The 40,683-nt window shown below is 35.1% G+C and carries 30 protein-coding genes and 1 pseudogene; 27 read left to right on the top strand and 4 right to left on the bottom strand.

The window, feature by feature from the left end; genetic code table 11:
- A partial coding sequence (locus BUA88_RS13440) for an IS66 family transposase (RefSeq protein WP_143151446.1) occupies positions 1–346 on the top strand: 346 nt, incomplete at its 5' end.
- 28 nt (positions 347–374) lie between these two features.
- On the opposite strand, the gene BUA88_RS13435 is transcribed toward BUA88_RS13440, so the two are convergent.
- Together BUA88_RS13435 and BUA88_RS13430 are read right to left on the bottom strand one after the other, a co-directional pair.
- A complete protein-coding gene (locus BUA88_RS13435) occupies positions 375–1,385 on the bottom strand; it encodes an acyltransferase family protein (protein WP_072918913.1) in 1,011 nt (336 codons plus the stop codon).
- Between the two features lie 27 nt (positions 1,386–1,412).
- Positions 1,413–2,948 carry a lipid II flippase MurJ gene (locus BUA88_RS13430; RefSeq protein ID WP_072918911.1) on the bottom strand — a complete coding sequence of 512 codons (1,536 nt, stop codon included), beginning with the start codon at positions 2,946–2,948 and terminating at the stop codon, positions 1,413–1,415.
- A gap of 119 nt (positions 2,949–3,067) precedes the next feature.
- Here BUA88_RS13430 and BUA88_RS13425 point away from each other — a divergent pair, with 119 nt between their 5' ends.
- From BUA88_RS13425 to BUA88_RS13365, 13 genes are all read left to right on the top strand, one after another.
- Positions 3,068–4,765: a hypothetical protein gene (locus BUA88_RS13425; RefSeq protein ID WP_072918909.1), complete on the top strand. Its 1,698-nt coding sequence runs from the start codon at positions 3,068–3,070 to the stop codon at positions 4,763–4,765.
- Positions 4,766–4,769: 4 nt separating this feature from the next.
- Positions 4,770–5,804: a bifunctional glycosyltransferase family 2/GtrA family protein gene (locus BUA88_RS13420; RefSeq protein ID WP_072918907.1), complete on the top strand. Its 1,035-nt coding sequence runs from the start codon at positions 4,770–4,772 to the stop codon at positions 5,802–5,804.
- Positions 5,805–5,808: 4 nt separating this feature from the next.
- Entirely contained in the window at positions 5,809–7,683 is a 1,875-nt protein-coding gene (locus tag BUA88_RS13415) for a hypothetical protein (RefSeq protein ID WP_072918905.1), read from the top strand.
- A 15-nt stretch (positions 7,684–7,698) separates the two neighbouring features.
- Complete coding sequence (locus BUA88_RS13410) at positions 7,699–9,228, top strand: ArnT family glycosyltransferase (protein WP_072918903.1); 1,530 nt, start codon at positions 7,699–7,701, stop codon at positions 9,226–9,228.
- Position 9,229: 1 nt separating this feature from the next.
- The gene (locus BUA88_RS13405; protein ID WP_072918901.1) at positions 9,230–10,396 is read left to right on the top strand and encodes a glycosyltransferase family 4 protein; all 1,167 of its coding nucleotides are present in this window, start codon (positions 9,230–9,232) and stop codon (positions 10,394–10,396) included.
- Positions 10,397–10,413: 17 nt separating this feature from the next.
- Positions 10,414–12,666, top strand: a complete 2,253-nt coding sequence (locus BUA88_RS13400) for a YfhO family protein (protein ID WP_083572532.1) — start codon at positions 10,414–10,416, stop codon at positions 12,664–12,666.
- Position 12,667: 1 nt separating this feature from the next.
- The gene (locus BUA88_RS13395) at positions 12,668–14,260 is read left to right on the top strand and encodes a glucosyltransferase domain-containing protein (protein WP_072918898.1); all 1,593 of its coding nucleotides are present in this window, start codon (positions 12,668–12,670) and stop codon (positions 14,258–14,260) included.
- Positions 14,261–14,276: 16 nt separating this feature from the next.
- Complete coding sequence (locus BUA88_RS13390) at positions 14,277–14,969, top strand: CDP-alcohol phosphatidyltransferase family protein (protein WP_072918896.1); 693 nt, start codon at positions 14,277–14,279, stop codon at positions 14,967–14,969.
- Between the two features lie 28 nt (positions 14,970–14,997).
- A complete protein-coding gene (locus tag BUA88_RS13385) occupies positions 14,998–16,809 on the top strand; it encodes a sulfatase-like hydrolase/transferase (protein WP_072918894.1) in 1,812 nt (603 codons plus the stop codon).
- Positions 16,810–16,846: 37 nt separating this feature from the next.
- Complete coding sequence (locus tag BUA88_RS13380; RefSeq protein WP_072918892.1) at positions 16,847–17,779, top strand: glycosyltransferase family 2 protein; 933 nt, start codon at positions 16,847–16,849, stop codon at positions 17,777–17,779.
- A gap of 6 nt (positions 17,780–17,785) precedes the next feature.
- Positions 17,786–18,913, top strand: coding sequence for an ATP-grasp domain-containing protein (locus tag BUA88_RS13375; protein ID WP_072918891.1), 1,128 nt, complete (start codon positions 17,786–17,788; stop codon positions 18,911–18,913).
- Between the two features lie 70 nt (positions 18,914–18,983).
- Positions 18,984–20,117, top strand: a complete 1,134-nt coding sequence (gene rffA, locus BUA88_RS13370; protein ID WP_072918889.1) for a dTDP-4-amino-4,6-dideoxygalactose transaminase — start codon at positions 18,984–18,986, stop codon at positions 20,115–20,117.
- Between the two features lie 19 nt (positions 20,118–20,136).
- Positions 20,137–23,013 (top strand): hypothetical protein, encoded by a 2,877-nt coding sequence (locus BUA88_RS13365; protein ID WP_072918887.1) that lies wholly within the window; start codon positions 20,137–20,139, stop codon positions 23,011–23,013.
- A gap of 46 nt (positions 23,014–23,059) precedes the next feature.
- On the opposite strand, the gene BUA88_RS13360 is transcribed toward BUA88_RS13365, so the two are convergent.
- On the bottom strand, positions 23,060–24,229 hold the full coding sequence (locus tag BUA88_RS13360; protein WP_200798871.1) for a glycosyltransferase: 1,170 nt from the start codon (positions 24,227–24,229) through the stop codon (positions 23,060–23,062).
- 125 nt (positions 24,230–24,354) lie between these two features.
- Here BUA88_RS13360 and BUA88_RS13355 point away from each other — a divergent pair, with 125 nt between their 5' ends.
- From BUA88_RS13355 to BUA88_RS13295, 13 genes are all read left to right on the top strand, one after another.
- Complete coding sequence (locus BUA88_RS13355; protein ID WP_143151445.1) at positions 24,355–25,884, top strand: glycosyltransferase family protein; 1,530 nt, start codon at positions 24,355–24,357, stop codon at positions 25,882–25,884.
- Entirely contained in the window at positions 25,884–26,684 is an 801-nt protein-coding gene (locus BUA88_RS13350) for a glycosyltransferase family 2 protein (protein WP_072918882.1), read from the top strand. Before BUA88_RS13355 ends, BUA88_RS13350 begins: the two co-directional genes overlap by 1 nt.
- A gap of 10 nt (positions 26,685–26,694) precedes the next feature.
- Positions 26,695–27,555, top strand: coding sequence for a lysylphosphatidylglycerol synthase domain-containing protein (locus tag BUA88_RS13345; RefSeq protein WP_072918880.1), 861 nt, complete (start codon positions 26,695–26,697; stop codon positions 27,553–27,555).
- Between the two features lies 1 nt (position 27,556).
- Entirely contained in the window at positions 27,557–29,011 is a 1,455-nt protein-coding gene (locus BUA88_RS13340; protein WP_072918878.1) for a hypothetical protein, read from the top strand.
- Positions 29,004–29,396, top strand: coding sequence for an HAD family hydrolase (locus BUA88_RS13335; protein ID WP_072918876.1), 393 nt, complete (start codon positions 29,004–29,006; stop codon positions 29,394–29,396). Before BUA88_RS13340 ends, BUA88_RS13335 begins: the two co-directional genes overlap by 8 nt.
- Before the next feature lie 11 nt (positions 29,397–29,407).
- Entirely contained in the window at positions 29,408–31,678 is a 2,271-nt protein-coding gene (locus BUA88_RS13330; RefSeq protein ID WP_072918874.1) for a glycosyltransferase family protein, read from the top strand.
- A 16-nt stretch (positions 31,679–31,694) separates the two neighbouring features.
- Complete coding sequence (locus tag BUA88_RS13325) at positions 31,695–32,786, top strand: polysaccharide pyruvyl transferase family protein (RefSeq protein WP_072918872.1); 1,092 nt, start codon at positions 31,695–31,697, stop codon at positions 32,784–32,786.
- A 2-nt stretch (positions 32,787–32,788) separates the two neighbouring features.
- Positions 32,789–34,483: a GtrA family protein gene (locus BUA88_RS13320; RefSeq protein ID WP_072918870.1), complete on the top strand. Its 1,695-nt coding sequence runs from the start codon at positions 32,789–32,791 to the stop codon at positions 34,481–34,483.
- A gap of 218 nt (positions 34,484–34,701) precedes the next feature.
- Positions 34,702–35,541, top strand: coding sequence for a hypothetical protein (locus BUA88_RS13315; RefSeq protein ID WP_143151443.1), 840 nt, complete (start codon positions 34,702–34,704; stop codon positions 35,539–35,541).
- 41 nt (positions 35,542–35,582) lie between these two features.
- Positions 35,583–36,671 (top strand): MBOAT family O-acyltransferase, encoded by a 1,089-nt coding sequence (locus BUA88_RS13310; protein ID WP_242939624.1) that lies wholly within the window; start codon positions 35,583–35,585, stop codon positions 36,669–36,671.
- Positions 36,672–37,052: 381 nt separating this feature from the next.
- The gene (locus tag BUA88_RS13305) at positions 37,053–38,441 is read left to right on the top strand and encodes an SGNH/GDSL hydrolase family protein (RefSeq protein ID WP_072918865.1); all 1,389 of its coding nucleotides are present in this window, start codon (positions 37,053–37,055) and stop codon (positions 38,439–38,441) included.
- A 22-nt stretch (positions 38,442–38,463) separates the two neighbouring features.
- Complete coding sequence (locus tag BUA88_RS13300) at positions 38,464–38,958, top strand: pyridoxamine 5'-phosphate oxidase family protein (RefSeq protein WP_072918863.1); 495 nt, start codon at positions 38,464–38,466, stop codon at positions 38,956–38,958.
- A 154-nt stretch (positions 38,959–39,112) separates the two neighbouring features.
- Positions 39,113–40,366 carry an AAA family ATPase gene (locus BUA88_RS13295; RefSeq protein WP_072918861.1) on the top strand — a complete coding sequence of 418 codons (1,254 nt, stop codon included), beginning with the start codon at positions 39,113–39,115 and terminating at the stop codon, positions 40,364–40,366.
- Between the two features lie 112 nt (positions 40,367–40,478).
- Here the strand turns inward: BUA88_RS13295 and BUA88_RS16400 are convergent.
- A pseudogene (locus tag BUA88_RS16400) lies at positions 40,479–40,683 on the bottom strand (IS110 family transposase); the annotation flags it as partial.

The raw sequence follows: 40,683 nt of genomic DNA, 5'->3' as shown, positions 1-40,683 counted from the left end.
TAAAGGATTACAGTATTCAATCAACCAGGAACAGTACCTAAGAGTCTTCCTAGAAGATGGAGAAGTTCCTATGGATAACAACGCTGCTGAGCAGTCAATCCGTGGCTTCTGCATCGGAAAGAAAAACTGGGTTATGATTGATACAATCTCTGGTGCTAAAGCAAGCGCCATTGCTTATAGCATTGCTGAAACAGCAAAAGCTAATAACCTAAAAACTTATGAGTATTTCAAACATCTTCTTACTGTAATCCCAGAACATCTGGATGATACAGATAGAAGTTTTATGGATAAACTACTTCCTTGGTCAGATGAATTTCCAAGTGAATGTAGAAAATCAGTGAAGTAATCGTCGCGCCTGCGGGCGCGGCTAAATTTTAGAAAGGTACGGATGGTTTACCGTTTACGAAAAATTTGATTATTAAAAGAGAAATGATTCTTAGTATATAACTACATAAGAATGTAATAATAAACATAACACCCCAGAACCATCTAGTGTCTACATAAAGGAATATTTCTCTTCGGCTACATACAAAGTCAAAAAGGAAAATATGTAATAAAAAGATTTCAAATGAATACTCGCCAACTTTTTTTAAGAGTGTAATAATAACTGATGTAATTCTATTCTTTTCAAAGTAGTAAGCCAATACGGAAAAAATGTAACACAAAAAAGGTGTAATAAGTACAAAAGGATACCAATACAGTGCATAATCTCTAAGATAATCATGAGCATGCTTAAAGGATAAGTAGACACATATTATCCCAATAGAAAAAGATATAATACCGGAGAGGATATGCTTAGTATTAATTTTTACATAATTATATTTTGCGATAATCATACCAATAACATAAATAGGAACTCTAGAAGCGACAATTAAAAATCGCTCATCATTCCAAAATGTGGTACTTAATATTAGTAATAATATAATTAGAATAATGGATTTTATAAGACGGTTGTCCCTAATAAATATTGCAAGGTAAGGTGTTAAAATATAACAAATGATGATACATGTTAGATACCAATTGAAGAAAACTCCAATTGAAGAAAAGCCTTGGATTGCAAATAAATTTCCAATGATAAGATTAGAACTCCATTGACCCATATGATGCTTATAGTACATCCAAAAGCAAATAAAAGGTAAGTATACAGGAGCTAATCTAAATATTCTTCGTTTTAAATATTCCAAAGGAGCTTCATCCCTTAGGTATGAAAAATAGCTACCTAATCCGGCTGAAAAAAGAAAAATATCTACACCGGCATAACCTATGGATTTTAGAAAATCTAAAACTGTATTATCGAAAAATAGGGCTGAATGAAAAGTCATAATCCATAGCATGGCAATACCCATCCATACAGACCTATAGGATGATAATTTCTTTATTGTCATATGTTTAGCCTCCAAATATTCATAATACTATTTCATAACATTTTTTATTCTGTTAAGTCCTTTTTCCACAACTATGTTAATTTCAGAAATATGCATGCGAGATAAAATAACAATGTATAAAGTGAGTCCTAAAATTGCGGAACTAATGAATATTAAAATAGCATTGCTAATAAAATATTTAATACAAATAATCAACAATATGAGTAGTATACATCCAGGAACTTGCTTCAATAGTGTAGGAATAAACTGTACCAATGTGTAGTCGGGCATATATTTCTTTAGTATTAAAGAATTAATCACAAAGTTCACAGTAAGGAAAATAGAACTAGCTAATGTGACACCCATGATTCCGATATACCGTGAAAGAACAATACTGAATAATACATTACAAGCTACAGCAAAGAATCCTGTGTACATTGGCCCTTTCGTATCTTTAAAAGCATAGAGTCCACGAGAGGCTATATCTCTTACTCCAGCACTAATGAATCCTACAGCATATCCGATAAGAGCTGCACTGGTCATCATTAAAGAATTCTCATCGAATCTTCCACGAAGAAATACAATTGAAACAATCTCTTTAGCACACATGCAAGTAATAATTGATATTGGTGCCATAATGCAAATCATGGCATTTACTGCTGAAGTCATAGTTTCTGAAAGCTTTTTGGTGTTTCCTTCAGCGGCATAATTTGAAAAGTTTACGTAAAGTACATCTACAACATTATTTACAATTACATTGATAACAAGATCTTCAAGCACTATAGCATAGGCAAGTGCTGTAGCATTGCCTTCTCCCAGGCTGGAAGAAATCGAACCATCTACAATCTTATTAATCTGAAATACAGAATTTCCAATGAAAACAGGTAGTGCAGCAGTAAGTATTACCTTCAGTTCTGGAACATCCCTGAATCGTACAAAAGAAAAATTAACATATCGTCTGCCGCGTAAAAACAGCAATGTGATAAACAATATGTAGCTAATATATTGAGCAATAACAAGTGATGTAACAGCCTGAGTGCTATATAAAAGCACACAACAAGCGATGGTAACAGAACTTGTGAAAAATGATTCAGTACGACTGACTACGAAGTCCTTATTTGAATCCATTAATGCTGTACCTATCATAGTGAAGATAGAGAATACAAACAAAGGATAACAAATATATAGGTAATGCCTAAGCATTTCTGTCTCACTAGGAGTGTATGTAGGACCTAATATTTTTGCTATAACAGGTGTAAGCATGTACACAAGCAAAAGAATAAAAGGCGCTATTGGAAGCATGAACTCCAAACAAGCACAAATAAGTTTTGACGCTGCCTCTTTTCCTTTTTGTATAAGTGTATGTGTGTAAATGCTAACCATGGATATGGAAATAGCACGTACTAATGCTGATGTCATGGTACCTACAAAGGTAAAAGCTAGATTATAGGCGTCAGTTTCTGCGGTAGTTCCAAAATAGTATGCAATAACCGATTGCTTGACGAAGCCCAGTAATTTAAAACTTAATGTCATGCAGGCTATAAGAATAGTGGTGGTAAGCACACTTTTATTTTTCTTAGTCATATAAAAAACCTTTCAATCTGTTCTCAAATATAGAGATTATACATCTTTATAGTGGCATAAGCAAAGCAAATAGTATAGAATAAATTTGAATTTGTGTGCGTAAAACAGGGAGAAAAATAATGACAGAATTGGTAGACGGAAAAAGAAGACTGTTTAGGGTAATACTTGGATTAGTAGTTTTGATTGGCTCCTTTGTAGTCATACGTGAAGGATTTTATATGGATGAAGCAGGCTTGCTCTCTACCTACAAGCCGGTCTTCCAGGGAGAGAGACTCTTCATAGACATATGGGGAGAGCTACAGCTAGGAGGATTACTAACATATCCACTATTTGCATTGTATTATTATGCTTTAGAGCCGTTGCTTACTTCAATGGGAATAGGGTTCGTACTATATACACGTATCTGCTACCAGGTTGTACGCCTTCTTATTTCCATATATCTATATTTTACAATCAGAAAAACAGAATACAAAGATGGAGCATTCATTGCAGCCTTAACATATTACGCATTTTTTGTATCATTTAAGAACTTTTCATACAAATCAATGTGTGATTTTGCTGTCGTTTTATTCTTCTGTTGGGCTTTTAGATATTTACAAACAAAGAACGTATGGTTCTTTGTTTTAATGGGATTGTCTACAAGCGTTGCAATTTTGGCTTATGCGACGATGATAATCTTTCCATTCTTCTTTGTAATATTCATGATTGTCATGACACAAAGAGGATATGAGTTAGTAAAGCCAATCATTATATATAGTGTTACATGTTTTATTTGTGGTGGGCTAGTCCTTGTTTATTTGCAGCTTACTGCTGGAATACAGAATATAATCCCACAGCTTCTTTATGTTGAAGATCAGGCATATGGAGAACCAGCTTATATTAGAATGGGAAAGATGCTTCTTTCTTATTTATTCTTTTTCGGTGTAGCATATGCTCCAATAGTAGTACTACAAGTTCTTAGTATTTGGAGAAATATTGAATATAGAACTATTCAGATAGTGTTATCTGTTTACTGGATACTATTCATGGGAGCAATAATTTTTGCCAGATTTAATAGTGTTAGCAATGCAAGATTAATCTATGGATGCTTAGTGATATTCTTCTGGTTCCCTTATTTTGTAAATAAGAAGGAGAAGACACAATATACTCAAGTCGGAAGCTATAAAAAGCTAGAGTATGATGATAGAGCTTCTTTGAATTTGATATTTGTTTTCTCGTTAGTTATCCAGTTAATATGGGCTATATCAACAAATCAGGAGATTTCCATCCCTGGGCACATGTGTTTTTATGTTGTTGTTGCTCTTCTTATGATGATAGAAAAAGAGTTTGATGGCTTAAGACTACTAGAGATGGCAGTAATGGCATGTACATTATTCTTCAGCTTGATATGGATGGCTGAGGGGGACGGAGGCTATAATGATATCTTCGAGCCACGTACATATGTAACATATGGAGCTTATAGCGGAATAGCCTTATCAGAGTATGATTATAAGAATAATGAAGACTGCTATAATTTGGTAACAAATTATATTACAGACGAAGACAGATTATTCGTATTACACGGATATAGTTATAGTGCTTATCTTAACTGCAATGCTCATCAGGGCCCAGGCCCATATGCTCGTGCTGGAGCAGGACAGAATAGAGTATTACAGTATTGGGAAATTAACCCTGAAGATTTGCCAGACTACATAATGATGAATCCACAAAATAAATATTATTTTGAATTTGTTGATGGGGATACTGCAAAATACATTTCTGAGAACTATAAAACCACTGTTGCAACAGAGGGAGACTTTATTTTATTAGCAAGGTAATATTATGAAAAAACAATTGATTATTATACCAGCTTACCAGCCATTGGAGAGTCTGGTGCCACTTACAAAAGATATCTTTGATTATTTTGAAAATGTTCTTGTTATAGATGATGGCGGTGGAGAAAAATACGCCCACATCTTTACACAGCTTAAGGATATGGGAGCTATTATTGTTACCCATGCCATTAATCAGGGAAAGGGCAGAGCTCTTAAGAGCGCTATTAACTACTGCCTTCTTAATCCAGAGATTGCAAAAGCAGGTGTTATTACAGTAGATGCAGATGGTCAGCACAGACCAGCAGATATTGTAAAGGTTGCTGAGGCAATGGAGCAGCATCCTGATGATGTTGTATTAGGCTGTCGCGAATTCGACGTGGACAATGTTCCATGGAAGAGCCGCATGGGAAATGGTATTTCTCGTAAGGTTTACAAGTGGACTTGCGGTATTGATGTTACTGATACTCAGACAGGTCTTAGAGGATTGCCTTATTCGTTCCTTGAGATAGCAGCTCGTTGTGATGGTGAGAAGTACGAATACGAGACAAATATGCTTCTCGACATCAAGACAAATAAGGTTAATATCACAGAGGTTACAATCCAAACAGTATACGAGAACAATAATGAGTCATCACATTTTAATCCAGTGAGAGATTCAATTCGTATTTACAGTATTATTTTAAAGTATTCATTTGCGTCACTGTTCTCAGCACTTATTGATTACATCATTTTCATCATTGCACACGCTTGTGGAGCAAAGATTATGATGGCTACATACATTGCCAGAGCGTGCTCATGTCTTATCAATTTCACATTGAATAAGAATGTGGTATTCCAGGGCAAGGGTAACAGTGCAGTACAGCTTGCAAAATATCTTGTGCTTGTAGTGATTTCGGGAACTATCTCAGGATGGTCAGTTACTCACTTATCAGCACTACTTCCTATGGTTGCGCCTGTAATCATCAAGGTGCCAGTAGAGATAATTCTTTATTTATTTAACTACACAGTTCAGAGAACCTTAATCTTTAGCGATAAGGAGTAGGTAAATGCTTTCTATTATTTTATTTATTTTGATAATATCCGCATTTGCGGTCATGGCATGTTTTAGATTTGACAGAGCTTTCGAGGAAGCTCTGCCTATTTCTTCCATGGGAATTATATTGACATTATTTTTATTTGGCATGATTAACATATTGCAGGTAGGTGCAATTGTTATTTGTGCCTTAGCTTTTTTTATGTACGTATTTACGATATGGCATATTATAAAGCATCATGATGCAGAATCTATTAAGAAGGGACTATTAAATCTTATTACACCAGGCTCTGTAGTTTTCGCTATCTTAGCAGGTTTACTGGCTTACTGGAACAAAGGCAGACTTGCTATGACCACCGATGAGTTCTCTCACTGGTTAGATACAGTAGTCATCATGGCCAGAATGGATGATTTCGGAACTGCACCTAATTCCACTGCAGTATTCCCTTCTTATCCACCTGCTATGTCATTATTCCAATATCTACTAGAAAAGGTAAACATGGTTTGCACCGGAGGCTTCGCTGAGTGGAAGACTTATTATGCCTATCAGCTTCTTGTAGTAATCATTATGCTTCCATTCATTAAGGTGAAGGAGAGCGGGATTGTAAGAAAGGCAGCTGGCGTTATTTTATGGCTTGTCGCTTTGATAGCACCACTTTATTTCTTTAAGGATATGTATGGGTCACTTTATATCGATCCATTCCTTGGCGTAATGGGAGGATGTGGACTTGCTGCAATAGCACTCAGAAGAAATAAGGATTTATTCTACGAAATATATATCACCATGCTTTGTGCTACATTGGTCTTAGCTAAGGATGTGGGAATATATTTGGCAATGTTTATTGGCTTATATTATGTAATCGACTACGTTTCAGCTAAGCAGGTAGACAATAAGATGAAAAAGCTTTTGGGGCTTTGTCCAATAGCAGCAATGCTTGTAGCTAAAATGTTATGGAAACTTGAGCTTAGAGTTTCACACACACACCAGAAGTTCAGCGCACCATTTGACGTAAAAGGTACTATTGCTACTATCCAGGGTCATGGTAGTGAGTTCTATACATCTGTTTATAATGCCTTTAGAGAGGCTATTACATACAGATACATTTACTATGAGCGATTAGGATTCAATTACGTTTCCATAATGACACTAATGACAATAGCCTTTATCCTTTTCAATCATAGGCTATACAGAAATGGTAGAGTAGGAAAGGCAACAGCTATCGCTGGTGCAATCATTCCTAGTGTCACAGTTATATTCTATATTCTGTCGCTGTTTCCACTTTATGTGTCACGTTTCTCAGAGGAAGAGGCATCATATCTTGCTTCCTTTGACAGATACTGTGGAATAGTATTTTTAACAGGCCTGTTATACGGAATATGGCTTTTAAGAGATGCTATCTGTAGCATGTCCAGCAAGGTGTTAATGATTATCATTTCAGTATTGTTCGTGGCTAGTGTATGTCACAGCAAAACTGACACATTAAAGGCATATACATCCAGACATACGGTAGAGGTTTCAAAAGAATACCGAAGCCTTATTAATATCCTGTCGGATAAGATTAATAGAAACACTGAAGAAGAATGTTCAATCTTATTGGTTGGAGATGATGCAGATGTGCCATATAACCCTATACTAGCTACAATTTCAAAGCCAAGAAGTATTACCTTTAGTGATATATATATTTCAAGTTCAGTTGATGAATCTGGAATTTCGTTAAATGATTTTAAAGAGCTACTGGCTTCTAATTATGATTATGTTGCTATATATCGAGTGACAGAAAACTTAGACACAACATATTCAGATGTTTTTGTGAATAAGGAGGATATTAGAAGTCTTTCACTATATCTAGTTGATAAAGCAACAGGTATGTTGAAACTTGTAGAGTAATATTAGGAGTAAAAAATGTTTGAGAAAGTAAGCAAATATATAAATAAATATAAACTGGTTTCAGTTATAGTTATTGGTTGTGTGCTCAGACTGGCATATATTGGGCGAATACCTGGAGAGTACAACTATTTTTTGGATGAGTCATTCTCTGCATATGAAGCATATTCTATGTTGAATTATGGAATTGATTCTCATGGCTATCACAATCCAATATATCTAGAATCATGGGGAAGTGGTATGAGTGCGGTGCAATGCTACATCCAAATGTTGTTTATTAAAATATTAGGATTTAGGCCTGTTGCAGTGCGGTTACCACAAGCATTGCTGGCGTGTATAACACTAGTTTTTATTTATTTGTTGATGAAGGAAATAGCTGAAGAAAAAATAGCTTTCTGGGCAACATTTATTTTTGCTATCTCACCATGGCATTTGATAATGAGTCGCTGGGGATTGGATTGTAATTTCTTCATAGGTTTTGTGACAATTGCAATGTATCTCCTGATTACATCTAGAAATGTATTATGGAAAACTATTCTTGCGGCTATTTTTATGGGGATAACGTTGTATAGCTATGCGTCTCCATGGATTGTAATGCCTTTTTTAGTATATGGTACTATTCTTTTTCTTTATCTGAAGAAAGAGATTACAATAAAATCTATATTGATATATACAATCGTTCTAGCAGTTGTTTCATTTCCATTATTTCTGTTTATAGCTATCAATATGGGCTTTATAGAAGAAATACGTACAAACATAATATCAATACCAAAACTTGGATATTTTAGGAGTGATGATGTTAAACCATCAATTGAAAATATTAAAAGAATGCTGTCATTTTTCTGGACACAATACGATTATGTGACACATGATTCTGTTCCAAAATACGGCATTTATTTCAAAATTTCTAATATTTTTTTGGTTATTGGTTTAATAAAAGAAGTGATTAAAAGAAGCAAACGTGCAGTAATTATGTGGATATGGCTTGCATGTGGATTTGTCATGGGTTGCTTTATAGTTGCAAATTTTGAGAGACTAAATATATTGTTCATACCGTTGTTCTTTTTTGTTGCATCAGGAATTAATTGTACGATTGGATTATGTAAAAAATGGAAGATTGCTGCAACAATTATTATGGTGTTGCTTTATTCTATAAATGGTATCATGTTTGCGAAATTCTATTTTATAGATTACAATGCATCTATTTTTAATATATTACCAAATGGAGTACAGGAAGTATTAATATTTGCCCAAAACTATGAAGGTACAATACATATTCAAGATATAAGGCATCCTAGAGTGCTATGTTATACGCAGTATCCCGTAGATAAATATGTTGAAACAGTAGTTTATGAGGACGAACATGCAAAATTCCTTCAGCCGAAAAGTTTCGAAGGATATGATTTTACAGAATATATTCATGATGATGCTATTAAAGGTGATGTATATATTTGTTCAGTAGAAAATGATGAGGCTGTAGCTTGGTTAGCGGAGCACGATATGTCATGTGCACAATTCGGTAAGTTCTATTTAGGAGTGGCAAACTAAAATGAGTATTAATAAAAAAATTGTTCATATCAGTTTGAATAGCTTATTCACAGATGGATGGTCTTATCAGGATCAGCAGCTTTCAAAGTACCATAAAAAAATGGGAATGGAAGTTACTGACATTACATCTCATTGGATTAATGATGATAAGGGAAATGTTATTTGGGATGAGCGAGATGAATATGTGAACGATGATGGTGTAAAGGTAATCCGCTTAAAAATGCAGGGTAAGGATGAGTTCACAAAGAAGCTCAAGCGCTTCGAAGGACTTATGGCTGCATTGGAAAAAGAAAAACCAGACATTCTTTTTTTACATAGTGTGAGTTTTCAGGACACTACCGTAATAGTAGATTATGTAAAGAAGCATCCAGATGTGGTGGTTTATGCCGATAATCATGCTGATTTTTCCAACTCAGCTACAAATTGGATTTCGAAAAATATTCTTCATAAAATTGTGTGGAAGCATTATGCAAGAAAGCTGATACCATACGTTACAAAATTCTATGGAGTAATGCCTGCAAGAGTGGATTTTTTGAAGAATATATACGGTCTTCCAGAGGATAAATTGGAGCTTTTAGTTATGGGTGTAGATGACGATGATGTCCCAAAAGCTCTCTCTCAGGAAACAAGACGAGAGATCAGAAATAAGTACGGCATAGCGGATGATGATATCCTTATTATAACTGGTGGAAAGATTGATATGGCTAAGCGCCAGACAGTTACCCTTATGAAGGTTATCAATAAGATGGCTAACCCAAAGATAAAGCTTATTGTTTTTGGCTCAGTAGTTGATGAGCTTAGGGATGCAGTTAATGCAGAAATAAGTGACAACTGTCAGTATATTGGTTGGATTGATTCCAATAGAACACTTGAATATTATGGCAGTGCAGACTTGGTTGTCTTTCCAGGACGACATTCCGTATTCTGGGAGCAGGTAGTTGGCATAGGAAAGCCTATGATTTGTAAATATTGGGACGGTACCACTCATGTAGATTTAGGTGGTAATGTTAAGTTCCTTTATGAGGATACAGAAGAAGAACTGGAAAAAGTAATTACAACAGTTCTCAATTCACCTGAAGTATACAACAATATGAAACAGATTGCTGAGACTAAGGGAATGAAGACATTTTCTTATAGCCAGATTGCAAAGCAGAGTATGGGCTTATAGTATAAGGATTTAATGTGATGAAAGTAAAAGAATGGATTAAACGAGATTACGTTCAATCATTTTTAATATGTTTTATGATAGCTTGCCTTGCTTTATTACCATTGGTAATAAAGGGCAAGGGTTTTTTTGTGTTAACAAATGATTTTAATGATCAACAGATACCATTTACTATAGGTCTTCATAAAGATTTGTTAGACGGTGGTTTTAGCGGATTTAGCTGGGATGTGGATTTAGGAACATCTACGATTCAAGCATACAGCTTTTACGAATTAGGCGGACCATTTTTCTGGTTAAGTATGCTATTTCCAGCTAATGCTTTTCCTTATATAGTGGCATGGTTATTTATGCTGAAGTTTGCTTTTGCCGGAGTAACATCTTGCCTGTACTTACGAAGGTTTGTTAATGAGAGCAAGTGGGCTGTGCTTGGATCAGTGCTTTATGCATTTTCAGGCTTCTCGATAATTAACATGCTTTTCTATCACTTCCATGATGCTATAGTGTTTTTCCCACTAATGCTAATTGGATTAGAGATTTTTAAAGAAAAGAACGATTGTAGATTCTTCGTATTTACGATATTTCTAAATTGCTTTATTAACTATTTCTTCTTTATAGGAGAGGTGGTATTTTTAGTAATCTATTACCTCTTTAGATTTGCAAGCAAAGATATCAAGACATTAGTTACAGATATATTTAAATGCATTGGATGTGGAGTGTTAGGTGTAGCCATGGCTGCATTTATGTTTATTCCTAACATATTGTTCGTTACTGGAAATCCTAGAACAGGTCAGTTTAGTGGATTCCTTTCCATGCTTAAGACTACTCTTCCTGATTATATGTATATTCTGAAGAGTTTATTGCTACCTGCTGAGACTATGACATCTGTTAGTGTAATATCGGAGCAGAATTTTTCAAGTCATGGTATGTATATGCCACTGTTTGGTCTGGTTCTAGTGCTAGCATACATTATCAAAAAGAGAGACTGGCTTTCAAGAATAATAATCTTTTGTACAGTGGCAAGCTTTATACCATTACTTAGTGATTTGTTTTATATGTATAGTGCCGCGCAGATGAGATGGTGGTATATGTTCTCACTGATGGTTGCCCTTGCATCTGTAATGATGTTAGAAGAACCAGATGTAAAGGCTACAAAGACCGGAACAATCATATACATAGCTGCTATAGCAGTTTTTGTAATAGCTATTAATATACTAAACGTATTAAACGCACAGGGAAATACATGGATTCTTCGTGGAGTAAGATTCTATACACTTGTAGCGCTAGCAATTATTGGTGCGCTAGTAACAAACTATATTGTTTCAAAACAAAACATTAGTTATAAAAACGTATTTACGAATGTGTGCATAGTATCATTAGGTCTTATGCTTTGCACCACTTATATTTATAAGACTTGCGACTGGATGGGATATCAGGCTTATAAGCAGAAGTACGATATCGCTAAGGAACTGGAACTCCCTAGTCAGCAGTACAGACTTAACAATACAATGAACCTTATTAGCATGGAAGCTCATGTAGCAGGATTTACAAATCAGACTTCCACAAATGCTAACAGTATTATAGAGTTTGAAGATTTATTTGATTATTACCATAATGTGGCAGGTATGCCAAAGAATGATATTCCTGGACTGGCAGCCCTTCTCGGAGGTAAATATTACCTTATGTATGAGGAAAGTGCAGGAACAGTTGTAGATGAGTATGATACGGATTTAAGTAAGGCATATTTGATGGAGACCGGCGCTTGCCCAATAGGCTTTGCCGTGGATTCATATATAACACTGGATGAGTTAAAGAGCCTTCCAGTTAATCAGCGTGCTATTGCCCTTATGGATAGCGCAGTCTTAGCTGAAGATGATATTACAGAAGAAATTAAAACTGACTTAGTAGAAACAAAAGCTGGTGATATTAATTTTGAAAAGTCTATAGATGAGTATGTGGTGGATAATACATATGGATCTGTTCTTGGTTTTACAAAGGATGGCCATGGTATGAAATGTGTAACAGGCTATGATAAGGATACATATGTATATTTTAGTGTTCCATATGATGAAGGATGGACAGCCACAATTGATGGCATAAAAACAGATATTATTAAATCCGGTGGCATGATGCTTATAAAGGTACCATCAGGAAATCATAATATAGAGTTTAGCTACTGTACGCCAGGTTTGAAATTAGGACTTATAGTGGCAGCCATAGGATGGATTTCATTTATCGGAATGATTATCATATTTAAGAAAAAGAAGGGACAATAAGATGAACGTAACAAGTACCATTGAAGGGAAAATTAAAGAATTCATAGGTCGTCTAACTGAGACTCAGAAGTATGTATTCTTTTCAGTGATAGTCTTTGGATTGTTTGCGCATGGATTTGCATTGTTTAACAGACTTTCAGTTCATGATAATAGCCACTGTCTGTTTTCACTTGGAGCTTCATATGAAGTAAACAGATGGGGCCTTGGTATTCTATACAGATTGATGGTATATACCACTAAGACATTTTCCCTTCCACTATTTAACGGCTTTATGTCAATAGTATTTATTGGAATCGCAGGCATGATTCTAATGGATATTTTTGAAATAAAGTCAAAGCTTATAGCAACTATTATCGGTGGATTGATGGTTGTTTTTCCAATGGTAACAAGTGTATTTTCATTTATGTTTACCAGCTGGCCATATTTCATGGGATTGGTATTCGCTTTTCAGGCTGCAAGAGTACTTATAAAGGAATTATCTGTTAAGAATGTTTTTATAAGTTCTCTTTGGTTAGCACTTACACTTAGTATTTATCAGGCATATCTAGGAGTAGTTGTAACACTGTTTCTTCTTAAGATGCTTTTAGATGTAATAGATGGTAAGACAGAGTCAGTAGCTAAATACGCAATAGCTGGTGTCAGTGATTTGATTGAGCTTGGCCTGGGACTTGGAATTTGGGCAGTGATTTCAAAGATATTTATTAAGATTAAGCATATTACTCCTAACGATTATAAGGGCTGGACTGAGCCATATAATATTGCAAAGTTTCCAAAGGTATTTGCTAATGCGATTAAGAATTTTCTGACATTTAGAATGGAAGGAATTAACGCCCTTAGATACTTAAGAATGTTGACATTACTTATCTTCATCCTATCTGTAGTAATGATAGTAATGTTACTTATAAAATCTCAGGCTAAGTTGGTAGTAAAGCTTTCATCTATTGTTGGAGCTGTTCTTATTCCAGTAGCCATGATGGTTGTATATCTTTTATCAACCAGTGATATGTTTGCAGTGACTACACTTATGATTTATGCAGAAGTGTTTGTGTTCATCATTCCTTTGATTTTAATAGAAAGATTCGAAGAATTCGAAAACGCTATAGCAAACAAGGCGGCACAACTTATAGCATTTATTATGATAATTTGCACATCAGTTGTAACACTGGGTTATGTTTATTTGGATAACGCAGCTTATAACAAGGCTGCTATTTTTCAGGAGCAGGCTGTAGTGTACATGACAGCGCTTATTGCAAATATAAAAGCGACCCCAGGATTCTCTGATGACATGGATATTGTATTTGTTGGATTTAATAACGTGGAAGATTCTACAATCAATGAGGTAGCAGAAAAGGAAGAATTAGATGGTATTCAGCTTGAAAAGTATTATAATTCTTTAGAAGAGATGATAAATTATGGCGTAAATGTTCAGTTTATGAGAGATCATCTTGGAATAGGAAATGAAAAGATAATTATAGATGAGGAAAATGAAGTATCGGAACTGCCAGAAGTTAAAGCTATGCCTACATACCCAAATGAAGGCGGAATAGCTATCATTGATAATAAAGTGATAGTTAAAATGGGTGAAGAAAACTAATAAGAGAGGGAATGTTATGATTGGAGTTTATGATTACACAGTAATATTGACATACTTATCAACTATTTCTGGTGTGGTAGGTATTATTGTTACAATGACAGGTATTGGCCATCCATATTGTGGAACATTATTCCTGATGATTTCAGGATTACTTGATGGTTTTGATGGAAAAGTCGCTCGTACAAAAAAAGACAGAACAGAGATGGAAAAGGAATTTGGAATTCAGATTGATTCCCTTTCTGATTTAATATGTTTTGGTGTACTTCCAGCATCTATTGGTATTGCACAGTTAAGAGTTAGTGGTATTTTGACAGATCTTGGAAGAAAAGCTGAAAGACCAGATCACTATTCTATGATTTTGCTTTTAATTACAATTGCAGCAGCATATGTTTTAGCGGCCCTTATTCGCTTGGCATATTTTAATGCTACTTCTGATGAACGCGCAGAGGAAGCTCAGATAAAAGGAAAGTCATATTTTACAGGATTACCTGTTACTACAGCAGCGTTAATCTTTCCGCTGGTTTTGGTCTTACATTGGTTTCTTGAAGCTGATTTAACTATTTTCTATTTTTGGCTTATGTTAATTATATCGCTATTATTTGTAGGTAACTTCAAGGTTCCGAAGCCAAATAAGAAGCAGTTTATGATTATTCTGGTTATAGGTTTTGTAGAACTATTAGCTACTTTATATATTTTGTTCATCGCATAGTCGTGGCTAGATTTAGGGAGGATAGATTTTGTTTTACTTTTTAACAGCTATATTGGTTATATTGTTTGCAGCATTTAGCTACTTAAGAAACACTTGGCCAGAGGTTTCTTATTCGGAATTATTATTTCATTTGAAGACATCATTTGATGGAACGGATCCTCAGATGATATATTCTGCATTACTTCATTATGCGTTTCCAGCAGTTATTGCTATTGTTGTTATATTTATTATTATGCATATAATAAAAATCAAGCACAGAAAGCTATATAGAATAATAGCAACTGCAATTGTATTTGTATTATTTGTATCAAACGCTGTAAGTGTATATTCTTTTAACAAGAAAACACGCGTTTTTAGCGATTTTATTTCCGATGTTTTGGATACAAATAAAAGTGACTTTATAGGTAAAGAATATGTTGATCCTTCCACTGTATCCATAAAGTTTCCAGAGACAAAAAGGAATTTGATATATATATATTTGGAATCGATGGAAGTATCGTTTTCAGATGTTTCAAATGGAGGAGCTTTTTCAGATAATTACATTCCTAATTTAACAGAATTGGCAAAAAAATATGAGGATTTTTCAGGTAATGATGATTCTCTTGAGGGTGGAGTATCTCTTCCAGGTACAAACTGGACAACGGCAGCATTGTTTGCTGAAACAAGTGGATTACCATTAGATTTACCTGTTCACGAAGGTTCAATTACTAATCCGGAACAGTTTTTCCCAACTATTACAACAATGGGAGATATTTTGGAAAAAGAAGGCTACAAGAATGTAGTTGAAATGGGCTCATCTGCTGGTTTTGGCGGATTAAGTGCATACTATAAGGGACATGGTAATTATGATATTCATGATTATGACTACGCCATTGCAAATGGGCTTATCCCTGAAGATTACTATGTAGCATGGGGATATGAAGATGAAAAGCTTTTTGAATTTGCCAAGAGTGAAATCACAGATTTAGCAAAGAGTGGACAGCCATTTAACTATACTATGTTTACAATGGACACACATGCAACTGATGGTTATGCTTGTCGACTTTGCGGAAATGAATTTGGAGACAATCAGTATGCGAATGTATTGACATGCTCTGATAGACAGGTAACAGCATTTGTAGATTGGATTCAGCAGCAGGATTTTTATAATAACACTACAATAGTTATTTCCGGTGATCATCCTACAATGGCAGCTCAATTTGCTAGTAATATACCTGAGGATTATCAAAGAAAGACATATACATGTATTATTAATGCGATTCCTGTAAGTGAAGATAATACTCACAAGGAGTTTTCTACATTAGATTTGTTTCCAACTATTTTAGCAGCTTTGGGCGCAGAAATGTCCTCTGACAGATTGGGTTGTGGAACTAATCTTTATAGTCCTAAACAGACAATAATAGAGGAATTTGGTAAGGAATATTGTATAACAGAGTTTTCTAAAAATTCATCATTTGTAGAGTCGTTAATTAATAACACAGTTGATGAAGATGTAATGAAATTTGCGCAAGATAATGCGTATCTGGAAGTTGCTGAAGAAGAGGATGGCGGCACACGTTTTAGATTGGTTCAGGCTGATAGCCTTAACTATACAAAAATTCGTGAATTGAAGCTTATTGTACATGACCACACCACAAATCAGGATTTTGAATATGAGCTGGAACGAGAAGTGGCACGTTCTGGTTGGAAGGGGGTAAATCATTCTGATTTCCCATTTGCTAATATTCAGAATGTGGATTGTGAAATTTATATATCAATAGATGATTTTGATAATTATTTATTTAAAAAGGTACCGGCAGATGAATTAGGAATGTGGGACCTTAGATGGGACTTTGATTAAAGTAGATTATAAGAAGTTTTGAAAAGAGGATTTATAAATGGTTTTTTCGGCTGTAATACCAGTGTATGGATGCAGGGCTGCACTACCAGAGCTTCATAGAAGATTAACAGAGACTTTGTCTTCTATGACAAATGAATATGAGATTGTTCTTGTAAACGATAACTGTCCAGAAAATTCATGGGAAGTGATTGAGGAACTCTGCGCAAAGGATCCACATGTTAAGGGAATAGAATTGTCCAGAAATTTTGGACAAATGAATGCTATGCTTGCAGGTCTAGATAATTGTACAGGAGACTGGGTAATAGTGATGGACTGCGATTTACAGGATCGACCTGAAGAAATACCTAGATTATATGCAAAGGCACAAGAAGGTTATGACGTAGTGTTTGCTAGAAGAGCAGAAAGACAGGATTCAAAAATCAAAATCTTTTGGTCAAATCTTTTTTATAAGGTTTATAACTTTGCTACAGATGGAAATTATGATGGAGCATTATGTAATTTTTCAGTTATAAATAGAAAAGTAATTGACGCGTATTGTGGAATGAACGAGCAGTATCGTGATTACGTAATGTATATTAAGTGGCTGGGATTTCGTTCTACAGCACTTGATGTTGAACATAATGCCAGATTTGAGGGAGAAAGCTCTTATACTTTCAAAAGAAGAATGAATATGGCAATAGAGCTACTCACATCACAGTCAGATAAAATGCTGAAGCTTGTTGTGGGATTGGGATTTGGAATGACACTTCTGTCATTTATAGCTATAATTGTAATAATTATTCAGTATTTTCTTGTTGATGTAGATCCTGGCTGGACAAGTATTGTGGCATCAAATTTCCTTATTGGAGGACTAGTTATTCTTACAATAGGAATGGTGGGACTTTATGTTGGAAATATATTTGTACAGACTAAAGACAGACCTAAATATGTCATTAGACAAATCATTAATGACGATAAAGATGAGAGGTAAGGTTTTTTGGAGAAATTAGCTATTATTGGAGCATCATATTTGCAGGTGCCATTGATTAATAAGGCAAAAGAACTTGGATATGAAACTCATGTTTTTGCATGGGCTGCAGGAGATGTTGGAGAGAGTCTTGCAGACTATTTTTATCCAATCAGTATAGTTGAGAAGGAGCAGATTTTAGAGAAGTGCAAGGAAATCGGTATTGACGGAATCTGCACAATAGCTTCAGATCTTGCCACTGTTGCGGTAAATTATGTAGCGCATCATATGGGATTAAATGGAAATAGCCTTGAGGCTACTGAAAAGTCTACGAATAAATTGGCTATGAGAAATGCTTTTTTAGAGAATGGAGATCCTTCTCCGAAATTTAAAATGGTACGTTCAAAAGAAGACTACGCTGATATAGATTTTGAATTTCCAGTTATTGTTAAGCCTCTTGATAGATCAGGAAGCCGAGGTATTACAGAGGTTAAATCTGCATCAGAATTGGATGCAGCAGTAGAGGCAGCAAAGGAAGTTGGTTTCGAAAAGTGTGCGCTTATTGAAGAATTTGCTACAGGTACTGAATATAGTATTGAGAGCGTCAGCTACAAGGGTGAGCATACATTACTTGCTATTACTAGAAAATATACAACAGGTGCACCTCATTTCATTGAGACAGCACACTGTGAGCCAGCAGATTTGACTCCAGAGATGGAAGAAAAGGTTAAAAACGTTGTTTTTCATGCACTAGATACTCTTGAGATAAAGAATAGCGCGTCTCATTCTGAACTGAAGATAGACGCTGATGGAAATATTCGTATTATCGAAATTGGTGGAAGAATGGGTGGAGACTGCATAGGTAGCAGTCTTGTTGAGTTATCGACGGGAGTTGATTTCGTAAAGGCGGTTATTGACATTGCTGTTGATAAAAAGCCAGATGTTACTTCTACAAAAAAGGAGAATGCAATAATTCGTTATGTGTTTAGTCAAGAAGATAAGACTCTTATGGAACAGGCAATAAAGAATATGCCGGATGCTGTTATAAAATATGAAATAATGGATAGCTTAGATGGAGAAATAACAGATAGTTCTACACGTTATGGATATTTCATTATGCATGATAAAGACGGCAAAATAAGAAAATACTTACCATAAAAGTTTGATTTTGTTTGTCAAAGGGTATAGTATAGGTTGAACAATAAAAAAGATTAGAGGAGGAATTATTATGATTTCTTTTAACGTACCTCCAGTAATAGGAACAGAGGAAAAATATATAAAGGATGCTATTTCTAAGCATAAGATTTGCGGAGATGGTGAGTACACAAAGAAATGTAATGCATGGTTTGAGGAGAATACAGGTTCTCCAAAGGTTCTGCTTACCACATCGTGTACTCATGCTACAGAGATGGCAGCTCTTCTTTGTGATATACAGCCAGGGGACGAGGTTATTATGCCATCGTTTACGTTTGTTTCTACTGCAGATGCATTTGTTCTTAGAGGAGCAAAAGTTGTCTTTGTAGATATTCGTCCAGATACTATGAACATTGACGAAAATAAAATCGAGGCTGCTATAACAGATAAGACAAAGGCTATAGTCCCAGTTCATTATGCAGGTGTTTCTTGCGAAATGGATAAGATTATGGATATTGCCAGACGTCATAATCTTTGGGTAGTAGAGGATGCTGCCCAGGGTGTAATGAGTAAGTATAATGGTAAGCCTCTTGGTACAATAGGAGATTTCGGGTGCTACAGCTTCCATGAGACAAAGAATTACTCTATGGGAGAAGGCGGTGCTCTTCTTATCAAGAATGAGGATTTAATTGAGCAGGCTGAGATTATTCGTGAAAAGGGTACAAACCGTGCAAAGTTCTTTAGAGGACAGATTGATAAATATACATGGGTAGATGCTGGTTCTTCATATCTTCCATCGGAGCTTAATGCAGCATATTTATACGGTCAGTTAGAGCAGGCAGATAAGATTTTTGATGACAGAATGAATTCATGGAATGAGTATTATGACGGTTTAAAGGAGCTTGCTGATGCAGGAAAGATTGAGCTTCCAGTTATTCCAGAAGGCTGCGAACATAATGCTCATATGTTTTATCTTAAGTGTAAGGATTTGGAGGAGCGTACAAATCTTATTAATTATGCTAAAGATAATGGCGTGCAGATGGTATTCCATTACATTCCACTTCATTCAGCACCTGCTGGAAAGAAGTATGGTAGATTCGATGGAGAAGATATCTACACTACAAAAGAGAGCGAGAGACTTGTTAGATTACCATTGTATTATGGTCTTTCTAAGGAAGACAGGACAAAGGTAATTGAGACAGTGAAATCATTTTATAAAACAAAATAATAAATAAAAGGGGTATTCCATGAATCAGGTTAAGAATGCAGAAAGAAAGAGACTTATTTTCTTTGTAGGAATGCTTATTTTGGGAGCAATTTGTATTCTTGGATATTTGGCGTTTACTGGTAATACAAATCAGACGTTCACCGATGTAGTAATAGAACATACTGCTGGTGATGGAAGTAATAAAAGCGCAGAAAAGAATCTTTTCTATTTATTCTCAATTATAGGTGCCGTGGTTTATGGAATCTACTTTACTGTTAGAAAACTAGGACAAAGTATCGATTCTTTAAAGCAATTTAAGGGACGAAGCTTTGTCCTTATTGCTTTATTGGTGTCGTTATGTACGAACCTTATTTTGTATAAAAAACTAAGCGTCATCGTGTTGGCTGCATTGATATTAGTTGCATTTCTTAGTGTTATAAATGAGGCCAATACAGTTCATGGAATTTCGTTTATGTTCCTATCCATTTATGGAATATGTGGACTTTATAGATTGGCGGTCTTTTTTGGAGTTAATAGAGCGATATCCATTAATGTCATTGCAGTAGTAGCACTTATTATTTCATTGGCTATAGGCGTTATAAACAAGGATTCAAAGATTTATTTGAGAGGGATGCTTGTTTCTCAGCTTTTGATTCCATTTGCATTGCTTGTATTTATAGCTTCAAAATATACTTACAATGGAGAAATTGTAAGTATACACATGCCAAAAAGAATTCTAGTATTAGTGGTGGCTATCATAGCCGGTTTTGTAGCTGAGGCTATTTATAAAATTAAAAATAATTGGGCTGAACCTAAAAGTCTGCAGAATATTTTAAGCTTTGGTGCATGTGTATCTATCATGTCATTTAATAGATTTAGCGGTTCGGGCTCAATTATGCCTACAGATTTACATCATTACTATGAGAACGTGATTGGTTACTCACAGATTTTTGAGTTGGGTCAAAAGCCATTCTCAGAGTATATTCCTGTATCTGGAATGTATTCTGTTTTGCATGGAGCATTTTTTGCATTCTTTGGACATGGGCTTGCTACATTTTATTTTGTGTCGGCAAACATGTTTTATCTTGCAGTCATCTTCGTAATAGTATTCTTGCTTCGTAAGCAGTTAAGTGCTGAATGGGTATTGCTGATTTCTGTATTGTTTTTGGTTACAGACTATAATCGAATCACTTTGATTGTACCAGTCATATTGCTATTAACTTGGCCTAAGACTATCGAGAATAGAAACTTATGGTTGAAAGCATGGTTCTTAACCAGCTTTATACATGGATTATATTATCCTGTGTTTGGAGCTGCGGTTTGTATGGGATTCTTGCCAATGGGTATCTGGCAGATATATAGATATGCTAAGAACGGAGAATTGGCAAACGATATTAAAAAGCCTGGGTTCTGGGGCTGGTGGATTGTATGTTTCATACCTGTTTTAGCGGGCATTCCTTTGTTGCTTGGAACATTAAAGCACATGCTTGCAATGGGCTCTCAAACAATATATGCGGACGGAATTAACAGATTTGGTCAGATTATTCCAGATGGCTTTATGTCTTATATATCAAACCTTCCTTTTAAGCTGGCTGTATATTATATCCTTACATATACCGTGCTCATAAGTATTGTGTGGCTTTCAGTAGCGTTGTTTTTATACAATGGAAAAGTCAACAAAAGCATGGAGACAGCACTTATATCATTATCTGTAGGCTTGATGTTTTTAGTGGCTTTCAGCTATACAGTCGTAAGATTTGATTATTATGATATCTATTCTAGAAGTGATGGAATAGTAAAAGCAGCTTTTGTTGTTTTGATTGTTTTGGTAAGTAAAATGGTCAAAGAACACAGAGGCAATGCCCATTGGATATTCGCATTTGCGATAATAATTCTTTCAGTGGTATCAGCAGAGGGATTTCTACAGATAGATTCCAATGAAAAATTACAATCCAGCTATGCTGTTCCAGAAAGCTGTGTTTACGTGGCAGACTATAAACCTCGTCTTGGCGAAGGCTTTATAGAAGCTGATACATATGATTACGTAATGAGAACCAGCGACTATATGGACACACTGGATAAGAACCAGTCCTATATGGGAATCGTAGATAGCTTTGGACTATTCTATCTATGTGACATGAAGGGCGACTCCGTAATGGAGGTTTTGAATACAATAAAGGGTTATGGTGCAGTAGAGGAGACAGTAGATTATCTACGTAGAAACGATACTATCGTTGGACTTAATGTCAGTCCATTCTATAACTATTATTTTTATCATTGGCTTCTTACTTCTGGTGACTACATTTTTGATAACAATGCCAGATTGTTTATTCCAAATGCAGGACAATTATCTCAGGAAGAAGTCTTAGCTAATAATAAGAATATAAGTCTTCCGTTGGATTATCAGGGAGAGAATATAGGTAAAGAATCGGGATCATTTGGTAAATCCATAGAGACTCTTTCTAAAATATTTACAGAGAATCAGACAGGATATGAGATGTCAGATGAGGGCAATTCCGTAAGTATTCAGTTTGCTGAACCAATTAACGGTAATGATGCCGACTTTGCCTACATAGAGTTTGAAAGCCTTCCAAATGATGTTCAGTATATTCTTTATGATTTCCATAATCCACTCGTGCAGGATGCAGAATCATTTGGTCCACTAAAAGGCCTTTTGAAAAGACAGTACAATAGTGGAATGAAGGTTGTTGTGTCTTGGATAAATGATAATGGTGAAGAATGTTCACAGTCTTGTGAGATGGATGAGGGTAAATTGTTATTACCTCTAGGTTCCAGACGAGGATGGTTATTGAACACTATTTCAGATATTACTATCAAAGTGATGCAGGATGATAAGGAGATAGAAGTTCCTGAAATTAAAGAAATCAAGTTTTTAAAACTTAGAGAAGTAGAGTAAAAAATAAACCTTTGGCCAGTGATATGCAGACCAAAGGTTTTCTTAGTTACAAAATCTTTTCGTATATTTTCATATAAGATTCTATTGCTGCATCGTTAGAAATAGAATCGTTCACTGCAGAAGACTGCAATGATGGAATCAAAGATAATACGTCAAAAATAGCTTTAGCAGATTTCTCATTTAGAACGATTCCATATAGTTTAGCACTTTCTGCACTGCCGCCGGTGTCATATGTAATAACAGGTGTACCACAGGCTATTGCTTCTATATTTGTTGTAGGATAATTGTCTTCATAGGTGGCATTAACAAAAACATAAGCTGCAGAATATAGCTTAACTAAATCATCTACAGAATTCGTATGCTCAATACCTACTATGTTGGCAGGAAGTTGTTCTATCTGTTTTTTGCTAAGACCAACTAAAACAATGGCGTAAGAATCATCTATTAATCTAGACAGTTCTATAAAATCTGAAAGACCTTTTCGTCTATCCCATACAGCGGCTACGCCGAGAATTATTTTCTTGCCTTCTAAATTAAGCTGCTGAAGGATGTTGCTTGTGGTTGGCTTGAAAGTATTAGTATCAATGCCGTTATGTATGGTCTGAATAGTATATTCGCCCATGTAGGATTGCCTTACTAAAGCCTCTAGCCAATTTGATGGAGTGACTATTGAAAGGTCTGGAATGTTCGTAAATAAGCTTTGCTTAAGCTTAAAATTCTTTGCAGATCTATCGGCGCCCCAACGAACAGGATATACACCATTTTGAGGGCAAGAGCCACATCCGGTTTTCCAACGACAGCAATCTTCATAATTAAAATACATGCAATGACCAGTGAAGCTCCAGCAATCATGCATGGTCCATATGATTTTCTTTCCACAAGTCTTCAGATAATCAAATAGAACTGGATAATTTATATAGTATCCGTGGAGGTTATGAAGATGAATTACATCAGGGTCATATTCCTTTACCCATTTGATAAATTCAGCTGTGGCAGATTTACTTCCAAGCCCCATGGCATCAAATAATCTGGTCTTTACACCATGTATCTTAACATCTAAATCAGTTCCAACACGGACTGCCATGGATTGGAACTGAGGTGGGACATTTTCTCTACCGTATGCAATTTTAACCTGATGGCCCTGCTTTTCTAATTGAATGGCTAGATCTGTACAGATTCTGCCAGTGCTTCGAATACCGCAGACCACGTTAATCATTAATATTTTCATAGTAAATATAATATCACTATTTAATTAAGAAAAGGAAATAAGTTTATTCATTTCAATAAGGAAACCAATAGTGTATAATCTAATATGTATTAGTCTGCGAAAGGCAAATTGTAATGAAAGAATTAGAAAGAATATTAATAAAGATATTTATAATAATAGCAGGGGTAATGTTTATGGGTCTTACTCTTACCTCTTTTTTTATAAGCTATATTAACACTGATTTACGTGATGAACACGTTTATAGAATTAATGATAATTTGATTCTAAATGTTGTTGCTATAGCGATAATATTTACAGGCATGGTTTTTGCCAAAACCAAACTAGAGCATGTAAAGAATAAAATTAATATCAATGTTTTGGCGATATTACTTTCATTTACTAGCATAGGATTAAGTATTCTTTGGGTACTTGGAAGTGGTACAGAAGTACAGGCTGATCAATGGAAAATATGTCAGGCGGCAGCTGATTTCAACAAAGGGAATTATCAGTGGCTTGAAAAGGGAGAGTATGTTGCAGAATGTCCACATCAGTTAGGAATAATTACTCTTATTAGAATTATTTTTTTTGTATTTGGTGAATGGAACTATCTGCCATTTCAGATTCTATCCTGTATTTCAGTTGGTCTAATAATTTATTTCATATATAGATTTGCATTGGAAATAACAGATAATTGGACCGTTTCTTTTATCGCATTGTTGTTGGCATTTTTATGTTTGCCATTATATTTTTATACTCCATTTGTTTACGGTGAATTGTTATCGATAGCATTATCTCTGATAGTACTTTTTTTGTATGCGAGACTAATGAAAGCATATAGGCATAGCGATTTAGTTACTCTTTTGACCATGACTACAATGATGCTCTTAGTAAGAAAGAACACTATAATTATTCTAGTGGCAATCTTAGGCGTATCATTTGTAAAGCTTATTACGAACCATAGAAAAAGGAATATCGCTATAATCCTAGCGGTTGTTATGGGCATACTATTAAAGTCAGTTTTTATTTCAGCTTTATATGATTCCCATATTCCAGAGGATGCAACAGAGATACCATCTAGCCTTTATGTTGCAATGGGAACAAACAACAACGACAATCATTCTGGATGGTTTAATGGCTTACATCATGCAATTTTTGAGGCAAATGAATTTGATCCAGTGCCATCATCGGAACAGGGAAAGCAAATAGTATCTGAATTTTTGAAACTATGTGTGCAACATCCTGTTGGAGGTGCAAAATTCTATTTTAGAAAGATTGCGACCCAGTGGTCCGCACCTATGTATCAGTGTATTGTTATGAACAACAATGTTACTGGTAATCAATCAGCACTTGCCAGGTTTATATATTTTGATGACAAAGCATGGAAGCTGATGGATGGATATATGAATATATATCAGCTACTACTTTATATATCAATTACAGTGGCACTGTTCATCATGTGGAATAGGAATAAAAAATTAGAGCTATATACAGGTCTTATAGCAGTATATGGTGGATTTTTATTTTCAATTATATGGGAAGCTAAGACCAGATATGTATTTCCATATATGTTAATTATGATTCCTTATATGGCATATGGGATCTATTTATTGACTAATAAGATAGATGGCCTTGTTAAGGCGCATCTTAGCAGAAAGGGAAGATAATGGATAACAAAATATTACTTTTTATACCTATGTACAACTGTGAAAAGCAGATTGTACGTGTACTTGGACAGCTTACTGATGAGGTTTGCTCATATCTGTCTGAGGTAATTGTTATTAATAACAGAAGTACAGATAATGGTGAGCAGGTAGTACAGGATTATCTTAAAGAGCACAATCTTCCAGTAAAGGTTTCACTCTTTAGAAATGATGAAAACTACGGTCTTGGTGGTTCTCAGAAGATGGCATTCAACTATGCTGCGCAGAACAACTTTGATTATGTTCTTATGCTTCACGGTGATGACCAGGGAGATATTTCAAACATGCTTCCATATTTCAAGAACAAGGAATATGAGAACTATGATTGCTTCCTTGGCGCACGCTTTATGAAGGGCTCACAGCTTCAGGGCTACTCAAAGTTTAGAACATTTGGAAATGTTGTTTACAATACATTGTTTGCTATTGGATGCGGTTGTAAGGTTTATGATCTTGGTTCAGGCTTAAATATGTACAAGGTTGATATCCTTAGAGATAAGTTCTATTTGAAGTATAAGGATAATCTCATGTTTAATTACTGTATGGTAATGGGACAGGCATACTATAAGTATAAGGTAAAATTCTTCCCTATCATCTGGCGTGAAGATGACCAGGTATCAAACGTTAAGATGGTAAATCAGGCTATGGTAGTGTTAAAAATGCTTGGTTCATATATAATAAACAAGAAGAAGTTTATTGAGGGAGAACACAGAGATAAAATCGTAGAGGATTATACTGCACAGGTGATTTATAGTAATCAGCAGTAGTGGAGAGATGATGAAGAAAAAATCATTAGTATATAACTGGATAAATATTTTAGTGCTGTTTGCAGCAGCACTAATCTTTTTCCTTAACTATAATATATATAATGTATTTCAGGGCGTTCAGATGATGCATATTGTAGTGGTTGTTGCCACTGTAGTGATGGTGCATTTTTTGAAAGCCCTTCGCTTGTATTTAGCATTATATGGTGCAGACATTACTCCGTCCGCATATGCGAAGACATACTGCAAGGTTACACCGGTAAGTATTCTTATTCCGTTTAAGCTAGGTGAATTCTTCAGAATGTATTGTTACGGTCATCAGGCTGGCAACATGCTAAAAGGAATCGTGACAGTTCTGATGGATAGATTTATGGATACTATCGCGCTGGTGACAATGATAGTTGTGATGTGGCTTGCCAGTGGTGAGACAATAATACCACTTGTTTATTTGCTGGTTGTGTTCCTTGTGATTGTGACATTAATGATTATCGTATTTCCGGGACTTTACAGCTATTGGAAGAAATATTTGTTAAGAGCAGATGGTACAGTTCGTAAGATAAAGATGCTTAGATTCTTGGATACTATGAATCGTGTTTATCTGGAAATCATGAATGTTTCCAAGGGAAGGGGAATAATTCTTTATGTACTTTCATTGCTTGCATGGGCTGTGGAGATAGGCAGTGTTGTCCTTCTAAATGCAATTACAGTAGATGGCGCAGGACTTAGCAACAAGATTTCGGAGTATTTAAAGTCAGCTTTGGTTGGAAGCCAGACTATAGAGCTTAAAAGATTTGTACTAATAAGTGTAATCTTAATGATAGTGATATATCTGCTTGTAAAGGCAATCGATATTTCAAAGAGCGAGAGGAAATAGTATGAAAACTATTGTTATTTATGATGATACTGGAAGAAAGAGTGAGGTAATTGCAGACATCATCGGTGAAAAGGGCTTTGCTGATGTTGTTGTTAAAAAGCGTTGCTTGGAGGAATACTACAAGGATGAGATGGAGAAAGTTTTCTCAGATGTAGTATGGAAAAAGGTTCGCTCTGTCTTTGAATATGCTGAGCTGCTCAAACATCTTGAAGTCTATAATATGCAGGATGTTAGAGTAATTCACTGCTTTTCTAACTACATCGTTAGTGATGCAGCAGCTGCCAAGCTTTCATTCGAAAAGCTTAGCTTTATTGATGAGCCATTTGGTGCTCTCGATGGAAACAGAGCTGTTGCTGCACTATTCCCTAATCTTGATTCATATGTAGCATTTTGTAAGAACATTATTGCAGGAAGAAAAGCATGGGATCTTGTAAAGGAAATGGAGGAGCATTTCAATATTGCCGGAATGGTTGATATCGGCATTATTGCTAACTTCATCCAATGCGTGACGGGTAATTTTGATTCCAGATATTTCAATAGTTTAAAAGGAAACGAGTACACTCTTGTAAAGTCATCAACAAATAAGAAGAAGATTAAGGCAGAATACGACTTCTATCACCTCCTTCCAGAGGATATGAAGTACTGGTTTGTAATGCCATTTGATTATAAGGAGGATGATCAGAAGGCCAGCTACACCATGGAACGTCTTCACATGACAGATCTTGCTATCAAGTGGGTACATGGTTCCATGGATAAGTCCGAGTTTGAAGCACTTATGGATAAGTATTTCTATTTCTTCAAGTGCCGTCATGCTAAGGAATGCTTAGACGCTGAGTATCAGGCTATGGCTGATGAGCTTTATATCAATAAGGTGAATAGCCGTATTGAGGATTTAAAGAAGCTTCCAGAGTATAAGAGAATAGAGACTTTGCTTTCTGCAGATGGCAAGCTTACAATCGATAACCTTTTAGAGAGATACTATGCTCTTAAGGATAAGATTGAAGCCAGAAACAAATACCCAAGAGAGCTTGTTATCGGTCACGGTGATCCTTGTTTCGCAAATACGTTATACAACAAGTCTACACAAACTTTGAAGTTTATCGACCCTAAGGGTGCCAGCAAGGAAGAAGATTTGTGGACAAATCCATATTATGACGTAGCAAAGCTTAGCCATTCTGTATGTGGTAAATATGATTTCTTTAACAATGGCTTGTTTGACATTAGAATAGCTGATGATTTCTCATATGATTTAGATATTCCATTCGACAATACTGAATACATGAAGATTTTCAAGGCTAAGGCTGAGGAGAATGGATTTGATTATTTAACAGTTCGTATATACGAAGCATCCTTATTCATTTCCATGCTACCATTACACATTGACAACCCACATAAGGTGTTTGGCTTTATTTTGAATGTAGATAGAATTTTGAAGGAGATTGAAGCAGATGTATAAGGATTATTCATTTGTGTTTGATATAGACGGCACACTTTGCCCTATTAAGAAAAAGGAAGAGAGATATGAGGATTTGATTCCATATCCAGATATGGTAGAAAAGCTCAGAGAATGCAAGGCTGATGGTGCGAAGATTATTCTTTATACATCTAGAAACATGAATTCTTACAACGGAAATATTGGTCTTATAAATAAGAATACAGCTGTTGTTTTACATGAATGGCTGGAGAAATGGGATATTCCATATGACGAGATAGTTTTCGGTAAAGTATGGCCAGGTCATAAGGGATTTTACGTGGATGACAGAACTGTAAGACCAGACGAATTTTTGAAGCATACTCCAGAGGAGTTGGAAGAAATTTGTGCTAAGTCTAGAGAGCATTAAGGAGATATAAGATGATAGAAAAGCTGCGTGCTAATAAAATTATAGTTTTTGCAATAGAAATTCTTATATTTATTGCATTAATGTTTGTGATGGTTCATCGAATGAAGGGCGATAATGTTTTTGTTATTCCGTTGGACGGTATGACTACAAGTCATTCGGAAGTTGTATTTGATGGAACATCCTGGAAGCTTGATGCGGAAGATGCCAACGGTTTAGTCGGTGACGGTTATGTAGTTTTTGGACCTAATATACCTTTAGAGCATGGTACATACACATTGGTGTTAAATTATAACACTACCAAGATACAAAAGGGTGTTGTGGAAGTAGATGGCGGATATCTTGAAACTGCTGATTATTTTTTACTTAGTAATAATAAGCATGAGGCAAGATATGATTTCAAGCTGGACACAGATGTAGATGCCTTTAGATTTAGATTGAAAGAATATATGGGTGGTGATTTCGAATTAACAGGTGTTAATATAATTCGAAACACACATGATATAAGAATATTAGTATTTTTATGGATAGTTCTTTCAGTGATTCTAGATTTAATACTATATAACAAGTTTGTTTCACAAAATAAAAAGGTTATAGGTATTGTTATAGGAATTACATTTTTAGCATCACTACCTTTATTCTTTAAAGGTATGATGACAGGTGATGATATCAGATATCACTTGGTTCGTATAGAAGGAATTGTGGATGGACTGAAAAGTGGAGCTTTCCCAGTGAAAATGTATTCTGTCTATAACGATGACTATGGATATCCAGTTGGAATATTTTACGGGGATGTCCTTTTATATATTCCTGCGTTCTTACGTATTATTGGTTTTACGGTCATGCAGAGTTATAAAATCTATATATTCGGGATAAACTTGCTGACATCTGCGATTGCGTATTATGCTGGCAAGAAAATGTTTAGATCGGACATGCATGCATTTCTGTTCACCACGGTATACACATTCTCAACATACCGACTTGTATGTTTATATGCCAGGGCTGCAATGGGAGAATACTCTGCAACCTGTTTTTATCCACTTGTAATGTTGGCGTTCTGGAACATATACACACAGGATATTAAATCAAAAGAATATAAAAAGAACGCTTTGACTTTAGCTATAGGAATGGCGGGACTTATTTATTGCCATATTTTGTCAACGGAAATGTTTGTTATGGCACTGTTGATTATAGCATTGGCAATGTTTAAGAAAACTTTCCGCAAAGAAACTTTTGGCGTTTTGATGAAGGCAGTAGTTTTGTGCGGATTAATTTGTGCAGCATTCATAGTTCCATTTATGGAATACTATACCTGCGTGGATATTACAATTAAACATAGATTTGAAAAATCATATATCCAAAGTCAGGGGGCATATATAAGCGATTATTTTGCAGTATTTAAATCAATTACCGGTGGAAATTTCGTTACAAGAAGAGGATTGCTTACACCAGGATTGATTCTTATGGCAGGTTTGCTGGTTGCAATAGTTTTCATAGTGGCTGGAAAAGCTGATAAAAAAATTAAGGTTATGACGCTGGGTTCAGTAATCAGTTTATTTGTTGCAAGTAATTTGTTCCCATGGAATAGAATAAATGAAGTTCCAGTTATAGGTAATTTTTTAGTAAGTGTGCAGTTCCCATATAGATATATTGGTATAGCGGTATGCTTCCTTGCAATACTACTGGTACTTGTATTGGAAAAGCTAGCAGAAATGGGAGTTACACTAAAAAAGCTTTTTGCCGGCATTACACTTGCGAGTGTAATTATGACTCTATTATTTGTAAGCGAGTATCAGGACGAAGCTTTTGTCACATCTATTTTCAGGTCATATGATACAGCTGATTTGTTAACATACACACGTACTGGAGATTTTGGAATGTATCTAGGTACCATTTATCTAATTCAAGGTACAAGCATGGATTCCGAAGTATTAGATTATGGGGTGTATGGAGAAAACGTAAATGCGGTAATGATTAGTGAATCAGGAGTGAATTTACAGGTATACGTAGAAGCTACAGAAAATGCTACATTGGAAGTCCCTAGATTTGCATACCCACATATAGTTGCCAGAGATAAGGATGGCAATAAGTTGATGACGACTGCAGGAAATAATAATAAACTGACAGTTGCTTTTGATAAGCCATATACTGGAGAAGTATATATAGCTTTCGAGGAACCATTATATTGGAGAATGGCAGAATTAATATCACTACTTACCATAATCGGATTAGTAGTTACAGCACTTGTTAAGAAAAATGTTGAGGGAAAAGGGGTTAACGCATAGAAAGGAATATAAGTGGATGAGAGTAGGAATAATAACATTTCACTTTGTAAATAATTTTGGCGGAGCACTTCAGGCCTATGCATTGCAGCGTGCAGTAAAGGAGCAGTGTAAGGTAGACGTAGAAATAGTAGATTATAGAAACTGGTTTATCAGATTCACTGACAGGGTACGCTTACTTCCTATAACTACAAACGTAAAGGAATTTTTCTCTGGCTGGGCAACAATGGGACAGCGCGCAGGACGTAGACATAAGTTCGGTAGATTTGCCTTAAAGTATTCTCAGCTTAGCAGAAAATATATAAGTCACTTCAGCTTGAGAAGATGCCCTCCTGGAGATGATAAATATATTTGCGGAAGCGATCAGATTTGGAATCCGTTTCTAACAGCTGGAGTTTCATATAATTACTTTTTGCAGTTTGAAAAGAATCCTGCAAATAAGATTGCCTATGCACCAAGCTTTGGCTCAGAAAATATAAATAAGCGTTATCATAACAAGATTAGAAATTATATTGGTTCTATTGGCTATCTTTCTGTAAGAGAAAAAGCAGGTCAGGAATTTATAAAAGAATTGACAGGTAGAGATGCGGAAAGACTTATTGACCCAACATTCCTTCTGACAAAGGAAGACTGGGATGGTGTAGGTTGCGAGAGAATAGAAGAGCATCCATACATTCTTTTATATATTATGCAGCGTGATCAGGAAGTCTATGAGTACGCTCGTAAGATAAAAGAACAGATGGGTATAAAGCTTATTGAGATTAGTCGCTATGGTTATAATCCAGGATTTGTAGATGAGACATTAGTTGATGTTGGTCCAATGGAATTTTTGGCGCTGTTCAGAGATGCTGAGTATGTTTGTACAAACTCATATCATGGACTGGCATTTTCTATTATTTTTGAGAAACAGTTTTGTTTAATCCCATGTAAAAGATTTAGAGCCAGAATTAATAACATGCTAGATTTATTACAGATTGATATTAATTCTGATGGCGACGATTGGGAATCTTTAACGGCTACTTATGATAGAGAGTTTGTTAAAGAAGTGATTGAAAGAGAAAGACAGAAATCAATACAGTATCTCAAAGACAGTATTGGTGTATCGGAGTAATAATGATAAAGATTAGTGATAAAACGCAGTGTTGTGGATGTAGCTCATGTGCTGAGACATGTCCTGTGAATTGCATTAAGATGGTGGAAGATAATGAGGGGTTTTTGTTTCCACAGGTGGATACTAGTGCTTGCATTAATTGTGGAGCATGCGAAAAGGTCTGCCCAATTATCCAGGCAGATTGTGTCGATGCAGGGGAGATAGCTGGGGTTTTCGAACAGCCAAAGACAATAGGAGGCTGGATTAAAGATGATTCTATTCGAGCTGACAGCTCATCAGGCGGAGCATTTAGCTTATTCGCTAATTATATACTTGAAAATAAAGGTATAGTATTTGGCGCTTCTCTTTGTGAAGATATGGTAGTTAGACATATTTTCGTAGAAAAGCCAGAGGATTTAACAAAGCTTAGAGGTTCTAAGCATTCTCAGAGTGTTATTGGAAATATTTACTCGCAGGTGAAAAAGAGTCTTGATGATGGAAGATTGGTTCTTTTTTCAGGAACACCATGTCAGGCAGCAGGTTTGTGCAGTTATTTAGGAAATCGTAAATACGATAATCTTTATGTGATAGATTTTATTTGTCATGGAATTCCTTCACCTAAAGTGTTTGCAAGTTATATTGCTTACATGGAAGATAAGGTAAAAGACAAAATTGTAGGTTTTAAATTCAGATCCAAAGATAAGAAGTGGCATCCAATGGGATTGTCATTTGGTGATGGAACAATTATTAAAACAGCGAGTGGAAATACGGTTCGTCAATCTCCTGGATTAAAGGATCCATACATGATGGGATTTCTTGATGATACAATTTTAAGAGATTCCTGCTATGAATGTAGATTTAAAGTCGTGCCAAAATACTATTCAGATTTTACCATTGCAGATTTTTGGGGCGTTAATAAGAGCTATCCTGAATTATTTGATGGTAAGGGTACATCGCTTGTATTCCTAAACAGTGAACGCGGATATGAGTTGTTTAAAAAATTAAAGGATTATTTTTTCTATAAAGAAGTAGATTACAATAAGGTTTCAAAGAGAAATCCAAGTCTCACCACTTCAGTAAAGAAAAATAGTCGTCGCAAAAGCTTTTTTAGAGATTTTGAAAAGAAGCCATTTTCGAAACTTATATGGAGATATATGAGCCCATTTTCATGGTTCATTCATAAATCTTTAGGCACGAGTTGGAAAATTATTCAAGGTATTATCCGAGTTGTTGTTGGACGAGGATTAAAGATTTTACATATAACATGGTCAGAGGAGAATTGGAACAGCTTCTTCCAGTTCGTTAAGTTTGCCATGATTGGTGTGTCGAACGTGGCTGTATCATATACGATTAATGTAAGCACATTATTATTGCAGCGTGTCATTGTACCAGGTTTTCATTTTGACTATATAGTGGCAAACGTTACTGCATTTTTATTAAGTGTTTTGTGGAGCTTCCATTGGAACAGTCGAAAAGTATTTGGTGTAAATGATTCATTTTCAGCTAAATTCAAGGCATTGATGAAGAGCTACATGTCTTATGCATTTACAGGATTGATATTAAACAATTTGATGTCGACATTCTGGATTCATGTAGTGGGTGTTTCTAAGTTTATTTCTCCACTGCTTAATTTACCAATTTCTATGCCTGTTAATTTCTTTATTCTAAAGAAATGGGCATTTAGAAAAGAGAAAAAGGTATCTGACGGAGACAAATAAAAGGACAAGTAATGAACTGGATTAGAAATAATGATAAATTAGCAAAAATAATATTTATACTTGCCTGTGCCTTTTTGGCGTTCTATGGTCTTTATTACAATTCTCTGTCGACCGTCTGGTTAATGGTAGTGACTATACCATTTATATTGTATCAGAGCATTTATGTAGGGCATTTAAGATTTGATATTAATTTCTGCTTTTTGATGGAGACATTCTTTGTGAAGGCTATGCTGGATCAGCACATTGGAAAGCAGGATATTGTACCTACGACTATGGCTATCCCTATGCTTATGTATTTGTTCGGAAAGTTGTTAGTAGCAAAGAGAGACTATAATTTTATAGGTAAAAAGAAAAGGCAGAAGGATTATTCTCGGGTTAAGGTCCTTGCGGTTACTAGTGCACTTACAATTGGCATTACAGTATTAGGTCTGTTGAACTTTATTCTCACGAGAAAATCGCCTATAGCTGTATTGGGGTATTATAATGTGGCTTTTACAGGGAATACTTTTTATACGGATAAATTGGCGTTTTGTTTCAACTATATTTTTGCAGGATGTTTTGCAGTAGCCGGATTGATTTGGTTTGTTTATAGGATTTCTGAGAAGAATGAGACAGTAGTGAAGGCACGACCATATGTGATGCTAGGTGTTAGTGCGGCAGTTGCTATTGGATTTGCGGTGAAATATATCCGAACAGAACGATTTGCAGCACTTAAAGAAGGAATACATCTTATTATTACCAAGCACTGGGGAAACTTTGGACTGGACCTTACCCACAATAACTCCACAAGCAATATGTGGCTGGATTATGGAAGAGATTACGGAATTCTAGTATTCGTAACACTGTTCATCTTTTTCATTTTAACCATAAAGGATGCTGTGAAATTAGCTGCTAATAAGAAAGTAGATATCTTTTTAAAGTCGCTGCTGTTGTTTATGTTTATTGGCACTAATGTGTATTACTTTGTTGATAGTTTTGCATACCAGTTTCCATATTATTGGTATTTGGGCTTGGTAATATGTGGTCTGATTAGTGAAGTGGCAGACTGGGAGCAATAAGAAGAAAATATAAATATAATTGTGATTGCGGGGGAGATTAATTGTTATTTAATTCTAGTCATTTTCTTGTATTTTTTCCTATAGTTATTTTAGGATATTATATTATATCTAGTAAATTTCGATATATATGGTTGCTTGTTGCTAGCTACTATTTCTATATACAGTGGAATCCTGCATACGTTCTACTGTTATTCTTTTCAACTGCAATAACGTATGTTGGAGCGTTAGTTATTGAGAAAATCACAGTTGAATCAAAGCGTAAACTATGCCTTTTTTCTGTTATATTTGTAAATCTAGCAATATTAGGCTATTTCAAATATTCCAGCATGTTTATATCCTATATTAATAAGATACTTATATTTGCTGACAAAAAAGAAATACCATGGGATTATTCCATAATCCTACCTGTAGGTATTTCTTTCTATACTTTACAAGCATTGGGGTATCTTATCGATGTTTATAGAAAGGATATTTATGCAGAGCATAATTTCCTTAGATACGCATTATTCATTTCATTTTTCCCTCAGCTCGTAGCGGGACCAATTGAAAGATCAAAAAACTTATTAAAGCAGCTTGCAGTACCAAAAAGATTTAGTTACGAAAATCTTAGAAGAGGCTTAATTATAATGCTATATGGCTTCTTTCTCAAAGTAGTTATTGCTGATCGTGTCGCAATTTTTGTAAATACTGTTTACAAAAATCCTTCGACATTTAATGGGTATTATATAATCATCGCAACTATGCTTTTTGCAATTCAGATTTACTGCGATTTTTATGGATACTCTACTATTGCTAAAGGTGTAGCGCTTACACTAGGTATTAGTTTGATGGATAATTTCAATGCTCCATATTTTTCCAAGAGCATAAAAGAATTCTGGAGAAGATGGCATATTTCGTTATCTACATGGTTCAGAGATTATCTTTACATTCCGCTTGGAGGAAATAGAAAAGGTACAGCAAGAAAATATCTCAATTTAATGATTGTATTTTGCGTAAGTGGTTTGTGGCACGGAGCGAGTATGTCATTCGTTATTTGGGGGGCTATGCATGGTATATATCAGATCGTTGAAGGTTTAATAAATAAGACATTTAATAAGCTTAAAGAAAGATTTAAAGACTTCCTCAAATAAAAGTCTAAAACTATTTATTACTTTCACATTAACATGTTTTGCCTGGCTGTTTTTTAGAGCAAATACATATGCAGCAGCTAAGACTTTACTAAAAGAACTATGTACAAACAACTGGATTTCACTTGTAGATGATTCTTTATTTAATCTAGGGATATCTAGGCCCTATTTTCAGATACTAGTATTGGCTGTCTCTATTTTAGGTATCGTCGATTATCAAAAATATCGAGGAAAAGATGTTGTTGAACATTTTTTTAAACAGAATTGGTGGTTCCGAATACTGACGGAGATTGGCTTATTACTAATTATTCTATTATTTGGCTGTTATGGACAGGCCTATGATGTTCAGCAATTTATATACTTTCAATTCTAAAGGTGAGAACTATGAAAAAAGTATTGAAAAATTCAACTCAGCTTATACTGGGATTGGTACTTTTATGTTTTGTTTGTAGCAGAGTTAATTATCTTTTGGTATCAGATGATCCTTGGATTAGGATATTAATGCATTCCTATTATGAGCAGGAGAATATTGATAATCTTTTTTTAGGCTCATCGCATGTATATAGTGCTGTTAATCCTTATATTCTAGATGAAATAAATGGACAAAATAATTTTAATTTATCAACGGCGGCACAACGTTGGGATACTACCTGCTATTTGCTAAAAGATGCGTATTCTCGTTATGATATAAAAAATGTATATTTGGAATGCTATTTTTGGACTAATACAAAATGTGATGTTTGGTCTGAAAACGAGCAAAAGTATGTACCTACTGATTGGATTGATGCACCTCAAAATTATTCAATAGCCTGGGTGCTTTCCTATTACATGAAACCCTCCATTAATTCCTTAGCTATACAATTACATTCTGCTGACGTAGACCATATGTTAGAAACTATTTTTCCGTTTGTAAGATATAGGGCTAATGTATTTAACTGGGAAGAAATATCAAAAAATATTGATGTAAAAAAGAGCGAAGAGTATAAAAGCTATACACATCAAGAATTCCCTACTTCCATCGATGGAGTACAGGGACTTACCGAATATAGACCAAAAGGTTTTTCTTATTCTGAAAACCGTATAATTATAGATGCAGATAAAAATTTCTCAGATGACAGAGATTTAGGTTTTAATTGTCTATCGCCAAAGAGTGAAAAGTACATGAGAAAAACAATCGAATTCTGTAAGAAAAAAGGCATAAACGTTAAATTATATATAACTCCAATGACAGGAGTACAATTGGTTAGTGCAGATAATTATGATGGCTATCTTTCTGATATGCGTAATTTGGCAAATGAATATGATGTAGAGTTTTATGACTTTAATCTTATTAAGCCGGATTATCTGGATATTGACAGTGGAGAGTATTTCTGTGATTTGTATCATCTTAATAGTGTTGGTGCTGAAAAATTTACACCAGTGTTATGGGATGTTCTTAATTCTTCTATAGATAAAAATAGCGATATGTTCTATGAATATTTAGAGGAAAAATATGCGGCTGAGGAGCCTGAAATATTTGGTGTGTACGCTAAAAAAAGTATTCCAAGAGATGATACACCAAAACACTATACGGTAGCATCCAATAAGAAGGATATGACATATAGAATTACAAGAACAATAGATGATGGTGATGCAAATAAAGACGACACGGTTGAGGTTATTCAAGACTATAATGCTAATAAAACATTTGATTTACCTATAGACCAACATGGAACTATAACCATTGAATCAAAATATAATAATCAAGAATTAAGTATTTCAGTTGCATATTAAAAAACAACAAAGAGGAAATAGTATGACCAGACGAGAACGAGAAATTACAGATCCAAATAGAATAGAACATATATTGAATAACTGTTTATACCTTCATTTGGGACTTGTGGATGATGGTAAACCTTATGTGGTACCTATGAACTATGGTGTTGTAAGAGATGAGACTGATGGGCATTATGTGCTTTATTTGCATAGTGGGCACATAGGAAGAAAGCTGGATATCATCAGAAAGAATCCTAAGTGTTGCTTCACAATGGAGTTGAATGTTGAACCATTTGAAGGCAGGATGGCTTGCCAGTATGGTGTGAGTTACGAGTGTTTGATGGGTACGGGAAAGATTACATTTGTAGATGACCCAGTGGAGAAAGACAAAGGCCTTCAGGCAATCATGAAAACTCAGACTGGCATAGATGGATTCTCATTTGATGAGAAGATGGTGTCTATTGTGACTGTTATGAGAATTGATGTGGAGGAATTGTCTGGGAAGTATAGACCTATGCCAGGGGAGCAGGGATAGGAACGTGGAAGAGTTATTGTATTCGATTTGCGAATAATAATTGACACAGGCATTTGTCTACACTTTTAGAATATGAGATAATAAAAACTAAGAAAATTATAAGAAATCATTATTCTCAATTTGAGAAGAAGAGTTTGAGGAGGAATGGTGTTCAATGTCTGATATATTTATCAAAGAAATTCAAATTGATGAAGTGAGAAACTTAGCCAATATCAGTATTCCTATATCCGGTGAACAGAAAAAGAATTTAATAATTACAGGAAAGAATGGTACAGGAAAAACTAGTCTTCTTAATGCGATTTCTAGGAATCTTTCTTTTTTGTTGGAGAATGGAGACTATACACAGATTGAACATAGAATTAGAGCTTATGAACAGCAGTTATCAGTTGCGATAACAAATAATAATTCAGAGAACGATATTTCTCGCTGGACCAATAATGTTGAAAATGAAAAAAGAAGATTACTTGATGTAAAAGCAGGTGTACTGCTGCGATTAAATAACCCTGTAAATAGTTTAAAAAGCCATTTTGAAAATAATGAATTTGTAGTGGCATATTACAGGGCCAAAAGAGAGTTTAAATCGGATATTCCTAATCATATCGAAAAGGTGAATCTCAAAGATAGATATACTTTAAATGAATCGCCAAGAATAGAATTTGTAAAGTACATTGTTGATTTGAAAATGAAAGAGGCGTTGGCAAGGACATCGGGTAAGAATGAAGTGGCTGATACTATTCATAGATGGTTTATGGAATTCGACAACTTACTTAAGGCTATTTTCGAGGACGATTCTACAGCGTTAGTTTTTGATGAAGAGAATTTTACCTTTTCAATTGTACAAGCGAACAAACAACCATTTGGTTTCAATGTCTTATCTGATGGTTATGCAGCGGTGTTAGATATAGTTGTTGATATCATGATGAGAATGGAAAAGCATACAAATCGAAGTTTTGTTTTTGATATGCCTGGGATAGTTTTTATAGATGAGATAGAGACTCATTTACATATAGAACTTCAAAGAAATGTGATGAAACTTTTGACCACGTTTTTCCCTAACATACAGTTTATAGTAACTACGCATTCGCCATTTATCATTAATAGTGTTGAGAATGCGGTTGTGTTTGATTTGGAGACAAGAACACTTGCGAAGGATGGGTTGTCTAATATTCCTTATGAGGGAATAGTTGAGGGATACTTTGGTGCAGATTTATTGAGTGATGAATTGAGAAATAAATTTGAGAGATACAAAGATCTTATAAAGAAAGAAGTGATTTCAGACACAGATATTGAAGAAATAATGAACCTAGAAACATATCTTGAAGAAATTCCAGATTATTTGGGGTTGGATATTTCTACAGAATATCATCGTCTAAAATTAGAATTTCATACTAGAGGTGACAAACTATAAGAAGTCAATAGATAAATGATGTTTTATTAGAATCTCAAAAAAAGCATAAAATTAGTAAGCCATCTGAATTTTGTATATCAGATGGTACATACATGAAGGTTATTGGCTTTATTTATCGTACTTTTGAAGGATTAAAATCGATGTCTTGCTTTTCTAAAGCAAAAATAACTCTAACAAGCTTTTTAGCGACATGAGTTATAGCTACTCGATGAGGCTTTCCTTCGGCTCTTTTTTTGGCATAGTAGGTTGCAAATGTCATATCAAATCTAATCAATGGCAAGCAACAATTTATTAATGCATATCGAAGTTGCGAGGAA

The sequence above is a fragment of the Pseudobutyrivibrio xylanivorans DSM 14809 genome (assembly GCF_900141825.1).
In the GTDB taxonomy this organism is placed as follows: domain Bacteria; phylum Bacillota; class Clostridia; order Lachnospirales; family Lachnospiraceae; genus Pseudobutyrivibrio; species Pseudobutyrivibrio xylanivorans.
This window is presented reverse-complemented; position numbering and strand designations above follow the sequence as displayed.

What these genes read in the sequence shown, in the direction of transcription:
- BUA88_RS13435 (WP_072918913.1), bottom strand. Translation starts at nt 1,385, where the DNA reads ATGACAATAAAGAAATTATCATCCTATAGGTCTGTATGGATGGGTATT.
- BUA88_RS13360 (WP_200798871.1), bottom strand. Translation starts at nt 24,229, where the DNA reads ATGATTAACGTGGTCTGCGGTATTCGAAGCACTGGCAGAATCTGTACA.
- BUA88_RS13415 (WP_072918905.1), top strand. Translation starts at nt 5,809, where the DNA reads ATGCTTTCTATTATTTTATTTATTTTGATAATATCCGCATTTGCGGTC.
- BUA88_RS13390 (WP_072918896.1), top strand. Translation starts at nt 14,277, where the DNA reads ATGATTGGAGTTTATGATTACACAGTAATATTGACATACTTATCAACT.
- BUA88_RS13300 (WP_072918863.1), top strand. Translation starts at nt 38,464, where the DNA reads ATGACCAGACGAGAACGAGAAATTACAGATCCAAATAGAATAGAACAT.
- BUA88_RS13365 (WP_072918887.1), top strand. Translation starts at nt 20,137, where the DNA reads ATGAATCAGGTTAAGAATGCAGAAAGAAAGAGACTTATTTTCTTTGTA.
- BUA88_RS13305 (WP_072918865.1), top strand. Translation starts at nt 37,053, where the DNA reads ATGAAAAAAGTATTGAAAAATTCAACTCAGCTTATACTGGGATTGGTA.
- BUA88_RS13425 (WP_072918909.1), top strand. Translation starts at nt 3,068, where the DNA reads ATGACAGAATTGGTAGACGGAAAAAGAAGACTGTTTAGGGTAATACTT.
- BUA88_RS13345 (WP_072918880.1), top strand. Translation starts at nt 26,695, where the DNA reads ATGAAGAAAAAATCATTAGTATATAACTGGATAAATATTTTAGTGCTG.
- BUA88_RS13330 (WP_072918874.1), top strand. Translation starts at nt 29,408, where the DNA reads ATGATAGAAAAGCTGCGTGCTAATAAAATTATAGTTTTTGCAATAGAA.
- BUA88_RS13395 (WP_072918898.1), top strand. Translation starts at nt 12,668, where the DNA reads ATGAACGTAACAAGTACCATTGAAGGGAAAATTAAAGAATTCATAGGT.
- BUA88_RS13410 (WP_072918903.1), top strand. Translation starts at nt 7,699, where the DNA reads ATGTTTGAGAAAGTAAGCAAATATATAAATAAATATAAACTGGTTTCA.
- BUA88_RS13400 (WP_083572532.1), top strand. Translation starts at nt 10,414, where the DNA reads ATGAAAGTAAAAGAATGGATTAAACGAGATTACGTTCAATCATTTTTA.
- BUA88_RS13340 (WP_072918878.1), top strand. Translation starts at nt 27,557, where the DNA reads ATGAAAACTATTGTTATTTATGATGATACTGGAAGAAAGAGTGAGGTA.
- BUA88_RS13335 (WP_072918876.1), top strand. Translation starts at nt 29,004, where the DNA reads ATGTATAAGGATTATTCATTTGTGTTTGATATAGACGGCACACTTTGC.
- BUA88_RS13320 (WP_072918870.1), top strand. Translation starts at nt 32,789, where the DNA reads ATGATAAAGATTAGTGATAAAACGCAGTGTTGTGGATGTAGCTCATGT.
- BUA88_RS13350 (WP_072918882.1), top strand. Translation starts at nt 25,884, where the DNA reads ATGGATAACAAAATATTACTTTTTATACCTATGTACAACTGTGAAAAG.
- BUA88_RS13325 (WP_072918872.1), top strand. Translation starts at nt 31,695, where the DNA reads ATGAGAGTAGGAATAATAACATTTCACTTTGTAAATAATTTTGGCGGA.
- BUA88_RS13355 (WP_143151445.1), top strand. Translation starts at nt 24,355, where the DNA reads ATGAAAGAATTAGAAAGAATATTAATAAAGATATTTATAATAATAGCA.
- BUA88_RS13295 (WP_072918861.1), top strand. Translation starts at nt 39,113, where the DNA reads ATGTCTGATATATTTATCAAAGAAATTCAAATTGATGAAGTGAGAAAC.
- BUA88_RS13430 (WP_072918911.1), bottom strand. Translation starts at nt 2,948, where the DNA reads ATGACTAAGAAAAATAAAAGTGTGCTTACCACCACTATTCTTATAGCC.
- BUA88_RS13405 (WP_072918901.1), top strand. Translation starts at nt 9,230, where the DNA reads ATGAGTATTAATAAAAAAATTGTTCATATCAGTTTGAATAGCTTATTC.
- rffA (WP_072918889.1), top strand. Translation starts at nt 18,984, where the DNA reads ATGATTTCTTTTAACGTACCTCCAGTAATAGGAACAGAGGAAAAATAT.
- BUA88_RS13420 (WP_072918907.1), top strand. Translation starts at nt 4,770, where the DNA reads ATGAAAAAACAATTGATTATTATACCAGCTTACCAGCCATTGGAGAGT.
- BUA88_RS13380 (WP_072918892.1), top strand. Translation starts at nt 16,847, where the DNA reads ATGGTTTTTTCGGCTGTAATACCAGTGTATGGATGCAGGGCTGCACTA.